The organism is Streptomyces sp. NPDC006510, from assembly GCF_040611955.1.
GTDB lineage: Bacteria > Actinomycetota > Actinomycetes > Streptomycetales > Streptomycetaceae > Streptomyces.
Genome location: NZ_JBEXPH010000034.1, coordinates 1 through 57,671, shown reverse-complemented (window position 1 = coordinate 57,671; position 57,671 = coordinate 1). Strand labels below are relative to the sequence as shown.

At 70.8% G+C, this 57,671-nt stretch carries 44 protein-coding genes and 1 tRNA gene (1 of these 45 running past the window's edge); 18 read left to right on the top strand and 27 right to left on the bottom strand.

Going from position 1 to position 57,671, the window contains the following annotated elements; genetic code table 11:
• On the bottom strand, nucleotides 1-126 hold part of the coding region annotated (locus tag ABZY11_RS13920; RefSeq protein ID WP_356479342.1) for an FAD-dependent oxidoreductase (this coding region is incomplete at its 3' end). The annotated region extends 233 nt beyond the left edge of the window; 126 of 359 annotated nt are visible.
• A gap of 243 nt (nucleotides 127-369) precedes the next feature.
• Here ABZY11_RS13920 and ABZY11_RS13915 point away from each other — a divergent pair.
• The 4 genes from ABZY11_RS13915 to ABZY11_RS13900 all read left to right on the top strand — a co-directional run bounded on the left by ABZY11_RS13915 (nucleotide 370) and on the right by ABZY11_RS13900 (nucleotide 3,321).
• A complete protein-coding gene (locus ABZY11_RS13915) occupies nucleotides 370-948 on the top strand; it encodes a DNA starvation/stationary phase protection protein (RefSeq protein ID WP_329837051.1) in 579 nt (192 codons plus the stop codon).
• Nucleotides 949-1,101: 153 nt separating this feature from the next.
• Nucleotides 1,102-1,974 carry a LysR family transcriptional regulator gene (locus ABZY11_RS13910; protein ID WP_356479341.1) on the top strand — a complete coding sequence of 291 codons (873 nt, stop codon included), beginning with the start codon at nucleotides 1,102-1,104 and terminating at the stop codon, nucleotides 1,972-1,974.
• A gap of 283 nt (nucleotides 1,975-2,257) precedes the next feature.
• Nucleotides 2,258-2,488, top strand: coding sequence for a hypothetical protein (locus ABZY11_RS13905; protein WP_356479340.1), 231 nt, complete (start codon nucleotides 2,258-2,260; stop codon nucleotides 2,486-2,488).
• Nucleotides 2,489-2,562: 74 nt separating this feature from the next.
• Nucleotides 2,563-3,321 carry a thioesterase domain-containing protein gene (locus tag ABZY11_RS13900; RefSeq protein WP_356479339.1) on the top strand — a complete coding sequence of 253 codons (759 nt, stop codon included), beginning with the start codon at nucleotides 2,563-2,565 and terminating at the stop codon, nucleotides 3,319-3,321.
• Here ABZY11_RS13900 and ABZY11_RS13895 read toward each other — a convergent pair.
• The 17 genes from ABZY11_RS13895 to ABZY11_RS13815 form a co-directional block, all read right to left on the bottom strand.
• Nucleotides 3,284-4,534 carry a cytochrome P450 gene (locus ABZY11_RS13895; protein ID WP_356479338.1) on the bottom strand — a complete coding sequence of 417 codons (1,251 nt, stop codon included), beginning with the start codon at nucleotides 4,532-4,534 and terminating at the stop codon, nucleotides 3,284-3,286. The genes ABZY11_RS13900 and ABZY11_RS13895 overlap by 38 nt on opposite strands.
• Nucleotides 4,531-6,285: a non-ribosomal peptide synthetase gene (locus ABZY11_RS13890; RefSeq protein ID WP_356479337.1), complete on the bottom strand. Its 1,755-nt coding sequence runs from the start codon at nucleotides 6,283-6,285 to the stop codon at nucleotides 4,531-4,533. The genes ABZY11_RS13895 and ABZY11_RS13890 overlap by 4 nt, the downstream gene beginning before the upstream one ends.
• Nucleotide 6,286: 1 nt before the next feature.
• Nucleotides 6,287-8,521: a penicillin acylase family protein gene (locus tag ABZY11_RS13885; RefSeq protein WP_356479336.1), complete on the bottom strand. Its 2,235-nt coding sequence runs from the start codon at nucleotides 8,519-8,521 to the stop codon at nucleotides 6,287-6,289.
• A gap of 4 nt (nucleotides 8,522-8,525) precedes the next feature.
• Nucleotides 8,526-8,837 (bottom strand): phosphopantetheine-binding protein, encoded by a 312-nt coding sequence (locus ABZY11_RS13880; protein ID WP_356479335.1) that lies wholly within the window; start codon nucleotides 8,835-8,837, stop codon nucleotides 8,526-8,528.
• 273 nt (nucleotides 8,838-9,110) lie between these two features.
• On the bottom strand, nucleotides 9,111-12,107 hold the full coding sequence (locus tag ABZY11_RS13875) for an amino acid adenylation domain-containing protein (protein WP_356479334.1): 2,997 nt from the start codon (nucleotides 12,105-12,107) through the stop codon (nucleotides 9,111-9,113).
• Nucleotides 12,104-19,855 carry an amino acid adenylation domain-containing protein gene (locus ABZY11_RS13870; RefSeq protein ID WP_356479333.1) on the bottom strand — a complete coding sequence of 2,584 codons (7,752 nt, stop codon included), beginning with the start codon at nucleotides 19,853-19,855 and terminating at the stop codon, nucleotides 12,104-12,106. The genes ABZY11_RS13875 and ABZY11_RS13870 overlap by 4 nt, the downstream gene beginning before the upstream one ends.
• Entirely contained in the window at nucleotides 19,852-26,277 is a 6,426-nt protein-coding gene (locus tag ABZY11_RS13865; protein WP_356479332.1) for an amino acid adenylation domain-containing protein, read from the bottom strand. The genes ABZY11_RS13870 and ABZY11_RS13865 overlap by 4 nt, the downstream gene beginning before the upstream one ends.
• Before the next feature lie 39 nt (nucleotides 26,278-26,316).
• A complete protein-coding gene (locus tag ABZY11_RS13860; RefSeq protein ID WP_356479331.1) occupies nucleotides 26,317-27,315 on the bottom strand; it encodes a cupin-like domain-containing protein in 999 nt (332 codons plus the stop codon).
• 40 nt (nucleotides 27,316-27,355) lie between these two features.
• Nucleotides 27,356-28,432: an amidinotransferase gene (locus ABZY11_RS13855; RefSeq protein WP_356479330.1), complete on the bottom strand. Its 1,077-nt coding sequence runs from the start codon at nucleotides 28,430-28,432 to the stop codon at nucleotides 27,356-27,358.
• A gap of 25 nt (nucleotides 28,433-28,457) precedes the next feature.
• Nucleotides 28,458-29,264, bottom strand: a complete 807-nt coding sequence (locus ABZY11_RS13850; protein ID WP_356479329.1) for an SUMF1/EgtB/PvdO family nonheme iron enzyme — start codon at nucleotides 29,262-29,264, stop codon at nucleotides 28,458-28,460.
• A 20-nt stretch (nucleotides 29,265-29,284) separates the two neighbouring features.
• Nucleotides 29,285-30,535: an MFS transporter gene (locus ABZY11_RS13845; RefSeq protein ID WP_356479328.1), complete on the bottom strand. Its 1,251-nt coding sequence runs from the start codon at nucleotides 30,533-30,535 to the stop codon at nucleotides 29,285-29,287.
• Nucleotides 30,532-32,094 carry a DUF885 family protein gene (locus ABZY11_RS13840; protein WP_356479327.1) on the bottom strand — a complete coding sequence of 521 codons (1,563 nt, stop codon included), beginning with the start codon at nucleotides 32,092-32,094 and terminating at the stop codon, nucleotides 30,532-30,534. Before ABZY11_RS13840 ends, ABZY11_RS13845 begins: the two co-directional genes overlap by 4 nt.
• Nucleotides 32,095-32,226 (bottom strand): hypothetical protein, encoded by a 132-nt coding sequence (locus ABZY11_RS13835; RefSeq protein WP_356479326.1) that lies wholly within the window; start codon nucleotides 32,224-32,226, stop codon nucleotides 32,095-32,097.
• Nucleotides 32,223-32,387, bottom strand: coding sequence for a hypothetical protein (locus ABZY11_RS13830; RefSeq protein ID WP_356479325.1), 165 nt, complete (start codon nucleotides 32,385-32,387; stop codon nucleotides 32,223-32,225). Before ABZY11_RS13830 ends, ABZY11_RS13835 begins: the two co-directional genes overlap by 4 nt.
• Before the next feature lie 129 nt (nucleotides 32,388-32,516).
• Nucleotides 32,517-32,714 carry an MbtH family protein gene (locus tag ABZY11_RS13825; protein ID WP_356479324.1) on the bottom strand — a complete coding sequence of 66 codons (198 nt, stop codon included), beginning with the start codon at nucleotides 32,712-32,714 and terminating at the stop codon, nucleotides 32,517-32,519.
• A gap of 49 nt (nucleotides 32,715-32,763) precedes the next feature.
• The gene (locus ABZY11_RS13820; RefSeq protein ID WP_356479323.1) at nucleotides 32,764-33,966 is read right to left on the bottom strand and encodes a diaminobutyrate--2-oxoglutarate transaminase; all 1,203 of its coding nucleotides are present in this window, start codon (nucleotides 33,964-33,966) and stop codon (nucleotides 32,764-32,766) included.
• A gap of 581 nt (nucleotides 33,967-34,547) precedes the next feature.
• Nucleotides 34,548-35,201: a hypothetical protein gene (locus tag ABZY11_RS13815; protein WP_356479322.1), complete on the bottom strand. Its 654-nt coding sequence runs from the start codon at nucleotides 35,199-35,201 to the stop codon at nucleotides 34,548-34,550.
• A gap of 124 nt (nucleotides 35,202-35,325) precedes the next feature.
• Here ABZY11_RS13815 and ABZY11_RS13810 point away from each other — a divergent pair, with 124 nt between their 5' ends.
• The 3 genes from ABZY11_RS13810 (at nucleotide 35,326) to ABZY11_RS13800 (ending at nucleotide 37,458) form a co-directional block, all read left to right on the top strand.
• Nucleotides 35,326-35,805, top strand: a complete 480-nt coding sequence (locus ABZY11_RS13810) for a hypothetical protein (RefSeq protein ID WP_356479321.1) — start codon at nucleotides 35,326-35,328, stop codon at nucleotides 35,803-35,805.
• A 734-nt stretch (nucleotides 35,806-36,539) separates the two neighbouring features.
• A complete protein-coding gene (locus ABZY11_RS13805) occupies nucleotides 36,540-36,812 on the top strand; it encodes a DNA-binding protein (RefSeq protein ID WP_356479320.1) in 273 nt (90 codons plus the stop codon).
• Between the two features lie 196 nt (nucleotides 36,813-37,008).
• Nucleotides 37,009-37,458 (top strand): hypothetical protein, encoded by a 450-nt coding sequence (locus ABZY11_RS13800; protein WP_356479319.1) that lies wholly within the window; start codon nucleotides 37,009-37,011, stop codon nucleotides 37,456-37,458.
• Nucleotides 37,459-37,575: 117 nt separating this feature from the next.
• On the opposite strand, the gene ABZY11_RS13795 is transcribed toward ABZY11_RS13800, so the two are convergent.
• Together ABZY11_RS13795 and ABZY11_RS13790 are read right to left on the bottom strand one after the other, a co-directional pair.
• The gene (locus ABZY11_RS13795; protein ID WP_356479318.1) at nucleotides 37,576-38,154 is read right to left on the bottom strand and encodes a dienelactone hydrolase family protein; all 579 of its coding nucleotides are present in this window, start codon (nucleotides 38,152-38,154) and stop codon (nucleotides 37,576-37,578) included.
• Nucleotides 38,155-38,283: 129 nt separating this feature from the next.
• Entirely contained in the window at nucleotides 38,284-38,727 is a 444-nt protein-coding gene (locus ABZY11_RS13790) for a hypothetical protein (protein ID WP_356479317.1), read from the bottom strand.
• Nucleotides 38,728-39,138: 411 nt separating this feature from the next.
• Between ABZY11_RS13790 and ABZY11_RS13785 the strand changes: the two genes are divergently transcribed.
• The 3 genes from ABZY11_RS13785 to ABZY11_RS13775 all read left to right on the top strand — a co-directional run bounded on the left by ABZY11_RS13785 (nucleotide 39,139) and on the right by ABZY11_RS13775 (nucleotide 42,126).
• On the top strand, nucleotides 39,139-40,053 hold the full coding sequence (locus ABZY11_RS13785; protein WP_356479316.1) for a diiron oxygenase: 915 nt from the start codon (nucleotides 39,139-39,141) through the stop codon (nucleotides 40,051-40,053).
• A 28-nt stretch (nucleotides 40,054-40,081) separates the two neighbouring features.
• Nucleotides 40,082-41,731, top strand: coding sequence for an FAD-dependent oxidoreductase (locus ABZY11_RS13780; protein ID WP_356479315.1), 1,650 nt, complete (start codon nucleotides 40,082-40,084; stop codon nucleotides 41,729-41,731).
• Between the two features lie 80 nt (nucleotides 41,732-41,811).
• Nucleotides 41,812-42,126, top strand: a complete 315-nt coding sequence (locus ABZY11_RS13775) for a hypothetical protein (protein WP_356479314.1) — start codon at nucleotides 41,812-41,814, stop codon at nucleotides 42,124-42,126.
• A 74-nt stretch (nucleotides 42,127-42,200) separates the two neighbouring features.
• On the opposite strand, the gene ABZY11_RS13770 is transcribed toward ABZY11_RS13775, so the two are convergent.
• Nucleotides 42,201-42,728, bottom strand: coding sequence for a DoxX family membrane protein (locus ABZY11_RS13770; protein ID WP_356479313.1), 528 nt, complete (start codon nucleotides 42,726-42,728; stop codon nucleotides 42,201-42,203).
• Between the two features lie 237 nt (nucleotides 42,729-42,965).
• Here ABZY11_RS13770 and ABZY11_RS13765 point away from each other — a divergent pair, with 237 nt between their 5' ends.
• Nucleotides 42,966-44,981, top strand: a complete 2,016-nt coding sequence (locus ABZY11_RS13765) for an NADPH-dependent 2,4-dienoyl-CoA reductase (RefSeq protein WP_356479312.1) — start codon at nucleotides 42,966-42,968, stop codon at nucleotides 44,979-44,981.
• 108 nt (nucleotides 44,982-45,089) lie between these two features.
• Nucleotides 45,090-45,638, top strand: a complete 549-nt coding sequence (locus ABZY11_RS13760) for a PadR family transcriptional regulator (RefSeq protein WP_356479311.1) — start codon at nucleotides 45,090-45,092, stop codon at nucleotides 45,636-45,638.
• 86 nt (nucleotides 45,639-45,724) lie between these two features.
• On the opposite strand, the gene ABZY11_RS13755 is transcribed toward ABZY11_RS13760, so the two are convergent.
• Together ABZY11_RS13755 and ABZY11_RS13750 are read right to left on the bottom strand one after the other, a co-directional pair.
• Complete coding sequence (locus ABZY11_RS13755) at nucleotides 45,725-46,690, bottom strand: hypothetical protein (protein WP_356479310.1); 966 nt, start codon at nucleotides 46,688-46,690, stop codon at nucleotides 45,725-45,727.
• Nucleotides 46,687-47,535, bottom strand: a complete 849-nt coding sequence (locus ABZY11_RS13750) for a phosphatase PAP2 family protein (protein ID WP_356479309.1) — start codon at nucleotides 47,533-47,535, stop codon at nucleotides 46,687-46,689. The genes ABZY11_RS13755 and ABZY11_RS13750 overlap by 4 nt, the downstream gene beginning before the upstream one ends.
• A 162-nt stretch (nucleotides 47,536-47,697) precedes the next feature.
• On the opposite strand from ABZY11_RS13750, the gene ABZY11_RS13745 reads away from it, so the two are divergent.
• From ABZY11_RS13745 to ABZY11_RS13720, 6 genes are all read left to right on the top strand, one after another.
• Nucleotides 47,698-48,321, top strand: a complete 624-nt coding sequence (locus tag ABZY11_RS13745) for a TetR/AcrR family transcriptional regulator (protein ID WP_356479308.1) — start codon at nucleotides 47,698-47,700, stop codon at nucleotides 48,319-48,321.
• Between the two features lie 259 nt (nucleotides 48,322-48,580).
• On the top strand, nucleotides 48,581-49,396 hold the full coding sequence (locus ABZY11_RS13740; protein ID WP_356479307.1) for an SDR family oxidoreductase: 816 nt from the start codon (nucleotides 48,581-48,583) through the stop codon (nucleotides 49,394-49,396).
• Nucleotides 49,397-49,450: 54 nt separating this feature from the next.
• Nucleotides 49,451-50,464, top strand: coding sequence for an SPFH domain-containing protein (locus tag ABZY11_RS13735; protein ID WP_356479306.1), 1,014 nt, complete (start codon nucleotides 49,451-49,453; stop codon nucleotides 50,462-50,464).
• Nucleotides 50,461-51,360 carry a hypothetical protein gene (locus tag ABZY11_RS13730; RefSeq protein ID WP_356479305.1) on the top strand — a complete coding sequence of 300 codons (900 nt, stop codon included), beginning with the start codon at nucleotides 50,461-50,463 and terminating at the stop codon, nucleotides 51,358-51,360. Before ABZY11_RS13735 ends, ABZY11_RS13730 begins: the two co-directional genes overlap by 4 nt.
• A gap of 197 nt (nucleotides 51,361-51,557) precedes the next feature.
• A complete protein-coding gene (locus ABZY11_RS13725) occupies nucleotides 51,558-52,067 on the top strand; it encodes an NUDIX domain-containing protein (protein WP_356479304.1) in 510 nt (169 codons plus the stop codon).
• A 55-nt stretch (nucleotides 52,068-52,122) separates the two neighbouring features.
• Entirely contained in the window at nucleotides 52,123-52,617 is a 495-nt protein-coding gene (locus tag ABZY11_RS13720; protein ID WP_356479303.1) for an FBP domain-containing protein, read from the top strand.
• A gap of 27 nt (nucleotides 52,618-52,644) precedes the next feature.
• Here the strand turns inward: ABZY11_RS13720 and ABZY11_RS13715 are convergent, their stop codons facing one another.
• From ABZY11_RS13715 to ABZY11_RS13700, 4 genes are all read right to left on the bottom strand, one after another.
• Nucleotides 52,645-53,871, bottom strand: coding sequence for a cytochrome P450 (locus tag ABZY11_RS13715; protein WP_356479302.1), 1,227 nt, complete (start codon nucleotides 53,869-53,871; stop codon nucleotides 52,645-52,647).
• Nucleotides 53,872-54,014: 143 nt separating this feature from the next.
• Nucleotides 54,015-54,581, bottom strand: a complete 567-nt coding sequence (locus tag ABZY11_RS13710) for a GNAT family N-acetyltransferase (RefSeq protein ID WP_356479301.1) — start codon at nucleotides 54,579-54,581, stop codon at nucleotides 54,015-54,017.
• Between the two features lie 192 nt (nucleotides 54,582-54,773).
• Nucleotides 54,774-54,847, bottom strand: a tRNA-Pro gene (locus tag ABZY11_RS13705).
• A gap of 50 nt (nucleotides 54,848-54,897) precedes the next feature.
• On the bottom strand, nucleotides 54,898-57,531 hold the full coding sequence (locus tag ABZY11_RS13700; RefSeq protein ID WP_356479300.1) for an AAA family ATPase: 2,634 nt from the start codon (nucleotides 57,529-57,531) through the stop codon (nucleotides 54,898-54,900).
• Between the last annotated feature and the right edge of the window lie 140 nt (nucleotides 57,532-57,671).

The following is a 57,671-nucleotide window of genomic DNA, read 5'->3' as shown; positions in this document are numbered from 1 at the left end:
GCCCCCGACGAGTTCCGCCTCGACCCCCACCACGTCCAGCCCGGCTTCGGCCAGCGTGCCCGCGACGTACTCACCACCCGGCCCCAGCCCGACGACCACCACATCTGCCTGCTCGTTCGCGCTCATGCCTGCCTCTCCTCGTTCCTCGGGCTCCACGGACGTGGGCCGTCCTGCCGAGGCTAGATCGGCCGGCCGAAGGCTTGTGCCCGCCAGCGCACGGGGGCTTGCCCGAAAGCGAACGCTTGGCACGGGACACCGCGCACTGTGCACTGGCGGACACCACCGCATGCGCTCCCGGTCAATGCGCCCCGCGTCGGGGCACCTAGCGTCACTCGGGTACGCACAGCACGGCACCACAGGAGGCGAACCATGACCACCAGTACCAAGCCCGTGAGCAGCAGCCAGCCGTGGCTGCACCAGAGGGGCGAGGTGATCCAGGAGTTCGGCACCGTCAAGCAGTTCCCGATCGGCCTGTCCTACGAGGCGCGGATGTACTCCTGCCAGCGCCTGAACAAGGTCCTGGCGGACACTCAGATCCTCTACGGCCTCTACAAGAAGCATCACTGGCTGATGCGCGGCGCCACCTTCTACCAACTGCACCTGGTCCTCGACAAGCACGCGGGGGAGCAGCTGGAAATCGTCGATACCATCGCCGAACGCGTCCAGTCCCTGGGCGGCGTCGCGGTGGGCGACCCCAGGCACGTCGCGGAGATCACATCGATCCCGCGGCCTCCGGACGGAGTGGAGGAAGTGCCGGCGATGCTGTCACGGCTGCTGGAAGCCCACGAGACCATCCTCGTCGAGGCCCACGACGCCGCCGCCCGGACCGGTGAGCTGGGTGACGACGGCACCAACGATCTCCTGGTCTCACAGGTGATCAGGACCGGGGAACTACAGGCCTGGTTCCTGGCCGAGCATCTGGTCGACACCCCGCTCGTCCGCGCCTGAAGGATCCCGCCGGTCCGCGTCTGAAAGTGCCGGAGCGCGTGCCTGAAGGAGCATGAGCCGGCCCCGGACCGACGGCGTCGTCCGCATACGATGCAGCAAGGATCGGAGATCGTCGTCTCTGTATTGGACTGAGCGCTGTTTGATCGGGAGCGGATGATGGATCTGCGGCAGATGGAGGTCGTCGTCGCGGTGGCGGATGCGGGCGGGTTCACGGCGGCGGCAAGGCGGCTGCACGTGGTCCAGTCCGCCGTATCCAGCACGGTCCGGGGCCTCGAACGCGAGCTGGGCACGCCGTTGTTCGACCGCACGACGCACCGCGTCGCCCTGACACCGGCCGGCGAGGCGTTCGTCCCCGCCGCACGCGCGGCGCTCCGCGCCGCCGAACTGGCACGGGAGGCGGTCGACGCCGTACAGGGACAGCTGCGCGGGCGGGTGACGGTCGGCACAATGCAGGGGGTCTGGGCGGGTCTCCACCACGCCCTGGCCGCGCTGCGGGCGGAGCACCCAGGTGTGGTGGTCCAACTGAGGCAGGCGGCGGTGGCCGACATCCGGCAGGCGCTGCGCGAGGGCACGGTGGATCTGGCCGTGGTGGCGCTCGACCGCCAGCAGCAGCGAGGACTGACGACCCGGCTGCTGTCCCGCGAGGAGATGGTGCTGGTTGTGTCGTCCCGGCGGGTCATCGCCGGGACGACACCGAACGGCGAGGTCCGACTCGCCGATGTCGCCCGGTTGCCGATCGTGGACTTCACACCCGGCTGGGCCATCCGCTACGCGGTCGATCGGGCCTTCCGTGCCGCAGGCGTCGACCGCAGCACGACATTCGAGGTGAACGACATCGTCGCGGCAGCCGAACTGGTCCGCAACGACTTGGGCATCTGCATCATGCCCAAGTCGATCGCAGCCCGCTTCCCCGATCTGCCCCAGTACCGGTTTGACCGGCACGCGCCGAACTGGAAGATCATGGTGGCGAGGCCTACCGGCGAGGCACCCCCGGCAGTCGCCGCGCTGCTGCGGCACATCACCTGACGGCGAGGCGAGCTGTCGAGCCACGAAGCGAACCTTCCGAGCGGGAGCCAGGCATCTGCACCCCGGTCCCCGCCGTGGCGGTCACCAGGTCAGCAAGCCGGGACACCTCCGCGCCCGATGCTGACCACTTGCTGACCCGAGCGGCCCCATCATGCCTCTGACCTGCAAAAATGACCAAGTGTTAGATCTTGGACTTGAGCATGGTGCGCAGCACTCGTCACTCCCAGCGGGTTGGCTCCCTGCCTGCTCTTGCAGGTCAAGGGCGGGGGACCGGGACGTGCACGTGGCGGCCCACGTCGCGCTGCGCATCCTGCTCGGTCCCCAACTCGGCGTCGACGCAGCGGGGGCCGTACTGGGGCGCCGCCCCTGCCCGGGCTCCGGTGACCCGCACGGACGCCCCTGCGTGAGCGGCGGCGCCGTGCATTTCTACCCGTCCTGCACGCATGGTCGCGCCCTGCTCGCCTTCGCGGCGGTCCCCGTGGCCGCGGACACCACGGCGGCCGGCGGCGGGTGAGGTGCTCGTACGCAATCGGCCAACGACGGTCAACTCCCCTACCACCATTGCGGTAGAAGGGTAGCGTCGACTTCATGACTCAGCCTCGACGTGCCAAGGAACCGAAGTGGTTACTGAGGAAGCCCGACTCCGAAGCCGCCGCCCGGCTCTTCTGCTTCCCGTACTCGGGGTGCGGCGCGTCCATGTACCACCGCTGGCCACGCCGCATCGGTGATGTGGAGGTGTGCCTGATCCAGTTGCCACACCGGGAGAACCGCATCCGGGAGCCGCACTACGGCACCTACGAGGAACTCGCACGGCATCTGATCGGCTATCTGACGCCCTTCCTGGACAGGCCGTTCGCCTTCTTCGGGCATTGCGGCGGCGCACTCCCCGGCGTCGAGCTGGCCATCCAGTTGCACGAGGCGGGGCTGCCCACGCCGGAGCAGCTGTTCATCTCGTCCCAGGTCGCCCCGCAGGACGGGCCATACGGAAGGTTCCTGGGCATGCAGGACGACGAGCTGGCCGGGCAGTTGAGCGAGCTGATCACAAGTCTCGGCGGCACCCCGGACCCGCGGCTGGTGCAGCTGGGACTCGGGCTGCTCGGCCAGGACCTGGAGGCCAACCGGCAGTACCACCGGGCGGAGCCGGTGGTACTGCCGTCCGGGATCACGGTCATCGGCTGGACCGAGGACCGGGAGATCCCGATGGACCTCATGGGAGGCTGGAAGGCGTGGTCGGAGGACTGTCGTCACGTGCTGCTGGAGGGCAGGCACTACGACTTCCTGCACGCCCCTCCGGCACTGCTGGACGTGCTCAGCGCCGGGCTGTCACCTTCACCGGGAAGTGCTTGATCCCGGCGGTGAAGTTCGAGACCAGGTGCTCGACCGCGCCGGCCTGCTCGAAACGCTCGACCCGGGCGAAGATCTCCTGGAACGTCAGCTCCAGGGTGATCTGCGCGGCCACGGCGCCGATGCAACGGTGCGGGCCGTAGCCGAACGCGATCTCGCGGTTCGGCCTGCGGCCCACGTCGAAGCGGAACGGGTCGGTGAACACGTCCTCGTCGCGGTTGGCCGAAGGGATCCACGCGACGACGCCGTCGTCCTTACGGATCTTCCGGCCGCGGATCTCCACGTCCTCCACGGCGTAGCGCAGGAAGTGCACGACCGGGGACGACCAGCGCAGCGCCTCGCGGATGCCCGGCTTGAGCAGCGACTCGTCGGTCGCCCACTTCTCGTACTGCGCAGGAAAGTCCAGGAGTTGCAGGATCGCGGCGGACACGGCGTGCCCGGTATTGACGTTCGCGCCGAGCAGGAGGCTGTAGCAGTTCGAGACGATCTCGCCCTCGCTGAGCCTGCTCCCGTCGACACGCAACGTCATCAGCCTGCCGATCAGGTCGCTGTCGGCGAGATCCGGCGGCGGGTTGCGGCGGCGCCTGCGCACCTGGGACGCGAAGTAGGCGAACAGGTCGTGGTGTGCCTGGTGCAGCGTCGCCTCGGCGCTGCCGCCGGCCTGGAACCTCTCGTCGTCCGGCGCCACCGTCATCAACCCGCTGCGCACCAGGTCCGGGTAGTCCTCCTCCGGCAGTCCCATCAGGATCCCGGACACGATCATGGGCAACGCCGTCATCGCGACGCCCATGTCCCAGGTGTCGCCGGACGTCATGGGAGCCAGCAGCTTCCGCACCGCCGCGTGGATCCTCGGTATCCGAGGACGCAGCGCGGAGGGTGTCATCAGCTGGTAGAGCGGGCGGCGCACGTGCGTGTGCCGCGGCGGATCGCTCACCGCCATCTGCCTGCCGCCCGCGGGGTCCGGGGTGCCGAGCATCTTCAGGATCGCGCCGCGCGACGACGTGAACGACTCGTGGTCGCCGAGCACCCGGCACACGTCGTCGTACTTCGTCACCGACCAGAACCCGCGCCCGTCCGGAAGTTGTTGCCAGAACACGGGTTCCTCGTGCCGCAGAGTCCGCCAGATCGCGTGCGGGTCGCCCTCGCTGAACGTGCGCGGGTCGTACAGGTCGATGTCCTCGACGGGCACGGCCGATTCCGGGACGGTGATCCTCATCGTGCGACGCCTTCCGCGCCGATCAGCTCGCCGATGGCGCTGGCGAACTCCTCCACGCTGGGGTGGTGGAGCAGGGCCCGGATCGGCAGCTCCACGTCGAAGACCAGCTCGGTGCGGCTGATCAGGTCCATGGCGAGCAACGAGTTGCCGCCCAGCTCGAAGAAGTCGTCCAGCGCGCCGACCCGGTCCAGGCCGAGCGCCTCGGCCCACAGGTCGCACACCAGCTGCTCGGTCGCCGACCGCGGGGCGACGAACTCGTTGTCGGCGTCCCGCCGCACACGGCCCGCTTCCGGCAGTGCCGCCGGGTCGACCTTGCCATTGACGGTGATCGGGAACTCCTCGACCGTCACGAACGCCGCGGGGATCATCGCCGCCGGCAGGGTTGTCCGCAGCGTCCGGCGCACACGTGCGGGCAGCGTCTCCGGTTCGTCCTCGTCGGGGGCGGGCAGGAGGTACGCGGTCAGCCCGTTCTCACCGGTGCTGTCCCGACGCGCGAGCACGACGGCCTGCCCCACTCCGGGCAGCGCAGCAACCTCGCGCTCCACTTCGGACGGTTCGACGCGGAAGCCCCTGATCTTGACCTGACGGTCGCCGCGGCCGAGGAATTCGATGCCGTCCGGTGTCTGCCGCACGAGGTCGCCGGTCCGGTACATCCGCGCACCCGGCACCTCGGCGAACGGGTCGGGAACGAAGCTGACCGCGGTCGCCGACGGCTGCCCGACGTACCCGCGGCTCAGCCCGGCGCCGGTCACGTAGAGCTCCCCCGTCTCCGCGGGGTTCAGTGCCTTGTCCAGCGCCCGTACGCCCGTCCCCTCGATGGGGCGGCCGATCGGCACGGAACCCGCGACAGGGCCGGAGATCGTGTGGCACGTGGTGAACGTCGTGTTCTCGGTCGGCCCGTACCCGTTGATCAGCCGGATCGACGGGTGGCGCTCCACGAACCTGTTGACGTGGTCGACCGACAGCACGTCGCCGCCCGCGAGGAGCTGGCGCAGCCCGGCGAGGTCTTCGAGGTGGTGGTCGACCATGCGGTGGAAGAGGCCGGCCGTCAGCCACAGCGTGGTGACCTTCTCGTCGGCCAGGGTTGCCACGAGTTCCTCGGACACCAGCGGGCCCGGTGGGTGGATGGCCAGCCGCCCGCCGGTGAGCAGCGGCGCCCAGATCTCGAACGTAGACGCGTCGAACGACACGGGCGCCAGCTGAAGGAACCTTTCATCCGGACCGAGGTCCGCGAACCCGCCTCGCACGAGCCGCACAACGGCCCGGTGCGGCACCGCGACGCCCTTGGGCAGCCCGGTCGATCCGGAAGTGAAGCTGACGTACGCCAGGCCGTCCGGGTGGACCCGCCCGGCTTCGAACGGAGGGTGCTCGCCCGAGTCGTCCAGCGCCAGCACCGGCGGCCCCTCGTTCACGGGACGGTCCACAGCGGACACGACCACGACCGCGCCTGCGGCGGAGGCCAGCTTGTCCCGGCGCACCTGGGGGATTCCGACCTCCAGCGGGAGGTAGGCCGCACCGGCCTTCAGCGTGCCGATCAGCACCGCGATCAGGTCATGGCCGCGTTCCAGTTCGACCGCGACCACATCCTCCACGCCGACGCCGTGCGCGACGAGCCAGGCGGCAATCCGGTCGGTGCGCTCGTCCAGTTCGCCGAACGTGACGGTGGATCCGCCGGACGAGACCGCGACCTCGTGCCTCCGGTCGTGCACCTGCGCAGCGAACAGCTCCGGGATCGTCGTCAGTGTGGGCATGTCATTTCCTCTCTCCAGGCCGAAGCACGAACGTGCATGCTGTGTCCCGTGGGCGCGCGGCGGCAGCAGGGTTCGACCACCGCTCGTGGCGGTCGGCGAAGTGGACGCTCAACGGGTGACCGGACTGGCCACCCGGAAGTTCGAAGCAGGCGTCGCCGTCCGGCGACACCACGGCACGGCCGGCGGCGGCGAAGCCCGGCACGCACGTCCGGACGGTGTGCAGTGCGCCCGGCTGGGGCGTCGCCGCGATGCCCAGCAGCGGCGCCGCCCACGGCACCAGCGCGGCGAGCGGATGGTCGAGCCCGACCCGGTTGACCTCGCCCCACGTCGGCAGTCCGCCCGCGACGGCCTCGTCGACGCACTCCTCGACCAGACCGGGAGGCAGCACCGAGGAGTCGTCGGACCGCAGGACCGCGAGCAACGGCCGGTCCACGCAGCGGAAGGCGTACCGGAAACCCGGTTCCAGCTCCTGACACGAAGCAAAGAACGGCGACAGCAGCCGTCGCGCGAGCACCTCCCGCAGGCGTACCAGCACGGCGAACGCACGGGAGTCCACGCCGGACGTGCCGTCCCACGCGGTCAGCAGGGCAGCCGTCCTGTCGTCGCGCCCTGCCAGGGCGCGCACCGCGATCTCGCGGTACGGCTCGTACAGTTCGGCCGCGGTGTCGTGCTGCAGCGCATGCATGTCCTCGGCACCCTCGGCCAGCAAGTGCCGGATCCGTCGTGCGCGGAAGCCGGGATCGCTGTCGTACCCGATCCGGAACGGCTCCTCGGGGAACGCTGTGTCGTTGGCGGACACCAGGACCCCGTCCGGCGGGTCGACCGACCGAGGACGCTGCGGCCCGCTCAAGTGGCCTTCGCCCGGCCGCCGGGGCAGCAGTCCGGTCGCCAGGTGCGCCATGTGGCCGGCCGAGTCCGTCATGAGCACGTTGAGCGCGATGCCCTCGGCCTCTTCCAGCACCTTGACGCCCTCTTCAACGCTCACCGCATGCGCGAGCCGCTGGAGCTTCAGGTCGCAGGCGCGCGGATCGTACCCGGTCCAGCGCATCGCGACCCGCTCTCCCATCAGCGGCCGGGGCGACACCGGCAGCGAGCCCGTCCAGCTGGTGCGGCACTCCACCTCCTGGCCACCGCGCACCCGGATGCGCCCCACGCGCTCCTCGGTTCCGTCGACGGGAACGAGATCGAGCACATCGGCACTGAGGTTCGTGATGCCCCAGGCGATGTGCCCGTTGGTTCCGGTAAGCACGACCGGCAGACCCGGCACGGCCAGCCCGCGCACCCGCCGGCCCGGCCACGCCAGGTCGACCTCGTACAGGAGGTTCGGCATGGTCAGCGGCAGGTGCGGGTCGCAGGCGAGCCGGTCGCCTGTCGCCCAGCAGTTGGACCCGGCGACGGCCTTGTCCACGGTGACCAGGTCCTCGCCCGCACCGCGGAACCGCGCCAGCCCCTCGGGCACGTCTCCGCCGCCCGGCAGGAAGAACCTGGCGACGTCCTCGGGGAACGCCCGCCGCACCACGGCTTCCGCCCGCTTGTCCTGCTCGTTCCACGACAGCCCGTGGAACGTCGACAGCACGATCAGCAGGCTGTCCTCGACGGTCCACGGACGGGGCCGGTAGGACAGGAACCGGCTCTCGAACGGCCGGCGCGTCAGTGCCGCGTTGACGCCGTCCGCGAAGGCCGTGAGCAGGTCGCGTTCCGGCGCCTCCAGCTCCTTCGCCGCCGTCTTCGCCGCCCCGCCGAACCCGAGCCGCCGGTAGTGCTCATCCACGGGCACGGCGGTCCTGCCCCACACCTCGGCGAGGCGCCCGGCCGCGGTACGGCGCATCAGATCCAGGTGGAAGCCCCGGTCGCGGCCCATGGCGAACCCGAGAGCGCGCACGGCGTCCAGCCACGACGTGGCCTCGATCCGGGTCACTCCGTCCCTCTGCACCTCCGCCCGTGCCTCGGCTTCGAGGCCGGGCAACGAGGCGTCGCCGCAGTCCGCCCGGGAAGCGACGAGCGCACGCGCCATCCGCACTTCGACGGCGACGCGGGCCCGGTTCCGCCGCAGATACCCGACGAGCGCGCCGGTCGCGAGTGCCACCACCAGAAAGGGGGTCCAGAGCGCAGCGAGCAGACCGGCGAGAACGGCGAGCGCCAGCGCGGCGGCGACCACCGCGCCCACCACCCGCGCGGTCGGCAGCCTCCACAGCCGCCCGTACCTGGGCCGGTGGGCGGAGCACGACGTCACCACCGGCTCAGATCTCCCCTTCGTACGTCACGCGCTCATCGGTGGCCAGCAGGCGGTCCAGCTCGGCCGCTATGTCCTCGACCGTCTCCAGGTCGAAGAACGTCTCCAGCTCCAGCTCGATCCCCGTCTTCTCGGCGATCTCGTGCACCGCTCGCACGGCGAGCATCGAGTGCCCGCCCAACGCGAAGAAGTCCGCGTCCAGTTGGGTGGGCAGTCTGCCGAGCAGCCCGCCGAACACGCCCGCGACCAGGGCCTCCATCGGGGTACGCGGCTGCGCGGCCACTTCCTCGACGTCCGCGGTCAATTGGTCTCGGTCCACTGTGCCTCCTGGGGCGAGCGTGAGTTCGTCGGGCCGACAGGCCCGCGTCGGGTTCTCGTGCGGTGGCAGGTGATCGGTGAAGTGGTCGTCCGGCGGCACTTCAGGCCCTCCAGTGAAAGATGAGTTCACGTGCGGGTGCCCGGCCCGCCGAGATCGGGTACGAGCGAGCCGCGCGTCGCGCTCGGCACACACGAACACGCCCCGGCAGACGCGTCCCGTGTACGCGATCCCGTTGCGACGCCCAGGTCTGCGCGCAGGGATGCGCCCAGGGGTTCATGGCCGCTTCCCCGCGCCGCGCAGCACATCGCCGATCGCGGCCACCCACCGCCCGGCCGTCTCCGCGTCGGTCACCTGGGGCCGGTAGACCAGTTCCAGCCGCAGTCTGCTCGCTTCCCCCGACACGTCGAGCAGCAGATCGAGATCGGTCTCGGGCTCCGCCACCTCTGTCGGGGTCACCTCGATGTCGGGCAGCGACACACCTGCGCGCCACGCGCTCTGTTGCGTGACCTTGGCCTGGAAGAGCGGGAACCGCCCCGCCTTCCGCGGCGGGTTCACCGCGGCGACGATCTGGTGGAACGGCAGCCTTTCGTGCTCGTAGGCACCGAGGCACTGCCGACGAGCGAGCTCCACCAGTTCGCGGAACTCGGGCGCGGGTGTGGCGAACCGCACCGGCAGCTGGTTCACGAACGTGCCGATCAGCTGATCGCTGCCCGGCCACGACCGGTTCACCGAGTCCATGCCGATCACGATGTCGTCCGTACCGCTCGCCTCGCGCAACACCTGGTAGAACGCGGCCATCACGGCCATGAACGGCGTCGCCTTGACTTCCCGTGCCAGCTCCGCGACCGCGCCGGTCTCGGCCTCGGTCAGCTCGTGCACGACTCGGCTCGCCGTGAAATCCGCAGCCCCCGGCCGTTCCCGGTCCAGCGGGAGTTCGAGCACAGTCTGAGCTCCGGCCAGCTGGTCGGTCCAGTACCGTTCGGACTCGCCCGCCTCCGGGCTCTCCAGCCACTGCTTCTCCTGGCTGACGTAACTCCCGAACGTCGTGTCCGGCAGCGGCACCTCGGCCTCGCCGTCCACCCATTGCTGGTAGTACTCGGCGATCTCCCGCCCCAGCACGACGAGCGACCAGCCGTCGGCGACGAGGTGATGCAGCACCAGGGTCAGCACGTGCACATCGGGGCCCGTCCGCACCAGGCTCGCCGTCATCAGCGGCGGACGTTCGGTGCGCGACGACAGCCCGTCGCTCTGTGCCGGCCCGGCCTCCGCCGTGAGGTTCTCCAGCGTCACCTCCGCCTTCGCCCATACAGTGCCCACCGGGACGCCGCGCTGCTGCGAGAAGACCGTCCGCAACGGCTCGTGCCTGATCACCACGGCGTCCAAGGCGTGCTGGAGCGCGCGCAGGTCCAGGTCGCCACGGAGTGTGAGCACCAGCCGAATGAGCTGCGGGGCTTTGCGCTTGTGCAACTGCTCCAGGAACCACAGCCGTTCCTGTCCCGACGACAACGCGCCCGGCAGCAGGTCCGCCTGCTGCGGTGCGGCGGTCTCCAGCGCGGCGTGCAGTCCGCGCGCTGTCGGGTCGGCGAGGAACGCCCGCAATGGCGTGCCGGGCGCGTCGAACCTCTTGCGCACGCGCGACACCAGCGTCATGGCCCGCAGCGAGTCGCCGCCTGCCTGGAAGAAGTCGTCGTCCGGGCCCACCGACGGCACGCCGAGCGCCTCGGCAACCACCGCCTGCACGTCCTCCAGCGTCGAGCCGGTCACCTCGGCGGGCGCGGCCGCGACCTCGGTCAGCTCCTTCAGAGCCCGGTGGTCCGCCTTGCCGGACGTGTTCGTGGGCATCCGCTCCAGTACGGTCACCTGGTGCGGCACCAGGTAGCTCGGTGCGGACGCGCGGACCAGCTCGTGCACCCGGCCGCCCTCCGGTCCGGCGGGGCCCGTGACGAACGCGTGGAGTCTGTCGCCGGACAGCACGCACGCCGCCGCGACCACGCCCGGCACGCGCAACAGCTCCGCCTCGGCGTCGCCCAGCTCGACCCGGTGCCCACGGACCTTCACCTGGCGGTCGCGCCTGCCCAGGAAGTCGATCGCCCCGTCAGCTCTGCGGGTGCCGCGGTCCCCCGTGCGGTACAGCCGCTTCCCCGGCCCGCCGCTGAGGTGGTCCGGAACGAACGCGAGTGCGGTCCGCACCGGATCGGCGATGTATCCGCGGCCGACGCCCACCCCGCCGACCAGCAGCTCGCCCTCGTCGCCGGGCTCGACCTCACGGCCGGCGGCGTCCACGAGATGGATCTGCGTGTGGAGGATCTCCCGGCCGATCGGCGGGAACGTCCCGTTCGCGCAGTCCTCTTCGGTGACGAAGTGGTGCGTGACGTCGTCCGAGCACTCCGTCGGACCGTAGGCGTTGACCACCGGGATGTCCGGGCAGCACTCGTACCAGCGCCGCGCGACTCGTGAGGGCAACGCCTCCCCGGTCGCGATCAGGAAGCGCAGCGAGCCGAGGGCGGCCCGCAGTTGGGCGTCGTCCCGCAACTCGTCGACCAGCACGGACAGGAATGACGGCACGATCTCCAGCACCGTGACGTGGTGCCGCCGCACCCACTCGACCAGCTCGGTGGGTTCGGAGATGTTCAGCGGCGACGCGACCGCGACCGCCGCACCGACCGTCATGCCGGTGAAGCACTGCCACACTGAAATGTCGAACGACAGCGGCGCCGTGAACCCGATGACGTCCGCAGGCCCGAGGCCGAGATCGAGGACCTTGGCCGCGATGTGGTTGTCCATGCCCTCGTCCACGACCATCACGCCCTTCGGCGCGCCGGTGGAGCCGGACGTGAAGATGACGTACGCGAGGCCGCCGGGGTGCCGGACGGCGGTCTCCCCCGCCGCACCGGGTGCGGCCGCCAGCACGGCCGGTCCCAGCCCGGCCGCGTAAACCTCGTGGCCCGGCCGCACGAACAGCACGTGCACGCCCGCCGTCTCGCACACCTGGCGGGCCCGGCGGGCGGGTGTGTGCGGCTCGACCGGTACGAACGCCGCGCCCGCCCGCATCACGCCGAGCGCCATCGCAACGTACTGCGCGCAGCGGTCGGAGACGATCGCCACCACACTCTCGGGTCCGACACCCCGGGCGCACAACGCCCTGGCGTAGCCGGCCGATTCACGGTCGAGGTCCGCGTAGGTGCGGGTCGCCCCGTCCTCCGCCACGGCCACCGCGGCCGGGTCCTCCGCCAGCCGCTTGAGGAACGACGACAGCAGGTCCGTGTTCATCGTGCCTCCCGGCAGAGCGAATCCGCGGTCGCCGAGAGCGCGACGCCGATGTCGTCCAGCAGTCCCCGTGCCGCGGCACGGCCGAGCGTTGCCGGCTTGTATCGAAGTTCCAGCACCAGTTCCCCGTCCTCCGGCACGGCGTTCAGCACCAAGTCGCAGGTCGTGGCGCTGATCGAGCCGGAGAACAAGTCGCCGTCGGACCGGTACGGCGTCATCCGGACTCCCTCGATCGCGTCGGCCTCGCGGTACTCCTCCTGCATCACGAACATCACCTCGAACAATGGGTCGACCCGCATCCGGTCCGGGTACTCGGCGTCGAGCGCGTCGAGCAGCTCCTCGAACGGCAATTCCTGGTGCTGCTGCGCCTCCACGCACACACGGCGGCTCTGCGCGGCCAGCTCCACCGGGGTGGCGTTCTCGTCGACGTGCAGCCGCAGCACCGCCGTGTTCGCGAACAGACCGACGGTGTCCTCCACTCCGTGGCCCACTCGGTTCGCGAGCATCGTGGCGATGCGGATGTCGTCCTGTTCGCTCCACGCGCGCAGTGTCGAGGCGTACGCGGTCAGCGCGACCATGAACTCCGTCATGCCGTGCCGCTTGGCACCCTCGCTGACGCGTTCGGTGTCGGCGCGGGAGATCCGCAGCCGGCAGCTCGCCGAGCGCAGCCGTTCCATCACGCCGCCTTCGCCGAACCGCGCGAACCTGGTCGTCTGCTTGCCGCCCAGCCGGGCCCACGGCGCGGCCAGCTGGTCGAGCCAGTAGTCGCGCTGGCGTGCGGCGTCATCGCCGAGCAGCCAGTTCTGCCGCTCCACGGACAACTGGCCGCTGCCCGGCGCGGGAAGCAGCTCCGCCGGCCGCTCACCGGCCGCGAGGCTCGCATAGGTCCGGCCGGCCTCGTCGAACAGCACCGCCAGCGACCAGCCGTCGCAGACGATGTGGTGGACGTTGAGGAACAGCACGTGCCGCTCGTCGGCGACCCGGTAGACGATGGCCCGCATCAGCGGTGCCCGGCCGATGTCGATCGGTTCGCGCATCGCCTTCGCGATCAGCCTCTCGCACCGGGCGGCCGGGGCGGGGCGGTCCCGCAGGTCCACGACCTCCACCGCGAACTCGGCCGCGGGCTCCACGATCTGCACGACCTGGCCGTCGGCGGCGATGCGGGTGCGCAACGCCTCGTGCCTGCTGATCAATTCCGCGAACGTCTTCTCCAACGCGGGCAGGTCGAGCGGTCCGTGCAACTCCACGGCGCCGGGCATGCCGAACAGTGGCAGCCCGGGAAGTTTGCTCTCCAGCAGCCACATCTGGTGCTGGGCCCCGGACAACGGGTACTGTCCTGCGCCCGCCGGAGCCTTTGAGGGCGCCGCCACGGGTGCGTCGGCCAGCGCCCGGGCCGTGTCCGCGATCGTCGGCGCGTCCATGAACGCCCCCAGCGGGAGCGTGACGTCGTACTGGGCGCGCAGGCGGTTCACCACACGCACGGCGGTCAGCGACGAGCCGCCGACCTCGAAGAAGTTGTCCTCCACGCCGAACGGCCCGGCCCCGAGCACCTGCGCCCAGACGGCAGCGATCTCCTGCTCCAGCGGCGTCCGTGGTGCGGTCGCCCCGGAACCCGCGTCCGTGGACTCCAGCCTCGCCAGTGCCCGCCTGTCGATCTTGCCGTCGGTGGTCACCGGGAACACGTCCAGGATCACGTAGCTGTGCGGCACCGCCGTGCGCGGCAGCCGCGGCCGCAGGTGGTCCCGGATCGCCCGCCCGTCCGCCTCGGCGCCTTCGACCAGACGTACGAACAAGGTGAGGGTCGCCGTCCCGTCCGTGTGCGGGCGGTCCACGACGGCCGCTTCGGCCACCGCCTCGTGCAGGCGGGCGTGGCTCTCGATCTCGCTCGGGTCGACGCGCACGCCGCCGATCGACAGACGGCCGTCGAGCCTGCCGAGGAAGTCGACGTTCCCGTCCGCGTCCCACCGCGCACGGTCGCCGGTCCGGTGCAGCCGCCCGCCGGGCACGTCACTCCACGGGTCGGGCACGAACTTCAACGCCGTCAGCCCCGGCTCGCCGCCGTAGCCGTGGGCCACGCACGCGCCGCCTACGTAGAGGTCGCCGGCCACGCCATCGGGCACCGGGTTCAGCTCGGCGTCGAGGATGAACAGGTCGACGTTGCCGACGGGCCTGCCGATCGGCACGTCGCCGCGGCCACCCGCTGCCACGTCGCCCGCCGTGGCGTCGATCGCGGTCTCGGTGAGGCCGTAGATGTTCACCAGCCGCACGTCGCAGGTCTTCAGGAACCTGTTCGCCAGCGCGCGCGGCAGCACATCGCCCGCGCACTGGATCAGGCGCAGCGTCGCCAGGTCCTCGGCGCAGGTCGGCGAGTCGAGCAACGCGTGCAGCAGGCTGGGCGCCACATGCAGGCAGGTGACCCGGTGGTCGCGCACCGCCGCGGCGACGAGGTCCGCGTCACGGCCCCCGTTGTCCGGCAGGGCCACCAGCGTGCCGCCCGCGACGATCGTCTCCAGCATCTCGATGATCGCCGCGTCGAATCCGGTGCTGCGGGTCATCAGCGTCCTGTCGACCTCGGCCCGGTCGAAGTAACCCCTGCCCCACTGGAGCCGGTTGACGATCGCGTCCTGGCCGACGACGACACCCTTGCGGTTCCCGGTCGAGCCGGAGGTGTAGACGATGTAGGAGGGCGCCTGTGCGGGCAGGGTCGTCGCGGCCGCGACGGCCGCCGCTGGTTCGTCCGGGATCTCTTCCGCCACCAGCAACGGTGTGCCGCGCTCGGCGAGCCACGCCAGGCCGTCGCGGAACCTCGCCGCTGACACGACCACGCGGATCGACGCACTCGCCAGGACGTGCTCGTGGTGCAGCCTGCCGTCGTCCGGGTTGAGCGGCACGTACACGGCGCCGATCCGTTGTGTGGCCATGAACGCCGCGACCTGGTCCTCGTTCGCGTGCATGAGCACGCCGACCGCGTCGCCCGCGCCGACGCCGTGTGCGCCAAGCCGCTCCGCGACGGACTCCACGCGCAGGACCAGCTCGCGGTACGTCCACACCCGGTCGGCCGTCTCGACCGCGTGCTTCTCCGGGTTCTCCAGCGCCTGCCGTTCGAACATCGCGTGGACGGTGTCGCCGATGGCCGGCGTCCGTACGCCGCGGCCGCGCGCGACGAGCCTCGTCTCATCGTCGGCGCCGAGCAGACCCGTGGCGCGGCAGGAGGACTCCGGCCGGGCAAGGAGTCCCAGCAAGGCGCTGCGGTACGCCCGGATCGCGAGGTCCACCTTCGCGCGCGGAAGCACCGAGGCGTCGTGCTCAAGCGACAGCCTGAGCTGCGCGGTACGCATGTCGATGGTGAAGTCGGCGCCGAACGCGTAGTGCGTCGACTCCAGTTCGGTGATGCCGGTGATCTCCAGCCGGCCGGAGCGCACGAGGTCGTGCGTGACGTGGAAATCGGTGAAGTTGAACCCGGTGTCCACGATCGGGCGGCTGCCGTACTGCTGCTGGATCGCCGCGTTCGGGTACCAGCGGTAGCGCATCAGCTCCAGCTCGCTCGCGTGCACTTCGCGGGCCAGCTCGGCCCAGGTCTGCCCACCGATCACCGCGCGCAGCGGCAGGTTGTTCAGGAACAGCCCCAGCACCTTGTCGGCGTCCGGTTCCTCCGGGCGGCACGCCACGGTGAGGCCGGTGACCACGGTGTCGTTGCCGGACAACCACGCCAGCACGCGCATGTGCACGGCCAGCAGCAGCGACTTCAGTGGCACCCCGACCTCGGCCGCGACCGAGTGCAGGTCTTCCACGACACCGTGCGGCAGCGGTACCGGCTCGTGACGCATCTCCGGCAGGCCCGTGCGTTCTGCGGCCAGGTCGGTGGGGTTGGGCGTGGTCCGCTCGCGCCAGTAGTCCTGGTTCTCACGGTCGTCGGACGCCTGCCGTTCGACCGCCACGTAGTCCGCGAAACCGCTGCGCAGCTTCGTGACCGGCCGTGCGGGCCTGCCCTCGAGCAGGTCCAGGTACCTGGACGCCAGCTCCTCGAAGAACAGGTTCACCGACCAGCCGTCGAGGATCGCGTGGTGGTGCGTGAAGACCAGCTGGAAGCTGCTCGGCGAGAGCACCACGACGACGAGCCGGAACAGCGGCGCCGCCGTGAGGTCGACCGGCTTGCTGCTCTCGTCCCACAACAGTTCCTCCAGGTGGGTGGCCTGCCGGCCCGCGTCGAGGTGCTCGATGTTCTCGTACCGCAACGGGAGCTCGACGTCGCGGTGCACGATCTGCATCGGCGCGAACCGATGGCCGAGGTCGAACCCGGTGCGCAGGATCTCGTGCGCGCCCACGACAGTCTCGGTGGCCTCCCGGAACAGGGCGGGGTTCATCGGCGCACGCAGGGTGTAGCTCAGCATGATGTGGTACTGAGTGGCCTCCGGTGCCAGTTCGCTGTGGTAGACCATGCCGGTCTGCAGCGCGGTCATCGGGTAGGCGTTCTCGACGGTGTCCGGGAACGACCTCGCCACCCGCTCGGGCAGCAGGCCGAACGGCGGCACCTGCGTCGGGGCCTCCTCGGGGGCACCGCTGGTCGCGGCGAGTTCCGCCAGCACCGGCTTGGCGTAGACGTCCCGCACGGTCAGCTGGACACCGCGTTCGCGGGCCAGCGCCACCAGCCGGATCGCACGCATGGAGTCGCCGCCCAGCTCGAAGAAGTCGTCCGCCGTCGAGACGGTGTCGGCGTCCAGCGCTTCCCGGTACGCCTCGACCAGCGCCTCCTCGGCCGGACCGACCGGCGCCACCGCGTCCTTGGTGGACGACGCAGTGCGGGAAGCTGCGACGGCGGCGCGGTCCAGCTTCCCGTTGACCGTCAGGGGAAGGGCTTGGACCACCGACACCGCGGACGGCACCATGTAGCGCGGCAACGTCAGGCGTGCTTCGCGGAGCACGTCCGCAGTCTCAAGGCGCTCCCCGTCCGCGGCCACCACGGCGGCCACCAGTCGGCCGTCGGCCACGGCCGCACCCGCGGAGGCGACACCCGGCTGTGTCGTCAAGGCCTTCTCGACCTCGGCCAGTTCGATCCGGAACCCGTTGAGCTGCACCTGGCCGTCGCCACGGCCGAGGTAGTGGAGGTGCTCGCCGCGCCGCCGCCCGAGATCGCCCGACCGGTACATCCGGGCGCCGGGGACCGGGCTGAACGGATCCGGTACGAAGCGTTCGGCGGTGAGCCGCGCAAGGCCCGGGTATCCGTTGCTGACACCGGTTCCGCCGACGTGGATCTCACCGGCGCACCGGTCCGCACAGGGCCGGCCGTCGCGGTCGAGCAGGTACAGCGCCCCACCGGGCAGCGGCCCGCCGATGTCGCCGGCCCGCCACACGGCGGGGCCCGGCACTACCCGGTGCCAGGACGCGTGCACCGTGGTCTCGGTGATGCCGTACATGTTGACCAGTTCGCCGCTCGCGATCTCGTACCAGCGCTCCGCGAGCCGGTGCCCGAACGCCTCGCCGCCGAAGATCACGTACCGGATGTCGCGCACCCGGTCCGGTTGCTCGGCGACCACCGGCAACAGCACGGAGAACACCGACGGGGTCAGGTTCAGCACGGTCACCCGCTCGCGTTGCAGCAGCCGGCCGAGCGCTTCCGGCTCACGCGTGACCCACGACGGCACTACGACGAGCGTGCCGCCTGTGGTCAGGCTGCCGAACACCTCCCACACCGAGAAGTCGAACGAGCACGAGTGGAACAGCGTCCACGTGTCCTGCGCGCCGAACCCGAACTCGGCGCCCGTGCCGTCCAGCAGGCTCAGCACGTTCCGGTGCGTGACGTGCACGCCCTTCGGCCGCCCCGTCGAGCCGGACGTGTAGATGACATACGCGACGGCGTCGAGCGGCACCGGCGGACACTCCGGTGCGTCAAAGCCCTCCTCGGCCAGTGACGTCAGGGTGTCGGCGTCGATCAGATGGCGGACGTCGGCATCCTCTGCGATGCCGTCGATCCGCGACTGCGGCCACGCCTCGTCCAGCACCAGGTACGCACCCCCGCTGCGCACGACGCCGAGCATCGCCACGACGAGGTCGATGCCGCGCGGCAACAACACCGCGACGACCTCGCCGCCGCGCACGCCCCGCGCGCGCAGACCCCGTGCCACGGCATCGGTGCGCGTGTCCAGGTCGCGATAGGACAGCGACTCTCCCATGTGCCGCAACGCCACGGCGTCACCGCGTTCCTCGACCGCCCCGGCGAGGCGGCCGGCCAGCGAGTCGTGCGCGGCAGGCGTCTTGCGCGGTGCGGCGCCGACGCCCCAGGCGTGGCCGTCGCCGATGGGCAGGTCGGCGACCGGACGGTCCGGGTCCGGCACGACCAGGCGGACGATCCGGTCGAGCAGCCCGCCGAGTGCGGCGACATCGTCGTCCGCGATGCCCCGGCGGTCGAACTCGATCGCCACCGACAACGTGTCGCCGTCGTCCTGGACCAGGAAGTTCAGGTCGTACTTGGCGCTGTTGTGGTCGACGTCGAGCAACGACGTCTCCAGGCCGTCGAACCGCGGCGCCGGCACAGCCGGGCCGACGTCGGTGACGACGACGTTGAACAGGCCGCCCTCCCGTGTCACGGGCGGGATGCCCAGCTCGTCGCGCACCACCTCGACCGGCAGTCGCGCGTGGTCGAGGGAGGTCAGCACGGCCGACCTGACGCGTGCCACGAGGTCACGGAACGCGGGGTGTCCGGTCAGGTCCACCCGAACCGGGACCATCGCGACGAGGTGCCCGATCAGCCTGTCGAGGCCCTCGCGGTCACGGTTGGCGACCGGCGTGCCGACGACCAGTTCGCGCCGATCGGTCACGTACGCCAGCAGGACCGAGATCGCGGCGGACAGGACGACGAACGGGCTGGCGCGGCACGACTCCGCGAGCCCGCGCAGCGTGGCCGTGGTCGCAGCGTCGAAACGCACCGCGTGCTCGCCACCGCCCTGTCCGGCGGCGGGTTGCGGCAGCGGGAGCAGTCCCAGCCCCGGATCGGCCAGTTGGTCGCGCCAGAACCGCCGGGCCGCACCGAGGTCCGCGTGACGCACCCACTCGTGCTGCCAATTCGCGTAGCCGACCATGTCGATGTCGCCCGTGGACGGTTCGTGCCCGTTGTAGCAGCGCGCCAGATCGTCGACCAGCACGCGCACGGCCTCCCCGTCCGCGATCAGGTGGTGCACGGCGACGAAGAACACGTGCTCCTCGGGCGCCAGCCGGAACAGCCGTACCCGCAAAGGCGGTTCGGTTCCGAGTTCGATCCGTGTACCCGCCAGCTCCACGCACCGGCGCAGGCACTCGTCCTCGGTGACGTCCTCCACTGCGGGCGGTGCTGCCGCGTACGGCAGCACCGCCTGCCGGGGCACACCGCGTTCGGACGGGAAGACGGTCCGCAGCGAGGGATGCACCGAGCGGACCCGGTCGAGCGCCGCGCCGAACGCGTCGACGTCCAGTGCACCGCGCAGCCGGACCGCGCCGCAGATGTTGTAGACGCTGGCGTCGGCCACCAGTTGGTCGGAGGACCACAGGCCGCGCTGGCCCCAGGTCAGCTCACCTCGGTCGCCGCCCGCGGCAGGCGGACACAAAGGCGCGGCCCGTTCGGCCAGCAGGCGCACCAGGTCGTCGCGGTGTGCCTTCATCTCCGCCAGCAGCTCCGGCGGGACTTCGGCTCCGGCCGACCTGAACTTGATCTTGCCGTCCTCCAGCCGCAGCGCCACGCCCAGGTAGTCCAGGCGCCGGATCACGTCGTGCGCGGTCATCGTTCCCCCTCGATGGTCTCTTCCGGGTGCGCCGCGCTCGCGGCGAGCACCCTCAGGTAGCGCTCGGCCAGCCGTGCGATCCCCGGGGTGCTGTATCGGTCTCCGGCGTACCGCAGCGAGCAGCGGTAGCCGCCCTCGTGGGGCTCGATGTCGAGCGTGAGCGGGTACGGCGAGGTGCCGTTGTCGATCTCGATCAGCTCGGTGGTGACTCCGGCGAAGTCCGGTGCCCTGTCGGCCGGCGGCTGCATCACGACCATGACGTCGAAGGGCGTGCTCGTCGGATCCGCGTCCTGTGCCACTGACTTCACCAGATGCTGGAACGGCAGGTATCGCGACCGGTAGGCGCGCAGCGAGCTGTCCCGCATCCGCTTGAGCGCGTCGTGGAAGGAGTCCGTCGGCCCGAGCGGGACGGAGAGCAGCGACACGTTGAGCAGCGGTCCGACGACCTCCTGCAGTTCGGGGTGGTCCCGGTTCGCGATCAGCGTGCCCAGTACGACCGTCTCCGGTTCGTCACTCCCGCGCAGCAAGGCGGCCAGCGCCGTCGCGAAGACCATGAACGGCGTGGTCCCGGTCCTGCCCGCGCACTCCCGGACGGCCGCGGCCGTCCGCTCGTCGACGTCGAACCAGTGCCGTGGCGCGCCGGTGGCTCCTCCCGGTTCCTCGGCGGGCGCGGTGACCAGGCGCCCTGAGAGCGCGCCCTGCCATTCGTCCGCGAGGCCGGTCGCACCGGACAGCCAGGTGTGTTCGTCCACGCAGTACCGCGCGTACGTGTAGTCCGAGCCGACCGGCGGCCGGCCGTTGTAGTGGTCGGCCAGCTGGCGCAGGAAGACGGGCAGCGACTGTCCGTCGCACACGAGATGGTCGATCGTGACGGCCAACTGCCACTCCTCGTGTCCGCAGCGGATGAGCAGCGCCTTGAAGGGGAGTTCGCGCGGCAGCTCGAACGCGGTGCCCGCCTCCTGCGCGACCACCTGTGCCACTGCCTCGGGCCCGAACTCGGCGACGGCGCCGCGCAGGTCGGCGTGGGCCAGCTCGAACTCCTCGGCCGGCGCGGGCGCCCAGTGCAGCACGCCGTCCACTTCGGTGAACCTCGCGAGCAGCACGGGATGCGCGGCGAGCACCGCACGCAGGCTCCGCTCCAGCTGCCCGGGATCCAGCGGGCCGGTGAACCGCAGCACGCCCGGCATGTTGTAGACGGGGCTGCCGGAGTCGAGCTCGCGCAGGAACCAGAACCGCTGCTGCGCGGCGCTCGCGGGCACCGGATACGTCACGGATGCCGCAGTCGGACGGAACGACGCGCCGTCACGCGGGCTCGCGTGCCGGACCGCCTCCACGAACTCGTCCAGGCACGGGTTCGCGAACACCGCCTCGACGTCCAGTTCGACCGACAGCGTGCGGGAGACCTGGTCGAGCATCCGCAGGGCGAGCAGCGAATGCCCGCCCAGCAGGAAGAAGTTGTCGCGCCAGCCGATCTCCTCCAGCTCCAGCAACGCGCACCAGCTGGCCCGCACCGCGGCACCGACCTGGTCCTCGCGGGCCTCCGCGACCTCGTCCGACACCGCGGGCACGTACGTGAGTGCCGCGTAGTCGACCTTGCCGTTGGCGATCCGGGGCAGGCTCCCCAGCCGTACGAAAACCGACGGGATCATGTGCCGGGGCAGCCGGTCCCGCAGCGCGAGCCGGATCCGCGCGTACTCGTCGACGCCCAGTTCCCGCGCCTGTTCGTCGTCGCCGAACGCCAGGTGTGCCACCAGAGACACGCCGTAGGGCGTCTCGTACCTCTTCGCCGCCGCGTCCACCACGCCGGGGAGCTCGCGCAGCGCCGCCTCCACCTCGCCCGGTTCGATGCGCAGGCCCCGCACGGCGATCTGGCGGTCCGCCCGGCCGAGGTACTCAAGCACCCCGTCCGCGGTGCGCCTGCCCAGGTCACCGGTCCGGTACAGCCGGGCACCGGGTTCCGCGAAGGGGTCCGGCAGGAACGCCAGCGCGGTCCGGCGCGGGTCACCGAGGTACCCGCGCCCCACACCGTCGCCGCCCACACAGATCTCGCCGACGACACCGAACGGCACCGGGGCCAGTTCGGCGTCCATCACGTGGACCGACGTGTTCGGCAGCGGTGCCCCGATCGGCACCGGCCGGGTCCGGTCGTCCTGCCGGGCGACCTCGGAGATCGTCACGTCGTCCGCGCACTCGGCGGGGCCGTAGGCGTTGTACAGCGCGACGGACGGGCACTCGGCGTGCCACCGCCGTGCGATGTCCCAGGTCAGCTCCTCACCCGTGGAGATGACCGCGCGCAGGTGGTTCGGCTGTCGGTGCACGCCCTCGTCCAGCAGTGCCGAGATCGTCACCGGCACGACCTGCAGCACGGTGATTCCGTCGCCGTCGATCGCGCCCTTGAGCCGGGCCGGGGACGCCGCGTCGGCGATCCGGATCCGCGCACCCGCCACCAGCCCCGTGAGCAGCTGCCACACGGAGATGTCGAACGACGCGGGCGCGGTCTGGCCGATGCAGTCGTCCGGGCCCAGACCGAAGTGCTCGACCATCTGCCAGAGGTGGTTGGTCAGGCCTCGGGTCGTGACGACGGCGGGCTTCGGCACACCGGTCGAACCCGAGGTGTGGATGACGTAGGAACTGTCGAGAGCAGACGCCCGGAGTGCCGGCCCGTGCGCGGCTTCACCGCGCAGCAGTTCGTCCACGTCGAGCACCCGCACACCGCCGTGGTCGACCAGGTGACGGCTTCGGGTGCCGGTGACAACCACTCGGGCGTCGAGCGCCGCGACCATGCGTGCTGCGCGCACAGGCGCCTCGGACGGTGCGATCGGCACATAACAGCCGCCGGCCTTGTGGACGCCGACCACGACCGCGACGTAGCCCGCGTCTCTTTCGGCGCACACCACGACGTTCGTGTTCGGGCCCACGCCCGCGTCGGCCAGCACCGCCGCCACGTGGTTCGCGCGCCGGTCGAGTTCGGCGTAGGTCAGCGTCCCTGTGCCGTCGTCCACCGCAATGGCGTCCGGCCTGTTGCGGACGTGCCGGTGGAACGCCGGCAGATAGTGGTCCTCGCGCTCCGCACGAGCGCCCGTGCCGCTCGCGACCACCGCGCGCAGGCCGTCCGCGTCCAGCAGCGGAAGTCGCGTCACGTCGGCCGTGGGTTCTTTCGCCAGCGCGGTCAGCATCGCCAGGTACGAGGCGACGAGCTGCTCGGCCTGCGCCCGGCACAGGAGTGCGCAGTCGTACTGGAGCCCGAACTCCAGCCCGCCGCCGAGTTCGGCGACGTTCAACGCGATGTCGGTCTGTGCGGCCGGGTCCGCCACGGGGTAGGCCCGCACAGTGCCGTCGCCGAGAGCCAGCTCCGCCGATGTGTCGCCGAGCACGAGCCCGGCCGCGGCCTCGCCGCCTGGCAACGCCTGCGTGTAGTAGCTGAACATCGCCTGGAACACCGGCGGCGCACCGGATGCACGGTCCACGTCCAGCTGCCCCGCCAGCAGCGGGAACGGCAGCTCCTGGTGGTCCAGTGCGTCCAGCACGCGCTGCTGCGTGGTCCGGGCGAACGCGCCGAAGCCCTCGCGCCGGAACAAGGATCGGACGGGCAACGTGTTCACCAGGTAGCCGACGTGCGAGGCGAGCTGCTGATCGGACCGTCCCGCCACGGGCACACCGGTCACCAGGTCCGCCTGGCCCGACACACGGTGCAGCAGCACCTGGAACGTCGCCAGCAGCACGTTGTGCCGGGTCAGGCCTTCCCGGCGGGCGAATGCGGCCAGCCCGAAGGACACTTCGGCGGGCACCCGGAACGGGATCGTCGTACCCGCCCAGCCCCTCTGGTGGGTCGCCGACGGCAGTGACAGGACCGGCAGTTCGCGGTCGAGTTCCCCGAGCCAGAAGGCGTTCAGCTCGTCGGCGCGGGTGAGCGCGGCGGCCTCCAGCTCGACCGGCAGCTCGCTGTACGGCGCACTCGGCACCGAGGCGTCGCGCTCGTACTCCTCGGCCAGTTGGGACAGGAGCACCGACAACGACGAGACGTCGCAGACGAGGTGGTGCAGGGACAGTACGAGCACCTGCTCATCGCCCCGCTGGAGCAGCCCGGCCCGCATCAACCAGTCGTGCTCCAGGTCGAACGGCGTGGTCGCCCACCGCGTGATCCACGCGGCGAGCTGCTCCTTCGTCCAGGACCGCGCGTCCACGACTTCCGGCACGATCCCCGCTTCGGGCCGCACCTCGGCAACGGGTGCACCGCCGACGTCACGGACCTTCAGCCGCAAGGACGCATGGCGGTTGACGAGGGCGTTGAGCGCGCGCGCCAGCCGGTCGACGTCGGCGGTGAGCGTGAAGGCGCGGGTGATGTTGTAGGCGTAACTCCGCGGGGTGGTGCGCTGGATGAACCACAGCGCCCGCTGGGCCTCCGTGAGGCGCGGACCGTTCGAGGCGGCGGCCGCTGCGACGTGGGCGCGTGCGTTCAGCGCGGTCCGGGCGAGCTCAGCGATCGACTCGGCCCGCAGCACCGCGCTGGGCAGCAGCCGCACCCCGAGCAGGTTCTCGATCTCGTGCTGCAGCCGCACCGCGACCAGCGACTCGATGCCCAGCGACGCCGGCGAGTCCTGAACGTCCAGGTCGCGTGTGCCGAGCAGGTCCCGCAGGTGCGCGGCGATCGCCCCGGCCAGCCAGTCGACCCGCGCCTCGTCGTCAGCCGCGCCGAACCCACCGGCACTCACCTCGGCGACCCGGTCGGCCAGCGCCGAGCTCGTCTCGGCGTCCGAAGCGGACCGCACCAGGTGAGTCAGCTCGCCGGACAGGAACCGCTGCTTCGCGGCGAACCGCTGGACCTTGCCGCTGGAGGTCTTCGTGATCGTACCGGGCGGCGCCAGCACGACCGTGTGCGCGCGAACGCCGTAGTTCCGCGCCAGCACACCGCGGATGCGCTGGATCAGGTGTGGGTACCGCTCTTCGGGCGTCTCCGCGCGCACCTCCTGGACGACCACCAGCACGTCGTCGTCATCCGTGCCGAAGATGGCCCCGCACCCCGGCCTCAGCGCCGGGTGCGCAGCGGCCACGTCGGCCTCCATGTCCTCCGGGTGCAGGTTCCGGCCGCGGGAGATCACCAGGTCCTTGAGCCGGCCGGTGACGTACAGCCGGCCGTCGACGACGAAGCCGAGATCCCCGGTGCGCAGGAACCGCTCCCCGTCCACCGGAAGACCGAAGGTCCGGCGACTCGCCTCCGGGTCACCCCAGTAGCCCGCGCCGTTGCCGGCCCCGGCCACGCATATCTCGCCCATCCGGCCGTCGGCCACCGGCTCGCCCGTGTCGCGGTCCACGATCCGCAGGGTCGTGTGGTCGGGCAACCGGTACGAGACCAGTTCCCTGGCCGCACGGTCCGAGCCCGCCACCGCTGTGCCCGCTTCCAGTGACGCCACGTCGAACGACCGGCTCGCGCTCGGCTCATGCGCTTCCGTGCTCGCCACCAGCAAGGTCGCCTCGGCGAGCCCGTAGCACGGCGTGTGCGCCTGGGCCCGGAACCCGTTGCCCGCGAAGGTCTCCGTGAACGACCGCAGAGTCTGCGGCAGCACCGGTGAGGCGCCGTTGAAGGCCACCCGCCACGTACTCAGGTCCAGCCCCTCCCGCTCCTCCGCGGACGACTTCCGGACGCAGAGGTCGTACGCGAAGTTCGGACCACCGCTGACGTCCGCCCGCTCCGCCGAGATCGTCTCCAGCCACGACATCGGCCTGCGCAGGAACGTGAGCGGGTCGAGGACCACCGCTCGCGCCCCGGCGTACAGCGGCTGCAGCAGCCCGCCGATCAACCCCATGTCGTGGTGCAGCGGCAACCAGCTCACGACCGTCGAGTCCGGCCGTACTCCGAATGCCCGGTTGATCGCAGCCTCGTTGTCCATGAGGTTTCCGTGCGTGACGATCACGCCGCGGGGAGCCCGGGTCGACCCGGAGGTGTACTGCAGGAACGCCACGTCGTCGGGGGCGGTGTCGGGCACCGCAACAGCACATCCCGACAGCGTCTCCACGTCGATCCACGTGAGGTGCAGCGAACCGACCGGTGTGGCGGCGAGATACTCCCGCAGAGGCGCGACGGACAGAATCGCGCGAGCGTCGCAGTCGCGCGCCACACCGACCACGCGGTGCAGCGCGGACTCGTTGGCAGGCAATGACAACGGGACCGCGATCACGCCCGCCTGCAGACAGCCGAGGAACGCGTACGCGAACTCGGCCGTGGGAGGCAACAACAACAGCACCCGGTCCCCCGGGTTCACCAGCTCGAGCAATGCGCCCGCCGCCGCCGAGACGCCCTCACTCAGCTCGCCGTAGGTGAGCGAGCCGCCCTGGCCGACGAACTCCGGTGCGAACGTCAGCGCTCGCGCCGATCCCCGCCTCTCGGCGTGCTCGTGCAGGGTGGTGATCAGATTGCCGTGCATAGACTCCCCCGGTCCCCTCGCATGTGCCGCCGGATCTCGCTACTTGATGTCCGAGTTGCCGTGTGAGAAGTCACCCCGCCGCACCAGGTCGTACAACCGCTTGCCGGTGCTGGACGGGCTGAAGAAGAACTTCATCGGCTCCGGCTGTTCCAGCACGCCGTGCTTCACGAAGTCCCGCGCTGCGGCCGCCCAATGCGTCGGGCCGAGCTTCAGGAGCTGCATCGCGTACTCCTGGAACGGCATCGGCGGCCCGAACCAGTGGTTCACCGAGACGGACGGTGCCAGTGCCCGGAAGTCGTGCCAACAGCCGCGCGGAACGAACAGCACATCACCCGGCCGCACGGTCGTGCCGTACAGCACCGCCTCCTTCAGCAGCGGGTTCTTCCGGAGGTCCACATCGGCCAGGTCGAGGCTGCTGTTCACGATGTTGTCCGGGAACGGGTACGCGGCGGGCGTCTGGTCCCACGGGATCAGCACGACCTCCTTCTCGCCCCAGATCTGGACGAAGAGGTTGTCGTTCAGGTCGGAGTGCAGCATCGATCTCGTGCCGGCCGACCCGATCCACGCGCGGGTGTCCACGGCTTCCTGGTCCGGGTTCAACAGCGCCCGGAAGTCGTAGTCCTCGGGTGGCAGGATGTCCTCCACCCGTACGTGTGCGAGGTAGCACGGCAGCTTCGGCGCTTCCTGGAGCATCTCCTCCAGGAACTTGCCGAACGTCAGCTTCTTCTCGTAGTCGTGCTGGTCGCCGGGATACAGCACACCGCTGGTCGGCAGGCCCATCAGCGCGGTGACCCTCTTGTCGCCGTGGTCCTTTGCAAGCTTCTCCGGCGTCCAGTTCCGCACCGCCGGCCACGCGTCGATCAGCCCGGCGAAGAGCATCGGGCTGCGTGCCTCGCTGATCGCCCACTGCAGGTCCGACGGCGTCGAACCCGTGAGCCGCGGGACCGGGCGCACGTCCACGCCCTGGGTACGCAGCCTGTCGCGTAACAGGTTCCCGCGAGCAACCCGGTCCGTCTGCGCCACGTCGGTGTCCATCATGAGCCTCCGTTCAAGCAGTTCGAGCAGTTCGACAGGTCGGCTACACCGTCAGATAGGTGCCTCCCCGGCCGCGGCGCCGCACGTCCAAGGTGGCGCAGTGGAAGGAGCCGCCGAAGCTGTAGACGTGCCGGAAGTCCACGGGCACGCAGGTGAAGCCCCAGTCGGTCAGCGCGTCCAGCAGCGGCTTCTCCTGGCGCTCCACGACGACGGTCTTCTCGTCCAGCGACAGGACGTTCATGCTCAGCCAGGGGCTGCAGAAGTACATCGGCCAGTCCGGCCCCAGCGTCGGCTTCGGCGCCTCAAGGATCTCCCAGTCGCGGAACAGCGGGTGCGGCACGTACCGGTCCGGGTTCACCAGCAGCTTGCCCGGTGCGAGCGGCACCATGGTCGCGTCGATGTGCATGGCGTGCGGGTCGTTCACCGGCACCTCGTGCACCCGGAACCCGGAGCCGAGCGCACGGCGCATCCACTCGATGCCGAACTCGTTCGTCACATGGCTGCGCTGCACCACCAGGTCGTCCCCGAACCGCATGAAGTCGGCCGCGTCGAACACCGGCTCGAAATCTGTGATCGCGTAGCCCGTCCCGGCCTCCGTGTCGAAGTCGCCGTCGAACAGCGCCTGCGTCAACTCCGGCTGGGGGGCGGCGAGCCAGCCGCCGCCGCGGCGGAAGTACGACTTGATCAGGCCGCGGAACGCGTCCACCTCGTGCTTGCGGCAGCGCCACGACATCGGCGTCTCCACGATGGTGTCACCGACGACTATGAGAAGGTCGCGAGGCATGCCGGACGAAGAGCCGCCGCTCTCCCACTCGGGCGTGCGGAACTTCCTGGTCTGGTCGACGAAGTCCGGCCGTACGACCGTGATTCCGCGCGCCTCCATGACGGCCGCGAACTCGTTCAGTTCCTCGTCGGCCGCGGCGGCGTGCTCCGCGGGCAGGGGCATGCCCCCCTGCTCCTGGAAGACCCGGACCGAGTCGTACGGAAGGGTCGGCGCCATCGACTCCTGCCAGGTCGGGAACACACCGCCGGCGAGGCTGCCGACGACGACTTCCTCCAGCGGGTCCCATTCGGTGTAGGAGTTGACGACAGGAACGTTTCCCTCAGGACGTACAGACAATTTCTTCCCTATTCCCTCGGAGCGATCAGGCCGCGCACACGCGGAACCCCACGTCGTAACAGGTGTAAAGAAGCAGCGAGTACAGCCTCAAGGTGACCCGCATGGTCGCGGGGTTGCAGTCGTTGAAGAAAGAACCGCCGCGCACGACGCCCAGTTCCGCAGCGCCCTGCTTGGTCTTCAGCAACTGCGTTCTGTCCGCACGGAACGGATACGGATGCCATCCCGTCGACACCCATTCCCATACGTTGCCCGCGATGTCGTGCAAGCCGAAGGGACCGGAAGCCGAGGGATATTTGCCGATCGGGGTCGTCTCGCCGACGAACATGCTGTGGTTGCAGACGTCCGGTGTCGGCTCGTCGTCACCCCACACGTATGTCCGCCGGTCCAGGCCGCGGGCCGCCTTCTCCCACTCCGCCTCGGTGGGCAGGCGCACGCCCGCCCACTCGCAGAACGCGAGGCAGTCCTTCCGGCTCACGTGGGTGACCGGATGATCGCCCTTCGCCTCGATGCCGGAGCCCGGGCCGCGCGGCGTGCTCCATGCGGCGCCCTCCACCTCCAGCCACAGATCGTCCTGACCGGGTGTGGTGGTGTCCTCGTCACCGACCCACACCCAGCTCCGGCCGGCCTGTTCGGCGGTCGACCGGTAGCCGGTCGCCTCGACGAACCGCGCGAAATCCGCGACCGTCACGGGCGAGCGGGCAATCCGGAACTCCGGCACGTCGACCTCGTGGGCGGGAGAGGCCGGGTCCGGGGTGCCGTCCGGGCGCACACGGTCGAGGCCCATGGTGAAGGGCCCGCCCGGGATCCGGACCCAGTCGAATTCTGCGCGCACGTGTCTTCCCCCCGCATCGGTCATGCCGTCGCTGTTTCTTGTTCTTCGTCCTCGCTCTGCGCACGCACTTCCCGGATGGGACCGAAGAAGACGAAAATCGCGGACACGGTAGAAACCAGAGCACCCAGGAAAATCGTCGTGGGAACACTCGTCCACACGGCCAGACCGCCGCCGAGGAGATAACCGAGCGGCCGGGGACCGGAGAAGATCATGCGCATCGTCGCGTTCACCCGGCCGAGCAAATGGTCCGGCGTGACCGTCTGCCGCAACGTGTACTGATTGATGTCGTACCAGGCGTTGGTAAATCCAGCGATCACGTTGATGACAACGATCACGGCGACCGCAGCGCCCATCTGCGAAAGCGGGAGGAAAAGATACGCCACACCGCCCGCCAGGATCGAGTAGACGAGTGTCGGGCCCAGGCCGAACCGCGCGACAACCCGCGAGATGGTCATGGCGCCCAGCACGTTCGAGACACCGGTGACTGCTGCGAGCAGACCCACCTGCCACGGCGAGAAGTCCAGCGTCTTGTACAGGAAGATCAGGTACACGGACTGGAAGATCGCGACGCCGAAATCGAACGTCGAGTTCGCCACCGCCAGCCGCGCCAGCACCGGGTGCTTGACCACGAACTGGAGCCCCTCGCGAATCTCCGCCAGCATCGTGCGTGCATTGAGCTTCGGCTTGTTCCTGACTTCCTCGTCCGTCTTCATGAAGAGCAGCGCCACCACGGAGACCACGTAGGACAGGGCGTCGACGAAGACCGCCCTGGCCGGACCGATCGCGGCGACCAGCGCGCCGCCGATCGCGGGGCCGGCCGTCTCGGCGACCGAGTCCGTGCCACTGAGCCTCGCGTTCGCGCCGAGCAGCCCCTTCTCTCCGACCACCTGCGGCACCAGCGACAGATAGGCGATGTCGAACACCACGGTGAATGTGCCCATCACGGCGGCCACCACGTAGATGACCCACATCTCCTGGTATCCGGCGAGATACGCGAGCACCAGCCCGCCGGCTGCGAGCGCGCGGCCGAAGTCGCACACGATCAGCGTCTTGCGCCGGGGCCACCTGTCCACCAGCGTCCCCGCCGGCAGCGCGAACACCGCGAACGGCACCACCTGGGCGGCGCCGATCACGCTGACCTCGAACGGCGTCGCGTGGTAGACCAGGATGGCGAGTGTGGGGATCGCCAGCATGGAGACCTGGGTGCCGAACTGGCTGACCCCCTGCCCCACCCACAGCTTGAGGAACTCCCTGCCCAACGTCGACTTCACTTGGCAACTCCCGTCGTGGCCTCGGCCGGTCGTGCCGACCAGTACTCCCCGACGGTTGCCAGCGGGGCGAAACCCGCTCGCAGGACTCTGTCGTGGAACGTCTTCAGCTCGCCGCCCGCCCCTGCCCGCCAGCGCCGGATCACCAGCTTGCCGAGGCAGTACATGGCGGAGTCGAGGTCGGTAGGGATCGTCAGCGCCTCGCGGGTCGCCTCCTGCGGCGCCCACCCGCACACGCGCACCAGGTGTTCCGCCGCCTCCTGGAACTTCCACCGCCGCAAGTGGACGGACAGGAAGATCAGCAGTCGGGACGCGGACACGAGCGCGGCCCGCAGCTGCGCCAGCTCCACGAGGGGGCGGCCGTCGGCCAGCCCGTGTTCGACGGCGAGTTCTTCGGCGTAGTGCGCCCAGCCCTCGGTGAACCCGCTGGTGCGGAAGCAGGTGCGGACGATGCTGGGCGAGCTCTCGCTCGTCCTCGCGTGCAGATAGTGACCTGCGAACGTCTCGTGCACGGCGATGACTTCGAGCATCGGCTCGTTGAGGTACTGCCGCCACACCCGTGCGTTCGACCCGCCCGACGTGAGGTCGGGGTCGGGTACGTACAGCACATGAGGCCTTCGGACTTCTTCCAGCGGGCCGGAGATCACGATCTCCACGGCGGCCGTGCCGTCGAGCTGCCGCATCCGACGGATCTCCGGCAGCGCGGTGGGATCCACGGTCATCAGGTCGGCGTCCAGCCAGAAGTCGCGCAGCCGTCGGACGATCGCCTCCGTCGTGTCCAGCACCGGGCCGCGCAGTGCCTCCGCACTCAACAGATCGACCACCGTGCCTCCCAGCGCACGGGACTTCCGGTCCAGCTCGCCCGCGCACCTGTCGACCTCGTCGCGCGCCTCGGCCAGCAGTTCCTCGACCGGGGTCTCGATGCCTTCCTGGGTGCGCAACAGGCCGGCGAGCCGTTCCGGGCCGAGCAGCGCGGCGATCGGCTTGGCTGCGGACACCGTCGCGGCATAGCGGCGCAGGGCACGGGCGGCCGCCTCGGCGCCCGGCGCCGAACGGAGTTCGCCTTCGAAGTACGCGGCGGAGCCGCGGGCCCGTTCCGCCGCCCGCAGCCGCAGCCCCGCGGGCAGCTTGTCGTCCAGCTGCTCGGCGGTGCTGTCGAGGTACCCGGGCAGTGCGCGCAGATGCGCGGCCAGCGCCTCGTTCCTCCGCTCGGCCGGCAGGTCCAGGTACACGTCGACGTCGGTCTCCGCGAGAGGTCCCAGCGGATCGGTGTGCGCCGAGCGCAGTTCCTCGGCCCGGAACCGCTCGGCCTCGACCAGTCGTGCCGCGGCACTCAGGTCGGCCCGCTGTTCCGGATCGTCGGAGACCACCGCGCCCACCTGTACGCCCAACGACACCAGCGCGGCGGGATCCGGCCCCGTGCCCGGCAGCACGCCGTCGTACTCGTGCGCACCCGCGAGCCTCGCCTTGTGCGGGTAGCACGCGAACAATGACCCGACCACCTCGGACACCGCGCGGGCGTCCGGTGCAACGGGCAGACCGTAACGATCGACAGTGAACACCTACGCGTCCTCGTCCTCGTCGTCCTCGAACGCGACCTCGTTGTCGACCTCCTGCAGCATCATCTGCAGTTCCTCGTTGGACACGGAATCGAGCTGCTCCGCGTCGACCAGCTGGGACAGAATCATCTTCATCCTCCGTATCGGGACAGCTCATGGAAGAAGTCGTCCACGACCACGCCGACAGTGGTCCGGTCGCAGACATGCCGCGAGACGACGAGGTCCGGCACGCCGAGCCCGCAGGGCGAGAACACCGGTGTGCGGTCCTTCGGCGGGATGAACGCCCCGGTCAGCACCTCGTACAACGTGGACTTGATCAGCGACGCACGGTGAGCACCGGCCTCAGGTCGACATGGACCCGGGAGTTGAGCGGCTCGTACGGGGCCGTGACGACGCGCGGACCCGCTGCACCCCAGCGGCCTCGCTCACACGATCGTTTCCCGGACGCTCTTGGGCCGCATATCCGTCCACACCGCCTCGATATGGTCCAGGCACTCGGCCCGTGACCGTGCCGGTCCGTCCGCGCGCCAGCCGTTCGGCAGCTCGCGGTCCGCGGGCCACAGTGAGTACTGCTCCTCGTCGTTGACCACCACGAAGTACTCGGCGTTCTCGTCGTCGAACATGGTTTTGTGTCACCCACCCCAGAATCGGATTTGTCAGCAAGAGGCGTTGTCATGCAGCGGCGCAGGAAGCGGCCAGCAGGTCGAGTCCCTGTTCCAGCTCGGACACGGTGGTCGTCAGTGGTGGCATGAGCTTCACGACCTGTCCGTGCCTGCCCGCGGTCTCCACCAGCAGGCCACGTTCGAACGCGGCGGCGCACACCGCACGAGCCTGCTCGCCCGTCGGGAACACGAGCCCGTTGATGAGTCCGGCGCCCCGGATGCCCCAGGGCGTGCCGACGGCCAGCTCGGCCAGCCGTTCCCGGACGAGTTCCCCCTTGGCCAGGGTGCCCTTCTCCAGAGCGTCGTCGGCCCAGTACGTCTCAAGTGCCTTGGCCGCGGTGACGAACGCGAGGTTGTTGCCCCGGAACGTGCCGCTGTGCTCGCCGGGTGCCCAGACGTCCAGGTCGGAGCGAATCAGTGTGAGCGCGAGCGGAAGCCCGTAGCCGCCTATGGACTTGGACAGACACACGATGTCCGGCACGACACCGTCGGCGGACTCAAAACTGAAGAACGGACCGGTGCGGCCACAGCCGACCTGGATGTCGTCGACGATCAGCAGCACATCGTGCTCGCGGCACAGCGCGGACAACCCGCGCAGCCACTCGGCGGGTCCGACGTTGACGCCACCCTCGCCCTGCACGGTCTCGACGATCACCGCGGCCGGCCGCCTCACGGCGAACACCTCGGCGAGCCCGTCCAGCTCGCCGTGCACCAGCGGCACCTGCCTGGCCGGCGAGGCGCCGTGGGACGACCGGCTGATCGCGTTGTCGCTCACCATCATCGCGCCGAGGCTCATGCCGTGGAACGAGTTCTCGAACCCGAGCACAAGATGCCGCCCGGTGACCTTCCGGGCCAGTTCGAGTGCCGACTCGACGGTGGCGGCGCCGCTCGGGGCGGTGAATTGGACGCGGTGGTCGAGCCCGCGGGGTTCTAGCAAGTAGCGGGTGAGTGCCTCCAGGAGTGTCCGCTTGGCGGCAGTGCTCATGTCGAGCGAGTGCACCACGCGATTGGCAGTGATGTAGTCGAGCAGGTCGTCCTTGAGCAGCGGATTGTTGTGCCCGTAATTGACGCCCCCGGCGCCGGCGAAGAAATCGAGGTACCGGTTGCCGCTCTCATCGGTGATCCAAATTCCTTCGGCGTGGTCGAAAACTACGGGCCAGGTCCGGCAATAACTCCGGACCGCCGATTCGACAGCGTCAAAAATAGCGGCCATCCCTCAGATCCCCGACTCACATTCCTGGTAGGCGCGCCACAGGCCTCCTTGCCCGCCGCCGTCTTCGGCATGTTAGGCACAGCGAAGTCTGCCCAGTCAACGGTGCAACTCCAGCCACATAACCGCCATTTGAACGGTTCAGCCACTTCCGTCAACGTGGCCGAAATGCCGCCCGCAGCAGCGGAGGGAACAGCTGACCGCACTGGTCAGAGGGCCCGCGGCGAGGAAATCCGCCGCAGCGTCCGTCCCGGATGCCTATCGAGTCCGCTCCGGAGGGGAGACCGCCGGTCGTCTCACCCGCGACCGGCGCAGGGAGGCCAGGCGGCACAAGACAAACCACTGCAACAGGCCGGCCGGGAAGACCGTGATCATCAAGGGAGGAATGGTGCCGATCCGGTCCCGCAGGACCCTGGGGGCAGCTTCGAGCCAATTTCGTATGCCGGCGACACCTCACACCCTTTCGGTCGACGATCCGAGATCCGGACCACGCACGGGCCGACTTGCCGCAACTCGCGGTCCGGGGCGGGGCATGATGCGCACATCTATCGAGCCGTCGACGTGCTCGCCTGTGGAGTACTCCGTCATCCTGCGCTGTCGGGGCCGCCACTGCTTCGCGTCTCTCCGTGGAGTCCGGCGACGTGGTGGTTGCTCACACTCTGACTGCCGTGCACCGTCCCGGTGTTGATGTTTCCGTTCGGGGCCCTGTTGGACACCCGTACGCCTTCGGCCCCGTCCCGTCTTCCTCCCGGCCGGCCGTCCGTACCGTGTGCCACGCCGGTCCCGTCGCCGGGCGTCAGCGAGTGGCCGGGCGTCAGTGAATCGCCCGACGAAGGATCGTCCGACGAACCGGAGGGCAGTGGTACATGGAGCCGGGCCCGCTGGGCGAACAGCTTGCCCTCGACGGTCGCCGGCACCTCGATGAAGTGGTCCGGATGACGTCCCGTGTACCCGCTGGCGACTGCGTCCTGGTAACAGCGGTCCGAGAGAACGGCCGCCACCTGGGTGACGTTCTCCTTGGAGGACGCCAACACGGCTTTGACCGGCCGGGAGTCGAGCAGGCGATGCGTGTCGTTGCGGACCGTCCCGTTGCCGCCGAACTCGTCGCCGGTGTCCGGCAGCGGGCCGATGTGCAGGCTGACACGGAGCCTGATCGGCAGAGCCCCGAGAGCATGGATATTGAACTCGGTCAGCACTTCCTGGAGCGTGAACAGCCAGGGGTGGATGACGAAGGGCATCAACGACGGGTCGAATCCGAGGACGTAACCGTCACCGGTGGAGGCAGGGAACTTGCGATTCTCGAATCGCCAAGGAAATCGCCGGCGGCCATTCGGTTCGACCGGCCCTCTCCCGGAGGGAGCCATGCGAGAACACGACCAGAACGTGGGTGGCACTCATCGTGCGCGGCGAGCCGATGTGCCGGCGGACTTCGGTATCACCCACCCGCTGCCCGGCCGGACCGGCGAGGTGGAGCGGGACGACTCCGCGGAAGAAGCAGTCCTGGTCGACTTCGACCACGCCTGGTTCAGCGGCCGGTTGACCGGCGGACGGACGACGGCCTCGGACATCGTGGAACTCGTCTGGCGGGCGCTCAACGAAGCCGCGTCGTACCCGTCGATGAGGGACGCGCTGCTCTCCTGGTGCCACGGCCCGGACGAGGTGGCGCAGCCGGGCCCGGCCGTGGCGGAGCTGTTCGCACGGCTGGTCGACTCCCGGCAGCACGGGTTCCTGCGCCTGCTCCTGTTGATCGAGCGGGGCGGCGACGCCATGCCCGGAAAGGACCTCGCGGCACGCTGCCTCGCCGAGTGGCGCAGCAGGAATCAGCCCCAGCAGACCGATTGATCAGGAGGACGACCATGGCAGCACCCTCTGGGCCCGGACTGTTCGACTCCATCGAGAGGGCGTTCGCGGGCAGGGAACCGGCAGCCGGACTACGGCTCGACGACGGCTCCGGCGCCGCGGGGACTCCGCTCTCCCCGGCACGGGCGCGCCCCATCCTGTACGACCGCTCGGCGGACCCCACCGTACGAACCTCGTTGTGGCGGCAGGTGGTTGCTCTGGCACAGACCGACGAGGACCGTTCCGGCTGGCCGTTGTGCGCGGTGCGGCTGGCCCTGCCCGGGATGCGCCGCACCGCGTTCCGGATCGCTGACCGCTTCGGCACCGCTCGCGAGGACGTCGAGGCCGAGCTGGTCACGGCCTGCCTCGAAGCATTGCGGGAGACGGGACCGGGAACCGCCGATCCCGGGTCCGTGCTGCTGCGCTCCGCGTGCACGCGGGCCCGGAACACGGCACGCCGGGCCCGTGCCGAGACGGTGGTGGAGGACATCGATGCGGTGACCGGGCCGCGCAACGGGACGGACGGCCACTGGCAGGTGGATTTTCGAACGTGCCGAGAGTACCGCCGGCCTCTCCGCACCCCTGCGGATCACCGTTCCGGCCGACCGGGTCGAGGGCGTCCGGGTCGGGGCCCTGGCGCAGGAATGGGGCCTGACCGACACCGCCGGCGACACCCGTCGGCTCCGGCGGGGGCGCCGGGTCGGAACTCTGTCCTTGCGACGCCTCGGGAGGCGCGGATGAACGAGCGTGACCGGACACCCCTGACCTTCCGCGAGATCTTCGATCTTCCGGTGAGCGTGGACCTCAGAACGGCAGCCCGGGCATTCGGCATGTGCATGGGTACCGCGTACCGGCTGATCGGCCTCGGCACCTTTCCGTGCGAGACCGTCCGGGTCGGTCACCGCCACCGGGTCCTCACCGTGAATCTCATGCAGGCCCTGGGCATCGACGAGAGGCCCGTCTACGCCGACGACCTCGCGGACGGTGTGGCGCTGACGCTCTTCGACTGAAGCGGCTCCACGGGGCCGCCCGGTTCCGGTCGGCCCCCGGCATTCCGGCAGTTCAAGTACCCCTGGAGGACATCCACCGTGCCCACATGCTTCGCGATCGGCCCGAACGGCAACGTCCCTGCCGCCGCCGACGGCACAGCCCACGACATCGAGCAGCGATCCGCCGTCTTCTACGAGGAGGTCGTGCGACCCGTCAATGGGCGAGTTGCTCAACGAGGACATGCTCCGGACCAATCTGCCGGGAACCCCGATGAGCGCCCGGCCGGCTGTCGTCAACCGCTTCGCCAAGGCCATCGAAGGCCCGTCCGACGACCTGGAAGCGGCATCCGGACGCTTCGTCGAACGGATGAACATCGCCGCCGATGCCCTGAGCGCGTTCCTGCGGTGGGCTCGGGACACCCCTCGCGACGAGTGGCCGGACGAGGTGGACGGACTGCTCGACCAGGTCATCGGGACGGCCCAGGAGGTTCGGGAGTCGGCGGACAGTGTGCGCGAGGTCGAGCCCTTGATCGAGATGCTCGGCATGACCAGTCGTCAGCTGCGCAGGCCGAGCCGGAAGATCGGTGCTTCCCTCCGGGCCATGCTCACGAGTCTCGCCATGTTCGACGAGTGGCAAAACACCGCCCGTGAGCTGAAGCGGAGCTGAGCACCGCAGGGCCCTGCGTCGGGCCGGGACCACGGGCGTGGTCCCGGGCCCCCTCGTATGACCGGGCCGGCCCGCACCGCCGCCGCGCATGCGCCCGCCGACGCGGAACGCTCCGGGTCATACCTCCCGGGAGCGGAGGAACGTCAGCGTGCGGTCGAGCAGCAGCGCGGTGGCCTCGGCGTCGTAGGTCGGCAGCGAGTCGTCGGCGAACAGGTGCTGATCGCCGGGATAGAGGTGCAGTTCGGCATCGGCGGCCTCGTCGACCAGGGCGTGGGCGGCGTCCGCGTCGCCCTCGTCGGTGAACAGGCGGTCCGCCTCCATGGCGTGGATGCGGACCGGGAGCCCCGACGGCCACGGTCCGAAGGCCGAACTCGGGACGCATGCGTGGGCGAGCACGGCGCCGCGTGCGCCGGGTCGTGTCTGGGCCAGTTTCTGGGCCGGCAGCGCGCCGAGGGAGAACCCGATGTAGACCAGCTCCGCCGGTGCGTCCGCCACCGCTCGGACGCCGCGATCGAGCAGCTCGTCGAAGCCGGTCTTCTCCGCGTACGCCAGCCCCTCGTCCAGGGTGTCGAAGGTGTGGCCCTCGTACAGATCGGGGGTGTGCACGGTGTGCCCTTCGCCGCGCAGTGCGTTGGCAAAGGCGACCACGCCGGGGGTCAGACCCTGGGCGTGATGAAACAGGAATACTTCGGTCACCGTGAGCCTCCAACAGCCTTCGGACAAGGATCGATCCATGAATCTAGAAGGTCCGGGAGCCGTTGATCAATGGCGGTCTCCCGGACCACCCACGGACCCGATGACCGGACCGTGCGGCCGACGGCCTCCTCATTCCTCGGGCGGGGGACCCAGAAGCACCGGCCGGCCGGCCTCGGCGTCGAGCGCGCGATCCGGGGCCCCGGTGAACACCGCGGTCGCTGGCGCCGCCCGGGCGTACAGCTCCGGGTCCACCTCGGCCTCCGCCCGCAGGACCAGCACCGCCTCCGGGTCGGCGGTCGAGCGGTCGGGGAACGCCGCGGGGTCCGTACCCGTCTGCCCCAGCGCGGACGGCAGCACGGCGATGTCGACCGTCAGGCGGTGGCCGTCGAGGGTGTGTTCGGCCCAGCCGTCGGTCCCCGACAGGAACAGGACGCCGTCGCCCTCGTAGCAGTAGTCACCGAGCCGGGCGACGGCACGCTCACCGGGTGAGCCGTCCGGGTCGACGCAGAGCACCGCGACCGGCACGTCGGGCTCGTCGGGATTGACGCCCGAACGGACGTGGAGTCGTGGCATGAGCGGCCTCCGGTGACGGGTGGGGCAGATGCAGAACCAGTACAGCACGATGGCCCCGGCGTGCGGACCGTGGGCAGTCGCAGGCGGGCACGGGCGGTCGCGGACATACGTCGTCCCCTCCATCCACGTGATCCCGGCCGAACGCCCCTGCGGCCACACCGCGTTCATGCGGCCGGCATCCCAAGGCCATCGCCGCTCCGGCCCGTAGCACCGAAGTTCGATCAAGCGGATTCGCCACGAGGGGTAGGCCCGCGCACCACTCTTGCTATACGTTCCGTCCAACAGCTTGCTAGACGTGACGTCTAACAAGCGAAGGAGGCGTTCGGCAGCCCCCGGTCCCATCGAGCGGGCACGAGATGGGGTCACGGCCGGCCGGCGTCGAGTCGATCTGTCGAATCGAGGAGCCGCACCATGGCAAGCAGCACCGTTCGGCCGGAGGACCAGCGCCGGCTCGACGAGCACGACGTCGCCCGGCGCCTGCTCGACTCGTCGGCGAAGCTGTCGTACGACCCGGTCATCGAGGTGGACTGGGACACCCCGCTGGACAAGGACTTCCACGGTGCGAGTCCCGAGTGGAGCACGCTCTACGGCACGGCGTACTGGAACGAGCTGACCGATGCGCAGCGCAAGGAGCTGACGCGGCAGGAGGCCGCTTCGGTGGCCAGCACCGGAATCTGGTTCGAGATGATCCTGCAGCAGATGGTGCTGCGCGACATCTACACGACGGACGCGACCGACCCCCGCTTCCAGTGGGCGCTCACGGAGATAGCCGACGAGTGCCGGCACTCCATCATGTTCGCCCGCGGGGCGGCGAAGCTGGGCGCCCCCGCCTACCGGCCGCGCCGCGCGGTGGTAGAGCTCGGCCGGGCGTTCAAGACGCTCGCGTTCGGCGAGGCCGCGTACGCCGCGATCCTGGTCGCCGAGGAAGTGCTCGACGTCATGCAGCGGGACTGGATGCGGGACGAACGGGTCGCGCCGTTCGTACGCACCATCAACAACATCCATGTCGTCGAGGAATCACGGCACATGAAGTTCGCCCGCGACGAGACCCGCAAGCGGCTCCGGAACGCGGGCCCGCTGCGCCGGCAGCTCAACGCGTTCGTGATCGCGGTCGCGTCCTACTTCATCGTCACCAGCATGGTGAACCGGAAGGTCTACGAGCACGCCGGGCTCGACACCGGGCGTGCGCTCGCCGAGGCGGGGGCGAACGAGCACCACAAGTCTCTGATGCGGTCCAGCTGTTCGGGCCTGATGGAGTTCCTGGCATCGGCCCGCCTCCTCACCAAACCCGCGCTGGTCCTGTACAAGCGCGCCAACCTGATCTGATCCGAGCCGAGCGACCCGAGCTGACGAGATGACCTACGCCATCACCCAGACCTGCTGCAGCGACGCCACATGTGTCGCCGTGTGCCCCGTCAACTGCATCCATCCGACACCGCAGGAGCGGGCGTTCGGCAGCACGGAGATGCTGTACGTGGACCCGGGATCCTGTATCGACTGCGGTGCCTGTGCCGATGCGTGCCCGGTCGACGCCATCCTCCCGGTGGACAGCCTGTCCGCCGCACAGCAGGAGTACGCCGCGATCAACGCGGCGTACTTCGCCGGGCAGGAACCCGATCCGGGCGACACGGGACCGAACTTCCACCGGTGGAGCGCCCCGTCGTTCGAGCGCAGCCTGCCGTCCGACTTCGCGCCGATCCGCGTCGCGGTCGTCGGCACGGGCCCGGCCGGCATGTACGCCGCCGAGGACCTGCTGCTGCACACCAACGCCGAAGTGACACTGGTCGACCGGCTGCCGGTGGCCGGCGGGCTCGTCCGGTACGGTGTGGCGCCCGACCACCCCGCGACCAAGAAGGTGGGCGACACCTTCGCACGCTTCCACGCCCACCCCCGGGTACGGATGCACCTGGGCGTGGAGATCGGCAAGGACATCACCGCGGCGGAACTCGCCGCCCACCACGACGCGGTCATCTACGCGGTGGGCGCCTCCACCGACCGCCGCATCGGCATCCCGGGCGAGGAACTGCCCGGCAGCATCTCGGCGACCACGTTCGTGGCCTGGTACAACGCCCACCCCGAGGTCGCACCGGACGCCATCGACCTGTCCTCGGAACGGGTGGTCGTGGCCGGCAACGGCAATGTCGCCCTCGACGTCGCCCGTATCCTCGTCGCGGATCCGTCGGCCCTGGCCGGCACGGACATCGCGGATCACGCGCTCACCACGCTGCGCGCCTCGAAGGTGCGCGAGGTGGTCCTGCTCGGACGGCGCGGCCCGGAGCATGCCGCGTACAGCGCCTCCGAGTTGCTCGCCCTCAAGCATCTGCCGGGCGTGGAACTGCTGGTCGACGACCACGATCCGCGGACCGGCGCGACCATCGACGGCGCGACGCCGGACGAGAAGGCCGAACTGCTGCGGGGCGTGACCCGCGAGACGGTGGACTGGTCGCGCACACCGGCGCCGGGACGGCGCATCGTCTTCCGGTTCCACTCCGCACCCGTCCAGGTGCTCGGCGACGACACCGTACGGGCCGTGCGCGTGACGGAAGGCCCGGGCGAGCTGGACATTCCGGCGGGCACACTCCTGCGGGCGGTCGGCTACCGCGGCGTGCCCGTCGCGGGACTGCCCTTCGACGAGGCGACCGGCACCGTCCCGCACCAGGGTGGCCGCGTGACGGGCATGCCGGGGACGTACGTCGTCGGCTGGATCAAGCGCGGGCCCTCGGGCGGCATCGGCGCCAACCGTGCCTGCGCCGCCGAGACCGTCGGCACACTCCTGGACGATGCCGTCGCCGGCGCCCTGCCCGCACCGGCGTCCGCGCCCAGGGCGTTCCTCCGGCTGGCCCGGAGCCGCAGCCGCAATGTCGTCGACGCGAAGGGGCTGGCGGCCATCGACCGGGCCGAGCTGGCGCGCGGCCGCGACGGCGGACGCCCGCGGGTCAAATTCGGCACGGTGCCGGAGCTGGTCACGGCGGCGAAGGGCAGCCGCTGGAAACCGTCGAGCTGAACGGCCCGGACGGGGCCTGCCCGGCCCCGTCCGCAAGAGGTAAGGACGACTTCCGCTGCACGGACGCCGAACGCGACACCGTGGCACCGAAGTTCACCACGCGTGAGCCGCTGTCCCGGGTGCGTGACGCAGAGGGCCGCACGGCCCTGCGGATCGCGCAGGCCGGGGGCGACCGGATGGTCCACCACTACGACGTCGACATCATCGACGCCACGACCGGTGCCCCGGTGGTCACGTCCGAGGTCCTCTCGGACTTGTACTTCATGCCCCGCCCGAACAGCCTCGGCATCCCGGTGCCGGGCGCGGTCCGAGGTGGCCGGTACGTGGCCCGGGTCGTCGCCGTCGACGCGTACGGGAACGCCTCCCCGGCCGCGTCGCCGGCCTTCCGTGAGTAACGAGTCCGCACGTCATGAGGGGACCGGGCGGCTCCCTCCCTGGGGTGCCGTCCGGTCCCGGTCCTGTCGGGCGGTCAGGTCGCGTCGGGGTCGACCACGACCCGTCTGCCGGCGCGCCTGCCGACCACGGCCGCCGCCGCGACGGCGCTGCCCGCGAAGGCCAGGGCGACCATCCACGGCTGGTTGAAGACATGCCGGGTGACGTGGTCCACGGAGTAGCGGCCGGGCCCGGTCAGGCCGATCGCCGCGGCGGTGAAGCCGAGGAACGCCGGGTACTCGTAACCACCGCCCTGCGCGAAGAATCCGGCGGGCGCGTGGAAGGCCACGGCGCCCGCCATCGCCCCGGCGGCGGCCGCACCGGCCGCCGGGGTGGCGAGGCCGAGGGCCAGCAGCACTCCGCCGCCCGCCTCGCCGAGCCCGGCGGCGACCGCGCTGTGCTTCGGCGGGTGGAAGCCCATCGCCTCCATCGCGGCGGTGGTTCCTTCGATGCCTCCGCCGCCGAACCAGCCGGCCAGCTTCTGGGTGCCGTGCGCGGCCAGTACCGCGCCGGTGCCGACGCGCAGGACGAGCAGGCCGAGGTCGCGCCGGTCGAGGCGGGCCATGGGTGTCTCCGCAGGGGTTCGGGGGTGGGCGGGGTGTGCGGGGCAACCGCGCCGTGCCGGGCGGATGCCACGGTTCCACTTTCCGTGGAGCGGAGCGCCGACGTGTCCCGGTGCTGGGCCGTCCGGGGGACGGCGCCGTTCGGACCCGTGAGACCCACGCCATTATGCAACTTGTTGCACAATGGTGTTCCGGTGGTCTACAACTGCCACAGACGACACTGCGTGAGGAGCCGCCGCATGAGCCAGTACCCCAATCTGCTGAGCCCGCTCGACCTGGGGTTCACCACACTCCCCAACCGGGTGCTGATGGGCTCCATGCACATCGGTCTGGAAGAGGTCGAGCGCGGCTTCGAGCGGATGGCCGCCTTCTACGCGGAGCGCGCCCGGGGCGGCGTCGGCCTGATGGTCACCGGTGGCATCGCCCCCAACGCCCGGGGCTGCTCCCTCCCCGGCGGGGCCAAGATGACCACCGAGGCGGAGGCCGGGCAGCATGCGCTGGTCACCTCGGCCGTCCATGCGGCGGGCGGCCGGATCGCCATGCAGATCCTGCATTTCGGCCGGTACGCGCACCACCCGGAGCTGGTGGCGCCGAGCGCGATCCAGGCGCCGATCAGCGCCTTCACCCCGCACGCCCTCACGGACGACGAGGTCGAGGAGACCATCGAGGACTTCGTCAGGGCGGCCGGGCTCGCGCGCCGCGCCGGGTACGACGGAGTCGAGATCATGGGCTCCGAGGGCTATCTGATCAATGAGTTCATCGCCGCCGCCACCAATCACCGCACCGACCGTTGGGGCGGTTCGTACGAGAACCGCATCCGGTTCCCCGTCGAGATCGTGCGCCGGGTCCGCGAGCGGGTCGGCAGCGACTTCATCGTGATCTACCGGCTGTCGATGCTGGACCTGGTGCCGGGCGGTTCCTCACTGGAGGAGGTCGTGCGGCTCGGCCGCGAGATCGAGTCGGCCGGCGCGACGATCATCAACACGGGGATCGGCTGGCACGAGGCGCGGATCCCCACCATCGCCACCTCGGTGCCGCGCGGCGCCTACACCTGGGTCACCGAGAGGGTTCGCGGAGCCGTCTCCGTACCGCTGGTGACGAGCAATCGCATCAACACGCCCGAGGTCGCCGAGGAGATCCTCGCCTCGGGCCGCGCGGACATGGTGTCGATGGCCCGGCCGTTCCTCGCCGACCCCGACTTCGTCGCCAAGGCGGCCGAGGGCCGCGCCGAGGCGATCAACACCTGCATCGGCTGCAACCAGGCCTGTCTGGACCACATCTTCAGCGGCAAGGTCACCTCCTGCCTGGTCAATCCGCGCGCCTGCCACGAGACCGAGCTCACCCTGTCGCCGACCCGTACCGTGAAGCGGGTGGCGGTCGTGGGCGCCGGGCCCGCCGGTCTCGCGTGCGCCGTCTCGGCGTCCGAGCGCGGGCACGAGGTGACGTTGTTCGACGCGGCCGAGGAGATCGGCGGCCAACTGAACGTGGCGCGCAGGGTCCCCGGCAAGGAGGAGTTCGACGAGACGCTGCGCTACTTCCGGACCCGGCTGCGGGAGGAGAAGGTCGAACTCCGGCTGGGTACGCGGGTCACGGCGGACGCGCTCGACGGCTTCGACGAGGTCGTCCTCGCCACCGGCGTCACTCCGCGCTCCCCCGCGATACCGGGCCAGGACCACCCCAGCGTGGTCGGCTACCTCGACGTCCTGCGCGACGGGGCACCGGTCGGCGAACGGGTCGCGATCATCGGCGCGGGCGGGATCGGCTTCGACGTCGCCGAGTTCCTGACCGACTCGGGCGATGCGGCGAGCCGCGATCCCGAGGTGTTCTTCCGGCAGTGGGGTGTCGACACCGACTACCGCGACCGGGGCGGGCTCCGCGCCCCGGAGCGTCCGAAGACGCCCCGGACCGTCCATCTGATCCAGCGCAGGACCGGCAAGGTCGGCGCGGGGCTGGGGAAGACGACCGGCTGGATCCACCGCACCGAGTTGCGGCACCGCGGCGTCACGACGATCGCGGGCGCCGTCTACGACCGGATCGACGACAACGGCCTGCACCTCACGGTCGACGGCGAACAGCATCTCCTGCCGGTCGACACGATCGTGCTCTGCGCGGGTCAGGAGCCGTGCCGCGATCTGTACGAGGAGCTGCTCGCCGCGGGCCGTCCGGCGCATCTCGTCGGCGGCGCCGATGTGGCCGCCGAACTGGATGCCAAGCGGGCCATCCGCCAGGGCACGGAGCTGGCGGCTTCGCTGTGACGTTCCGGCCTCGTGGCACGGGGACCGGCCCCCGTGCCACGAGGCCGCCGTGCCCATGAGGCCACTGCTTGACCCGGGTCACGGCCGGCCGTCCATAGGATGCACCCCATGTCACTCCCGCATGCGATTCTCACCGCCCTGCTAGAGAAGCCGTCGTCGGGGCTGGAACTGACCCGCAGGTTCGACCGGTCGATCGGCTATTTCTGGTCCGCCACGCATCAGCAGATCTACCGGGAACTGGGGAAGCTGGAGCAGGCCGGGCAGATCCGGGCGCTGCCGTCGGAGCAGCCCGCCCGTGGGCGGAAGAAGGAGTACGAGGTACTTCCGGCGGGCCGCGAGGCGCTCTCCGCATGGGTGACCCGCCCCGAGGACCCCAAGCAGGTCCGGGATCCGCTGTTGCTGCGCATGCGGGCGGCGGCGGTCGTCGGAGCACCCGGTCTGGACGCGGAACTCCGCCGCCACCTGGGGCTGCACCGCCGGCAACTGGCGGAGTATCTGGAGATCGAGGAGCGGGACTTCCCGCCCGAACGGAACTCCGAGGAGGACCGGCTGCGGCATCTGGTCCTGCGCGGCGGCATCGATCTGGAGAACTTCTGGATCGGCTGGCTGACGCGGGCGCTGGGTGAGGACCGGGAGCCGGGACCGTCGGCGGGTTGAGCACGGTACGACGGTCCGTGGCCGGGCCGGCGCACGCCGCTCACCTCGCTACGGCCCACCCACCCGCCACAGCCCGCTCTCCCTCGCTACGGTCCGCCCACCGGAGCCCGGTCGAGTTCCGGCCGCAGCACTTGGCCGCCCATCGGCCCCCGGCTCCCGGCCACCACGCGCGACGGTGATCCGGCCGGTGGCCCCGCGGGCGCCATGACCCGGTCGCCGGGGTTCGCGGTCTGCGCCTGGGCGCGGCTGAGCAGAATCACGCCCCGCACTGCGGCCGCAGTCCCGAGCAATGCCGGGAGGAGGCTGATCGTCCCGCCCTGGAGACGTTCGCCGAGCAGGGCCAGGCCGATGGCCGCCGCGGCCACCGGATTGGCGAGCGTGACGACCGCCAGCGGTGCGCCGAGACCGCCCCGGTAGGCGGTCTGGGAGAGCAGCAGCCCGCTCATCGCGAACGCGGAGACCAGCAGCGCGACGACGACCAGACGCCAGCTGAACAGCGGCCCGGTGTGGTCGGTGACGGAGACGGTCAGGGTCTGGGTGAGCGCGGAGGCGACCCCGGAGGTGATGCCGGAGGCGGCGGCGTGCCGCAGGCCGGGACGGGCTCCCGGGCGGCTGAGCCCGGCGACGACGGCCATGGTCCCGGCCCCGACGGCCAGCGCCTCGGGCAGGCTGAGCGTCTCGTGCGGGGCGGTGCCGCCAGCGGTCATCAGCAGGGCGCCGAGACCGAGCAGGGTGAGGATCGTGCCACGCCATTCGATCCTGGTGACCCGGCGACCGGCGGCCCTGGCGCCCAGCGGAACGGCGGCGACCAGCGTGAGGGCGCCGAGCGGCTGTACGAGGGTGAGCGGGCCGTACTTGAGCGCCGCGACATGCAGCAGCGCACCGCCGGCGTTCAACGCGACCGCCGACCACCAGGCACCTCGCCCCAGCAGCCGCAGGACCCCGGCGTCCGGTTCGGTCCGCCCGGCGAGCCGGGCCTGTGCCACCGCGGCCGACGCGTAGGCGGCGGCGGAGACCAGGGACAGCGCGACGGCGATCACGGTGGCGTTCATCGCCGCGCTCCGGTCGGGGCGTACGCGGCCGGGACGGCGGGCTCGGCGGCGTACGGCACGGCCGACGGCGCGGGTTCGCCCGCCTTGGACGGCCACGGGAGTTGAGCCCGGACCGGCTCCGCGCGCGGCAGTCGCAGTGCCGCGAAGGCCACCGCGAGCAGCGCCGAGACCACGATCGAGTCGAGCCAGTAGTGGTTGGCCGTGCCGACTATCACCAGCAGGGTGATGAGCGGATGCAGCAGCCACAGCCAGCGCCACCGCGACCGGGTCGCGACGATCAGCCCCACGGCGACCATCACCGCCCAGCCGAAGTGCAGCGAAGGCATCGCGGCGAACTGGTTGGCCATCGGGTCGGTCGCCGGCGTCGCTCCGTACACCGTCGGTCCGTACACCTGGCCGGTGTCGACCAGTCCGGCGGCGGACAGCAGCCGCGGCGGGGCGAGCGGGAAGATCAGATGGAGGGCGAGCGCGGCGCCGGTGAGGGCGGCGAGAATGCGGCGCGACCAGACGTAGTGGCGGGGGCGGCGCCAGTAGAGCCAGCCGAGGAAGAGCAGCGTGGCCGGGAAGTGCACGGTCGCGTAATAGGTGTTCGCGAGGTGGATCAGCGTCTCGTTGTGCAGCAGCAGGCTCTGCACCGCGCCCTCGCCGGGCAGGTGCACGGAGCGCTCGAAGTCCCAGACGTGTCCGGCGTTGCGGTACGCCTCGTCGACATGACCGTTCGCGGCCTGCCGGCCGAGCTTGTAGATCACGAAGAGTCCCACGACCAGAAGCAGTTCGCGGAAGAGGGGCGGTCGGGCAGAACTGTCCGGCTCCCGATCTGCTGGCTCGCTACCGGCGTACATCACCCGGTGCCCCTTTGCTGACGAAGCGGTGTTACGGCGGCATGGTCCAGTCCATACCGTATCGATACGGCAGTGTACCGATACGCAAACGTATCGGTACACACGCGTATCGGTACACTGGCGTATCGAGGGACCTCGTCGCAGATTCGCTGAGAGGGAAAACGGATGTCGCCGCAGGAAGCCGCACAGGAACCGGCACATACGCCACGCCGCTCGAAGATCACGCCGGAGCGGGCGCAGGAGTTCTACGCGGCCGTGCTCGACATACTGAGAGAGTCCGGTTACGAGGCACTCACCATGGAGGGGGTCGCCTCGCGGACCCGCTGCGGCAAGTCCACGCTCTACCGGCAATGGGGCTCCAAACCCGAACTGGTCGTGGCCGCGCTGCACGGCACCCGGCAGGCACTGCTCCCGCACATCGACACCGGCACGCTCTCGGGGGATCTGCGCGAGGCGGCGCGGACGATCGGCGCGGGCTCGGAACGCGACACCCCGTTGATGCACGCCCTCAGCCACGCCGCGCTGCAGAGCCCCGAGCTGCTGTGCGCGCTGCGCGAGGCGCTGATCGCGCCCGGACTGGCGGCGATCGACGCCATGGTCAGGCGCGGCGCCGAGCGCGGTGAGATCCCGGCGGACAACCCTGCGGCGGAGTTCGTCTCCGCGCAGCTCCTGGGCGTGATGCGCGCCCGGCCGCTGCTGGAGGGGAAGTGCGCGGACGAGGCGTATCTCACCCGCTTCGTGGAGAACGCGATCCTTCCCTCACTCGGACTGGGCGCGTCCGCACGCTAAGGGCTGTCCCGACAGACGTGGGCCGTTGTCCGAGCGGATGACGACGACCCGCCGGCGCCGCACCGTGGGGACGGGGGCGGCGCACCATCCGGGCGGCCGGTGACCCCTTGGGGAGTCACCGGCCGCCCGCGGTTGCACCACGCACACCATCACGCCCGGCCGGAGCGACGACTGTTCCACCAAACAAACAGTTGGTAGATTTTGCCGGTCGCGCGGACCTCGGCCGCGCGCACATTCCGGAGAACGGCGGGGGCGGACCATGGACATCGGCAATCCCATCGACTTCACGGGGCGGGCAGTCATCGTCACCGGCGGCACGAAGGGCATCGGCGCCGCGATCGCCGAGGCGTTCCTCGCCGCCGGTGCGGATGTACTGGTCTGCGGGCGCGGCGAACCGCCGGAGCTGCCGGGGAGCGGAACCCGCCGGGCGCACTTCCGCTCGGCCGACGTCCGCGACCCGGCGGCCGCCGCCGCACTGGTCGAGGCGGCGGTGCACCACTTCGGGCGGCTGGACGTACTCGTCAACAACGCGGGCGGCTCCCCCGACGCCGACGCGGCCACCGTGTCACCGCGCTTCGTCGAGAAGATCGTCGCCCTCAACCTGCTGGCCCCGTTCTATGTGTCGCAGGCCGCCAACCGAGCCATGCAGGGGCAGCGCGACGGAGGCTCGGTCGTCAACATCGGCAGCGTCTCCGCGCACACCCCGCAGCCGGGCACGGCCGCGTACTCGGCGGCGAAGGCCGGACTGCTGGGGCTGACCCGGGCGCTGGCTCTGGAGTGGGCACCGAAGGTGCGCGTCAACCACATCACGACCGGACTCGTCCGCACACAGCGCGCGGCATCGGTCTACGGCGAGGACTGCGGCACCGCGGTGGCCGGGGTCGTCCCGATGCGACGGATGGCGACGCCGGACGACGTGGCGCGCGCCTGCCTCTACCTGGCGGGCGACCTGGCCTCCTACGTCAACGGCGCCGATCTGGCGGTGCACGGCGGCGGCGAGGTGCCGGCGAGGTTCCTCGCAACGGCGCGGAGCGCGACGACCGAAGCATGCACCCCCCCTTTCTCGTCCCCTTGACGATAATCATCGCCCCCATTATCGTCTCCACGACGAGAATAAAGGGGGCCCGACATGGCCGACATCACCAGGCGCTTCGGCTGGCGCCATCTGCGCTCCGCGCCCACCGCACACATCCGCCACCACAAGCGCGGCCGGCTCGCCCACGACGGGCCGGGGCTGAGCTTCTGGTACCGCTCGCTGAGTGCCGCGCTCTCGGAGGTCCCGGTGAACGACCGGGAGTTGGCGATGGCGTTCCACGCCCGTACGTCCGACTTCCAGGACGTCACCGTGCAGGCCACCGTGACCTACCGGATCAGCGACCCGGCCGAGGCCGCCGCCCGGCTGGACTTCTCGGTCGACCCGGACACCGGGGTCTGGCGCGGCGCGCCGCTGGAGCAGATCGCCACGCTGCTGACCGAGACCGCCCAGCAGCACACCCTGGACGTACTGGCCAGGACGGCGCTGGCCGAGGCCCTGGTCGACGGCGTCGCGTCGGTAAGGGGCCGGGTCGCCGCGGGGCTCGCCGCCGAACCACGGCTGCCGGCCACCGGTATCGATGTGGTCGCGGTACGGGTGGTGGCCATCCGCCCGGAGGCCGAGGTGGAGCGCGCCCTGCGCACCCCTGCCCGCGAGCAGATCCAGCAGGAGGCCGACCGTGCCACCTACGAGCGCCGCGCGGTGGCCGTGGAACGGGAACGGGCCATCGCCGAGAACGAGCTCGCCAGCCAGATCGAACTGGCCCGCAGGGAGGAGCAGTTGGTCGAGCAGCGCGGTACCAACACCCGCCGCGAGGCCGAGGAGAACGCGGCGGCCGACGGGGTGCGCGCCGAGGCCGAGGCGGCACGCAAGGTGCGACTGGCCCGCGCCGAGGCAGCAGCCGCCCGCGAGGTCGGCGCCGCGCGGGCCGAGTCCCAGGCGGCCTGGCTGCGGGTGCACGGAGAGGTGGATGCCGCGACCCTGCACGCCCTGGCAGCGACCAGGCTCGCCGAGAACCTGCCGCGCATCGACAGCCTCACCCTCTCCCCCGACGTACTCACCGGTCTGCTCAGCAAGCTCGGCAGTACCGGCCCGGAGACCCGGGCATGAGCCTCGCGCCGCGCGCGGTACTGGTCCATCGCACCACCGAGTACGAGGAGTTGCTGGCCCGGCACGGCACGCACGGACAGGCCGCCTTCTTCCTCTCCAGCCGCGGCCGCGCCATCGACGAGGTGGCGCGGCGGCACCGCCGGACCCAGCAGGCGCTGGCCGATGTGGCGGCGGCCGTACCGCTCCAGTGGCGTCAGTCGCGGGTGGAGCGCGCGGACCTCGACCGTTTCCTGTTCGGGCCGGAGGACGTGGTGGTCGTCGTCGGACAGGACGGGCTGGTCGCCAACGCCGCCAAGTACCTCTCCGGCCAACCCGTCGTGGGCATCGACACCGACCCCGGACGCAATCCGGGTGTGCTCGTCCGCCACCGGCCCCGCGACGCGGCCGCCCTGCTCCGGGCGGCCGTGTCCCCCGGCGGCGCGGTGGACGAACTCACCATGGTCGAGGCGGTGTCCGACGACACCCAGCGGCTCCTCGCCCTCAACGAGATCTACCTCGGCCCGCCCGGACATCAGACCGCCCGCTACCGGCTCGGCCCGGACGCCACCGACGCCCCCGCCGAACCGCAGGCCTCCTCCGGCGTCCTCGTCGGCACCGGCACCGGTGCCACGGGCTGGCTCCGCTCGCTGTGGCAGGAACGCCGCAGCGAACTCCGCCTCCCGGCGCCCACCGACCCACGACTCCTCTGGTTCGTCCGCGAGGCCTGGCCGTCCCCCACCACCGGCACCTCACTGGTCGCGGGCGAGCTGGGGCGCGGGCAGGGCCTCAGGCTCACCGTCGAGTCCGACCGGGTGGTGGTCTTCGGCGACGGGATGGAGGCGGACGCACTGGAACTGACGTGGGGTCAGGCAGTGCGCCTCGGTATCTCGGCGACCTCGCTGCGGCTGACCGTCTGACCACCCGGGCCACCCGGGCCGCTCGGGCCGGCTGTTCGCCCGGCCACCCGGCCGATGCCCCGTGAGCGGATCCGGCGTCCCGGCGGTGCGGCCCACGCGGAGAGCGGCGCCGCGGATGCCCGTAGGCTGCCGGGTACGACCGCAGTGCCGGACCCGCGCCCGCAGCATCCCCCACCATGACAGACACAGGGAGCACCATGACGACCACGCCCACGGACACCTCTTCCCGTAACACCCGTCCGCCGCAGGCACAGGCGGCGCTCGGCGTGGGTGTCATCGTGCAGGACGGTCAGGGGCGGGTGCTCCTCGGCAGGCACCACGGCGGAACCTGGGAGCTGCCCGGCGGCAAGGTCGACCCGACCCATGAGTCCATCGCCGAGGCGGCCGTCCGTGAGCTTCGGGAGGAGACGGGGCTGGAGGTCGATGCGGCGAGCGTGCGCGTCTTCGCCATGCTCCACGACGTGGTCGGAGGGATCAACCGGGTGTCGATGGCCGCCGCGGTGACCGTGCGGTCGGGAAACCCTCAGGTGACCGAGCCCCATCTGATCGGCGCCTGGCAGTGGACAGCACTCGACGCTCTGCCGGAGCCGTTGTTCGCTCCCTCCGCCCAGGTGCTCGCGGCCTGGCGCCCGGATCTCCCGATCGAGCACCCGCCCGCGCACCGGCTGATGATCAGCGACGACCGCGACGGCGTGGACGGCGCATAGCCTTGCCCCATTAACCATTTGCCTAGTGGTCATAGGCATAGCTAGCGTCCCTCGCATGAAGGCCGTGAGTGAGCATGACATCCGCGCATCGTTCATCAACTGCTCAAAGGGAGAGGCCAAGCGTCTGCCGCTGCCCCGCGAACTCGACGGGCAGCCCTGGGACGATCTGGACTTCCTGGGCTGGCGGGATCTCTCCGCCCCCGGGCGGAGCTACATCGTCACCGAAAGCGCCGGCGAACTCATCGGCGTGACGCTCCGCTTCCCCTCGCAGCAACGCGGATTCCTCCACCGGAGCATGTGTTCCCTGTGCCTCACCACGCACCCGGGGAACGGCGTCTCGCTGATGAGCGCCCGCAAGACCGGCGCGGCGGGGCGCGAAGGCAACTCGGTCGGTCTGTACATCTGCACCGACCTCGCCTGTTCGCTGTATGTGCGGGGCAAGAAGATCCCGGCGTCCGGCGGTCGTTTCAAGGAGACCCTGACGCTGGAGGAGCAGGTGGAGCGGACGAGGACCAACCTCGACGCGTTCCTGGGCAAGCTCCTCGGCTGACCGGGCCGGCCGGAGCTCCGCACGGGTTCAGGCCGGGGCTTCGGCGGTGAAGGTGACGGGCAGTCGCTCGGGGCCGCGCAGCCCTCCCGGCCGCCACCGCAGTTCGTCGGGCGGCACCGCCAGGGCGAGGTCATGAAGACGGCGGAGAACGGTGCCGATGGCGATCTGCCCCTCCAGCCGGGCCAGCGGCGCCCCGAGGCAGTAGTGGATACCGTGCCCGAAGGCGAGGTGGGCATTGTCCTGCCGGGAGATGTCCAGGCGGTCGGGTTCGGGGAAGTGATCCGGGTCGCGGTCGGCGATGGCGGATGCCACGAGCACGGTCGCGCCACGCGGGATGGCCACGCCCGCGATGGTGACGTCCTCGCGCGCGAACCGGGCGATGCCGGGGTTGACCGGCCCGTCGTAGCGCAGGAATTCCTCGATCGCGCCGGGCAGCAGCGCCGGGTCGTCCCGCAGCATCCGAAGCTGGTCGGGGTGGGCGAGCAGCGCCGCGATGCCGCTGCCGATGAGGTTGACCGTGGTGATGTATCCGGCCGCCAGCAGCAGGAAGGCCATGGCGATCAGCTCGTCCTCGTCCAGCGTCCGCTCCTCGTCCCGGGCGGCCACCAGGGCGCTGAGCAGATCGTCCCCGGGCCCGGCCCGCTTCGCCCCGATGAGCCCGGTCAGATACCCGTGCATGTGCCGCCACGCCTCGTCCATCCGGCCCGGGTCCGGTGGCTCGGCCCCCTGCAGGACCATGTCGTCGGTCCAGCGCTGGAAGTCGTGCCGGTCCGTCACGGGCACGCCGAGCAGTTCGCTGATCACGGTCACGGGGAGCGGCAGCGCGAAGCTCCCGACGAGGTCGGCACGGCCGTCCGGTCCGATCTCGTCGAGCAGCCGGTCGGCGATCTCCTGGACGCGCGGCCTCAGCTCGGCCACCCTGCGCGCGGTGAACGCCCTGGACACCAGGCGGCGCAGCCGGGTGTGGTCGGGGGGATCGGTGCGGAGCATGTTGCGCAGTACGGACTCGCGGTCCGCGGCGGGCAGCCGTTCGACGAGCCGGGGGTCCGACGCATCGCGGACATCGCTGCTCAGCCGTGGGTCGGACAGCGCCGCGAGGCCGTCCTCGTACCGCGTGACCAGCCACGCTTCCAGGCCGCCGGCGATGATGGCGCGCCGTACCGGGCCGTCCTCGCGCAGTTGCCGGTAGACCGGGAAGGGGTCCGCCACGAAGGCCGGATCGGCGTAGGGAAGAAGGACCGGCTGCTGGCTCATCATGCCTCCCGGAGGGCACCGCACCTCTTCGTACGGACTTGTACGCTCTGAAACCGTTTGACCTGCTTCATACCAGCGTAGTGGGCCCGGGAGGCCCGAGGCGGCCCGGCCGCGGGTGCGCGGCGTGGTGCGGTCCCGGGCGGTCAGGACGCCGGTTCGCCGTTCCGGTGGCACCAGGTCCGCAGCAGTATCCGCCGCCCCTTCGCCTCCCTCGGGACGGGCTCGTCCGTGGTGGGCCGGAATCCGGCCGACCGTGCCACGGCGGCGCTCGGGGCGTTGGCGGCCTCGATCCGGAGCAGTACCCGCCTCGCGCCCAGGTGATGAACGGCGTATTCGGTGGCGACCACGACCGCTTCGGACGCCAGTCCGCGACGCCGGTACCGGGGGCCCACGCCATAGGCGAGCTCGATGTCCCTGTCGTCCAGGTCGTCCCGGAAGAGCAGCACCTCGCCCTGCGGCTGTCCGCCCCCGGCCGTGATGGCCAGTTGCATACGACGGCCTTCGGTCCGGGCCTCACGGGCCCGCCCGAGGTACTCGCGAGCGGCGTCCGCGTCGAACGGCGAAGGTACGGGCGTCCAGCGGCTGATCTCCGGATCGTCGTACATCTCGATCAGCGCGGGAAGGTCCTCCTCGTCCCACTCCCTGAGCACAATCCTTCGCCCGGCCAGGCGAACAGAGGTGGCGGGCAAGGCTGTCGGCCGATTCTCCATGTGCTGATCGTGCCCTGACCGAGCGCCATCATGCCGGCTTCCCGGCCGGGGCGTCACCCCGGGCAACCCGGTGCGGGAGAGCGGAGGTTGCACCCGGCGCGACGGCAGGACTTCGTCCTCCAGCCCCCCGAAATGACCAAGAGGCCGTGTCGGAAATCTCCGATACGGCCTCTTGCCTGCGACTCTCACGAGTCGGGACGACAGGATTTGAACCTGCGACCCCTTGACCCCCAGTCAAGTGCGCTACCAAGCTGCGCCACGTCCCGATGCGCTTTCCCCCGGTGTTGCCGGGCGGCTTCGCAGGACAAACATTACCTCACTCCGAGGCCCGGATCGACGCCCTTGCCTGGTGGGCGCGGTTCGCCAGGGATTCCGCTCCGCATGCGGTGGCCAGTTTGTGGGCTCTGGCGAGTTCGCGCGGTGAGTGGATCGCGATGCCGTAGTCGACGAGGGCCAGCGCGTGTTCGTACGCGGACGGGGAGGCCTCCAGGTGGCGGACCGATTCTGCCAGCAGGTGGGGGGCGTCCTCGGGCCGGGCGAACAGCGCGACGCAGCGCAGCGCCTCGCCGATCGCGGTGTCCGTGCCGAAGCGTTCGGCGTGCACCCGGGCCGCGGTGGCGAGTTGGGCGGCGCGGGCCGGGTCCTCCTCGGCCAGGGCGCGGGCGAGGTCGCCGGCCCAGGGAGCCCACACCCCGTTGAACCTGCCACGGGGTTCGAGGGCCTGGCCGGCCGCTTCGAGTTCGACGATCGCTTCCTTCGTACGGCCTTCCGCCAGCAGCAGCCGACCGCGTACGCACGGGCCGTCGGGCAGCACCATCGCGCTGGGATAGGGCGCGCCGAAGGCGTAGCGGTCGGCGATCTCGCGGGCCTCGGTGACCCGGCCGCGGGCGACCAGGGTGTCGATGAGCAGACAGGCCGCGTCCCAGTGGACCGGAAGTCCGCTGCCGACACGGTCGGCGAGGCGCAGGCCTTCGCGCAGGAAGCCTTCGGCCTCGGCCAGTCGGCCGCGACGGCGGTGGACCAGTCCGAGCAGGGTGTGCGCGAACGCCAGGTGCGCACCGCTCCAGCCGGAGATCTCGAAGGCGCGGACGGCCTCGCCGAAGAGTTCCTCGGCCCGGTCGAGCTGGTCGGTGAAGGCGTAGGTGATGCCCACGAGGGTCGGCAGCTCGAAGCCCCACTCCGCATCGGTCCAGCCGAGCCCCCGGGCCGGATGGCCGTCTACCAGGGCGCGTTCGCAGAGGTCGACGATGAGCTGGGAGTTCTCGCCGCGCAGCATGGCGTCGAAGGCGCGGAGCGTGAGCAGGGCGCGCTCGGCGTTGTCGCGGCCGTGCAGATGGTCGGCGTTCCGTGCGAGCCGGCCGGAACGCCCGGGACCGTCCTCCTCGGTGGCCTGCATGCCCTCCCAGAGGAAGTGGGCCGCCTGGAGCCGCATCAGGCCGGGGCCCGGCGCAGTGCGTGCGGCCTCCGCGGCGAGGGCGCTCGCCGCTTCCTTGAGCTGGTTGTTGTGCGAATGCGCGGCCGCGAGCCGGTAGGTGGCGTCGACACGCTGGACTTCGTCGAGTCCGGGCATTTCGAGGGCGGCGCGCAGGTGCTGGACAGTGGTGGCCGGGGAGCTGAGCAGCGTGGCGCAGCCCAGTTCGTACAGCAGGGTGGCCTTCAGGCGCTGGCGCGGTGGTTCCTGCAGGGCGCGTTCGAGGCAGCGGCGGGCGGCCTCCGGGGCGCCGACGGCGAGGTGCAGCTTGGCCGCTTTGCGGAGTTGCTCGACCAGTTCCTGGTCGTCGTCCGGGTGCACTTCGAGCAGATGCCGGGAGGCCGCGGCGGGGCCGAGTCCCGCCCGGGTGATCGCCCAGGCGGCCCGGCCGTGCATGGCGGTGCGGGTGGCCGGCGGGATGGACCGGTACACCGCGCTGGCGATGAGCGGGTGGACGAACTCCAGCGGGTCGAAGCCGGTGACGATCCGGGCTTCGCGCAGCCGCGCCGTGCAGTCGGCGGCCTCGGCCGAACTCATTCCGGCCAGCGTGGCGGCGAGGTCCTGGGAGATGTCCGTACCGAGGACGGCGGCGGCCCAGGCGAACCGGTTGGCGTTGGTGCCGAGCCGTTCGAGCCGGGCGACGAGACCGCTGCCGCGCGCCGAGGCGCCGAGCTCGCGCAGCAGCCCGGCCGACTCCTCCAGCGGCGCCAGTTCGCGGTCCTGCACCTTGGCGACGAGTTCGACCGCCTCGTAGGGGTTGCCGCCGGTGACGGCCCACACCTCGCGGCAGAACGGGTCGTCGGCGTGTTCGCCGAGGGCCGCACGGACCAGTTCCGCGGTGGCGTCCGGAGTGAGTGCGCGCAGCGCGACCCGGACCTGGGAGGGGTGGGCGCTGCCCGGTCCGCTCTCCTTCTGCCGCGCGGCCAGCTCTTCCGGGCGGTGGGCCTGGACGACCAGGACGGGAAGTTCGCCGAGACGGGCGGTGAACGAGGCGAGCCAGGCGAGGGATTCGCCGTCCGCCCAGTGCGCGTCGTCGATGATGAGCAGCAGCGGACGGTGGCTCAGCCGGGACGCGAGCCGGGCGACGACGAAGTCGAGGCCGTCCCGCACCCCTTGCGGATCCGGCTGTGGACCGGTCGGCTCGGCCAGTCCGAGGGCCGGCGCGGCGATCTCGTACCAGGGACCGAACAGGGCCCGCATCTCGTCGGGCGGGAATCGGTCGAGCGCGGGCTGCAGCAGCTGACGTACGACGTGGAACGGTACGGAGGTAACCGTTTCGCCGCCCCGTGCGGACCAGACCGTGCAGCGGTCGGCGGCGATCGTCTGGATCTCGGCGAGCAGTGCTGTCTTGCCGATGCCTGCCTCGCCGCTGAAGATCAGCAGCCCGCCGACGGCCTGGGCGCCGCAAAGGGCGTCCACGGCTTGTGCGGCGGCGGCGAGTTCCGGTTCGCGCTCGTACAGCGGCCGGGACGGCTTCATGCCTACCCTCCCCAGGGTGGTGCGGATGACTTTCGACACTAGGGAGCGTATCGAGTCGTGATCAATCTGCGGGATGTGCCTTCGTGGCACGGTCTGGTCCGGTAGACCGTCGTACGTGACGCGAGTGCAACTGACCGATC

Bases quoted from the DNA above. Each gene is read 5' to 3' on its own strand.
- ABZY11_RS13915 (WP_329837051.1), top strand. From the start codon at position 370: ATGACCACCAGTACCAAGCCCGTGAGCAGCAGCCAGCCGTGGCTGCAC.
- ABZY11_RS13910 (WP_356479341.1), top strand. From the start codon at position 1,102: ATGATGGATCTGCGGCAGATGGAGGTCGTCGTCGCGGTGGCGGATGCG.
- ABZY11_RS13900 (WP_356479339.1), top strand. From the start codon at position 2,563: ATGACTCAGCCTCGACGTGCCAAGGAACCGAAGTGGTTACTGAGGAAG.
- ABZY11_RS13895 (WP_356479338.1), bottom strand. From the start codon at position 4,534: ATGAGGATCACCGTCCCGGAATCGGCCGTGCCCGTCGAGGACATCGAC.
- ABZY11_RS13890 (WP_356479337.1), bottom strand. From the start codon at position 6,285: ATGCCCACACTGACGACGATCCCGGAGCTGTTCGCTGCGCAGGTGCAC.
- ABZY11_RS13875 (WP_356479334.1), bottom strand. From the start codon at position 12,107: ATGAACACGGACCTGCTGTCGTCGTTCCTCAAGCGGCTGGCGGAGGAC.
- ABZY11_RS13870 (WP_356479333.1), bottom strand. From the start codon at position 19,855: ATGACCGCGCACGACGTGATCCGGCGCCTGGACTACCTGGGCGTGGCG.
- ABZY11_RS13865 (WP_356479332.1), bottom strand. From the start codon at position 26,277: ATGCACGGCAATCTGATCACCACCCTGCACGAGCACGCCGAGAGGCGG.
- ABZY11_RS13860 (WP_356479331.1), bottom strand. From the start codon at position 27,315: ATGATGGACACCGACGTGGCGCAGACGGACCGGGTTGCTCGCGGGAAC.
- ABZY11_RS13835 (WP_356479326.1), bottom strand. From the start codon at position 32,226: ATGAAGATGATTCTGTCCCAGCTGGTCGACGCGGAGCAGCTCGATTCC.
- ABZY11_RS13825 (WP_356479324.1), bottom strand. From the start codon at position 32,714: ATGTTCGACGACGAGAACGCCGAGTACTTCGTGGTGGTCAACGACGAG.
- ABZY11_RS13820 (WP_356479323.1), bottom strand. From the start codon at position 33,966: ATGGCCGCTATTTTTGACGCTGTCGAATCGGCGGTCCGGAGTTATTGC.
- ABZY11_RS13815 (WP_356479322.1), bottom strand. From the start codon at position 35,201: ATGCCCTTCGTCATCCACCCCTGGCTGTTCACGCTCCAGGAAGTGCTG.
- ABZY11_RS13810 (WP_356479321.1), top strand. From the start codon at position 35,326: ATGCGAGAACACGACCAGAACGTGGGTGGCACTCATCGTGCGCGGCGA.
- ABZY11_RS13805 (WP_356479320.1), top strand. From the start codon at position 36,540: ATGAACGAGCGTGACCGGACACCCCTGACCTTCCGCGAGATCTTCGAT.
- ABZY11_RS13800 (WP_356479319.1), top strand. From the start codon at position 37,009: ATGGGCGAGTTGCTCAACGAGGACATGCTCCGGACCAATCTGCCGGGA.
- ABZY11_RS13790 (WP_356479317.1), bottom strand. From the start codon at position 38,727: ATGCCACGACTCCACGTCCGTTCGGGCGTCAATCCCGACGAGCCCGAC.
- ABZY11_RS13785 (WP_356479316.1), top strand. From the start codon at position 39,139: ATGGCAAGCAGCACCGTTCGGCCGGAGGACCAGCGCCGGCTCGACGAG.
- ABZY11_RS13780 (WP_356479315.1), top strand. From the start codon at position 40,082: ATGACCTACGCCATCACCCAGACCTGCTGCAGCGACGCCACATGTGTC.
- ABZY11_RS13770 (WP_356479313.1), bottom strand. From the start codon at position 42,728: ATGGCCCGCCTCGACCGGCGCGACCTCGGCCTGCTCGTCCTGCGCGTC.
- ABZY11_RS13765 (WP_356479312.1), top strand. From the start codon at position 42,966: ATGAGCCAGTACCCCAATCTGCTGAGCCCGCTCGACCTGGGGTTCACC.
- ABZY11_RS13760 (WP_356479311.1), top strand. From the start codon at position 45,090: ATGTCACTCCCGCATGCGATTCTCACCGCCCTGCTAGAGAAGCCGTCG.
- ABZY11_RS13755 (WP_356479310.1), bottom strand. From the start codon at position 46,690: ATGAACGCCACCGTGATCGCCGTCGCGCTGTCCCTGGTCTCCGCCGCC.
- ABZY11_RS13745 (WP_356479308.1), top strand. From the start codon at position 47,698: ATGTCGCCGCAGGAAGCCGCACAGGAACCGGCACATACGCCACGCCGC.
- ABZY11_RS13740 (WP_356479307.1), top strand. From the start codon at position 48,581: ATGGACATCGGCAATCCCATCGACTTCACGGGGCGGGCAGTCATCGTC.
- ABZY11_RS13735 (WP_356479306.1), top strand. From the start codon at position 49,451: ATGGCCGACATCACCAGGCGCTTCGGCTGGCGCCATCTGCGCTCCGCG.
- ABZY11_RS13730 (WP_356479305.1), top strand. From the start codon at position 50,461: ATGAGCCTCGCGCCGCGCGCGGTACTGGTCCATCGCACCACCGAGTAC.
- ABZY11_RS13725 (WP_356479304.1), top strand. From the start codon at position 51,558: ATGACGACCACGCCCACGGACACCTCTTCCCGTAACACCCGTCCGCCG.
- ABZY11_RS13720 (WP_356479303.1), top strand. From the start codon at position 52,123: ATGAAGGCCGTGAGTGAGCATGACATCCGCGCATCGTTCATCAACTGC.
- ABZY11_RS13715 (WP_356479302.1), bottom strand. From the start codon at position 53,871: ATGAGCCAGCAGCCGGTCCTTCTTCCCTACGCCGATCCGGCCTTCGTG.
- ABZY11_RS13710 (WP_356479301.1), bottom strand. From the start codon at position 54,581: ATGGAGAATCGGCCGACAGCCTTGCCCGCCACCTCTGTTCGCCTGGCC.
- ABZY11_RS13700 (WP_356479300.1), bottom strand. From the start codon at position 57,531: ATGAAGCCGTCCCGGCCGCTGTACGAGCGCGAACCGGAACTCGCCGCC.